The sequence below is a fragment of the Mucilaginibacter lappiensis genome (genome assembly GCF_900155965.1).
Taxonomy (GTDB): Bacteria; Bacteroidota; Bacteroidia; order Sphingobacteriales; family Sphingobacteriaceae; genus Mucilaginibacter; species Mucilaginibacter lappiensis.
On the sequence record NZ_FTMG01000001.1, the window covers coordinates 634,387 to 692,057 of the forward strand.

Sequence of the window (57,671 nt, forward strand, 5' to 3'; positions counted from 1 at the left end):
ATACACCTTGTTATCAGGTGCCGAGAAAAAACCTACGGAAACAATCTGCGTAAGAGTTGCAGCAGCGTTGCTCAGATCAATAGAAATCCTATACACGTTTTTAGTACCGGTTATCGCTGTACTTCCGCCTGCTACAACCATGGTGTTATTTTGTATGGAGTATACTGTTGGCGAGCCGCTATTTTTATCTACTAAGGTATAACTTCCTGGTTGCAGGGAAGTGTAAAGTTCAAAAGTACCATCGCCGGTTTTTTTGAAAGCGATGCCTTTGGTAATATCATCACCTTGTTCTGTAGCTGTACCAGAAAGATAAAGTGTATTTGGAAGTATTGCAAATCCGGCAGGTCTGGTAACCTGGATAATATGACTATCGCCGCTAACTTTTGCGTTAGTTGCTTTTGAAGTAATAACCGCCCACTTAAATGTTCCGGTACTTAATGACGCAATTCCCGCCAGCGATGCAACCGTATTTAAAACTTTTTGTGTTATTGTTGCCTGTGGCTGAACGCCTGAACCATCAGAAAGTACTTTATAAATCGGCTTACTAAAATCACCATCGGATTTATCAAAAGCTACCTCATATAGTACCAGGTCTTGCGTTGTGCTGGCATTCCACGTGAACAGCACACTTGGGCCTGTTGTCGGTTGCAGGTTAAAACTTGCCTGATTTGTGGGCGCATTCAATGCTGTAACTGGGGCCACATCAGTATTCAGCGCCCTTGTATCCTTTTTACAGGAAGTAAAAGCCATCGTGATTAAAATAATCATGATGCTTAGTTTTATAAAAGTCTTCATTTTACTTATTTATAATAATAAATTAATAACCAGGATTTTGAGTAAGGTTTTTATCGAGACTAAGATCATTGGCGGGTATTGCCCATAAATAATCTCTTGACGGATTAAACTGCCTTTTCTGAGCTCTGATATAACCATTATCTGTAGTTAGATCGCCTGAGAACCTGGCACCATGGGCATAACCGTTCATAACCACCTCTGCTATCTTCCATCTTCTGATATCATCTGCTCTTAATCCTTCCAAAGCAAACTCAACTCTTCTTTCACGCCTGATAATGGCGGTCATATCACCACTGGCAGGATAGTTTAACGCACCCGGATCTGTAAAGCCTGCCCGCGAACGTAAAGCCCCAATGGTTTCATTCCAGACTGTAGCATTCATTTGCCCCAGGCTGTTTTTTGCTTCCGCATAATCAAGCAATATTTCAGCATACCTGAATAAATGCAGATTTAAACCCGATACATAACTGGCCAGTGCATTGGGATCAAAATATTTGCGCCAGTAGTAACCTGTTGGCGAAGAGCTTTCCCTATCCCCTACATACTCATCAGGTCCGCCTGGTATACCGTTTTTATCTGAAGGATCACTTCCAGGTTTAATATAAATGGTTTTACTTGTACCATTTACACCTCCTCCATTATCCCATTTGTACCCATCATAAACTATAGTTGCCGTAAACCTGGGATCACGATTCACATAAGGGTTATTTTCATCATAACCAGATGTAGCATCGGTAATTGGTTTACCATTAAGCATGATATAATCATTAACCAACTCCTGCGTTGGCGACATGGAAATTACACGTCCACCTACCGATAATGGTGCAAAGTCAAAAAAGTCTGACCAAGTATAGGTAGTAGGTACATATTGTAAAGAAAGTATCGTTTCGTTATTGGTTTTGTTTATTACTTTGTCACTAAACAGATCAGTATAACTAGGGTTTAGTGAATAAGTACCATTGACCGTTTGATTATTGATTAACTTTTCGCAAACAGTCACTACATCAGCCATCCTGTCTCCCTGGTATAATAATACCCTCGCCTCCAGGGCTAATGCGGCTCCTTTAGTAACTCTTCCATTTTCACTCACTGCAAGTTGATCTTTTGACGGCAGATAAGGCAAGGCGGCATCCAGTTCCGAAAGGATAAATTTAATAACATCAGCCTTGGGTGTTCTGGCTATTACTTTTGCCTCATCAGGAGTAATATTGTCTGTTACCAGAGGCACATCACCGTACCATTTTGTTAAGTTAAAATGGGCAAAAGCACGTAAAAAACGTGTTTCGGCTATCAACCTGTTTAATACGTCTTTTGACAATGTTGTGTTTTGATTCACAAAGGTTAAAAACTCATTACACGATTTTATGTCCGAATAATAGCCGCCCCAATCCCCGGCAAATTTCCCTGTGCTGGCAGTGGCATTTCCTCCGGATATAATAGCAACGTCGCCAGCCCGTGAATAGGCATTATCAGACAGAGCTTCGGCATTAAAATATAACCCATCATTATAAATTAAGTGATAGTTATTATATAGTGCATTGTATACATTGGCGTCAACTTTCCAAAAAGTAGCATCCGAAAACCGATCGGTTGGAACAATATCCAATTTTTTACATCCTGCAATTGCTGTTGTTATTAAAACTGCAATGAAGAGCTTCTTTAAAAGGTTCATATTTTTATTTTTAAATATTGTCGTTAAAATGTTAAATCGATCCCTGCCCCGTAAAACGCAGATAGCAGGTAACTCCGGGGACTGTTTGAATTGGCATTTAAGTTCACGTTACTATTAAACTCTGATGTTTCAGGATCGGCAAATTTCAGTTTAGTGAGGGTTGCCAGATTTTGGCCAATAAGGGATACCCTCAATTTTTCGATACCCCATTTTTTGGTAAGGCTTTTAGGGATAGTATAGCCGATGTTTACATTTTTTAATCTCGCATAAGCGGCATTATATTTAAAAAGATCAGACCCGGTTTGCCAGTTATTAACATTTGAAGGACCCGAGGTAGCTAATCTTGGATACTTGGCGCCTGTATTTTCTGGGGTCCAGAAATCGGTTTGATGATCATAAAGCGTTGCGCCGTACCCTCCTTGATAAGGCTCTACCAGTTCGCCTCTCAAAAATTCGTCTCTTTTGCCAACCCCTTGTATAAACAACATCAAATCAAAACCCGCCGCAGCTATCCGGTAGGTAAAGCCAAACGTATACCTTGGAAAAGGGTTACCCAATTCGGTTTTATCTTTGGAATCTATTACACCATCATGATTTAAATCTTTAAACTTTAAATCACCCGGGGCCACTACAATTCCGGCCAGTTTAGGGGAAGCATTGATATCAGCCTGGTTTTGGTATAAGCCGTTTGTTTCATAACCATAGTATTCTGTTATTGGCTGGCCCACTTTTCTTATTAATCCATAAACATCCGGCTGTGTAATTTGCTGGGTAGCGGTTCCGGTTAACTTTAATAAGGTGTTTTGATTGTCGGCTATGTTGGCGCTAAAGCTTTGGGTAACACCTTTAGTTCTTAAAGTATAGGTTAATTGGGCTTCCCACCCTGCGTCTCTAACTTTAGCCACATTAGCATCGGCAAGTCCGGCTCCAAAAATAGAAGGAACATCCTGAGGGCTTTGTAAAATATTGCGGGTTACTTTGTTAAAATAGTCAAATGAGCCGGTAAGCTTATCATTAAATAAACTAAAATCAACACCTACGTTAAATGTTGCCGCGCTTTCCCATGTCAGATTGGGATTGGACTGAAACGTACCGGCACCGCCCACCAGCGTATTATTAAATCCGTAGGCGGCAGTGTAGTTAAAATAAGTGGTTTGATATTGGAAATTTCCAACGTTTTGGTTACCCAGTATACCGTAAGATGCCCTTAGTTTAAAATAGTTAAGGGTATTGCTGAACTGTTTCATAAACTTTTCGTCTGATAACAGCCACCCGGCATTTACTGACGGAAAGAAACTCGCTCTTTTACCCGGTGCAAATTTAGATGAGGCATCCTCCCGAAATACAAAATCCAAAAAATACCGGTTTTGATAATTATAGTTGACGCGACCATATGCCGAAAGCAAACTATTAGCGTCAATACCAACACTGTTATTTGAGCCGGTAGGGCTTATAGTAGTACCTGTTGTAGGAGTTCCTAAGGTGGGATCGGTAAGGCTTTTAGATAAGCTAAACCCTCTACTGCTATAGCTTTCGCTCGAAACACCAAGGGTAGCGTTAATCGTATGCTTACCTATGCTTTTACCATAATTTAAATATAGCTGCGTATTGAACAGGTTTTTTTTTAAGTTCCCATCTGCAACCGTGAGATCATTATTTGCTGATGCACCGACAGGTAAAAAGTTAACTACTTTGTCATTGTAAAAGCTACCATTATTGTTGAGGGTACCACCAAATACACCGGTTAACTTTAAATCTTTGGTTATACTTAGAGTGCCATTCAGGTTGCCAAAAATTTCATCGTTGTCGGTTTGATTAAACCCTCCTTTTTGCAATAAGCCTAATGAATTCAGCTGAGATGATACCGGGTTGGTTAAATAGTTGCCGTTGGCATCCTGCCAGTTATAATTTGAAGGTACACGATTGGCATCGGCAATAATAAACCCTTCGCTGCCGCTTGTGGTTTTATTGCGGGTTTTAGTATAGTTAAGTATTACATTAAATTTAAATTTACCAATGATAGAAGTTTGATTTAGGCGCAGGTTATACTTTTGATATCCAAATTTACTACCCGACCCACCATTACCAACAAAGCTGTTCATTTGATCCTGGTAGCCGGCTCCTATAAAATAGGAACTGGTTTCACTACCGCCCGATATATTCAAATTATGCGATTGCAAAGGTGCATTGTAAACCAAATGATTTACATCCCAGGTACCTCTGCCCTCAGCCTGCAGCTCTTGTATTTGCTCTGGCGAATAGGCCGGTGCCAGGCCCGAATTAACCAGGGCCATATTTTTATCATAGGCGTTATCAGCTGCGCTTATTTTGTGCACCAATATATCAGGCACTTGTGTGCCGTAACTACCGTTATAGCTTATGGTAGGCTTTTGGTTCAGCTTTCCACTTTTGGTTGTAATTAATATTACACCATTGGCCGCGCGCGAACCATAAATGGCAGCCGAACCGGCATCCTTAAGTATGGTAACGCTTGCTATATCATTGGGGTTGATGGTATTTAAACTATTGCTACCCTGGGTTACAATTCCATCAATGACCACTAAAGGATCATTGCTGCCTGTTGTACCAACTCCTCTTATGTTTACAACAGCATCTGCGCCAGGATCAAGCGAACTTTGTTGAATAATTAAATTGGGAGATTCGCCTTGTAATGCCTGAAAAGTATTCAAGACAGGCTTACTGCCAATATCTTTTGCACCAACTGTACTTACTGCTCCATTGATGTTTATTCTACTTTGCGTGCCATAACCTACTACCACCACCTCGTTAAGACTCGTATTATTCTCCTTAAGTTTTATATTAATTAATGTGTTACCAACAGCAGGTACCTCCTGTGTATCAAAACCAATAAAACTAAATACAAGTATGGCTTTATCATCTATTACAGAAATACTGTACTTTCCGTCCGTATCTGTCACAACTGCATTAGATGTGCCTTTTTCTCGAACAGTAACCCCCGGCAAAATCGCGCCTTTATCATCTGTAACCTGTCCTGTAATAGTTTTTCGGTTTACCTTTTCTTTTGGTATTGCAGGCTTCTTATTAACCAAAATGGTTGTATTTACAATCCGGTAACCCAATGGCTGGTTACGGAAACAAATATCAAGAGCCTCTTTTAAACTTATATTATTCAGGTCTAAAGTGACAGGTTCTGCTAATACGAGTTCATCTTCGGTATACAAAAAATCATACTTGGTTTGCGCCTGTATTTTTTTAAAAGCTTCTTTAATAGTTGCGTTTTTAAGCTTTAAAGTAACCTTTTGAGCATAAGTTGCCGCGGACACCTGTAGAAAGGTTACCGAGAGCAAAATAAGGGTTAATTTCATAACGAGCAGAGGTTTATAAATACCGCAAGGGAGCTTGCTGTAAATAAAATTTGTAAAAATTTTATACATTTGAATGTTAGATTAAGTAAGAAATTGTATTAGCTGCAATGTTTTATTATCTGGCATATGACCAGGGGCGTTGGAGCGCTCCTGGTTAACTTTAACAGATAATTGTTAGTTGAATAATGAGTTAATTCATCACAATTATCCTCCTTCCTTTTATAACTAAATGAATATTCCCTACGCTTTCCAGGTGTTGTAGCAATTCTTCGATACTTTTAGACCGGTAAAAAGTACCTCCAAATTTCAGGTCATTAAAATTTCCCTGATACGCAACGTCAACGTCGTACCAACGCGATACCTTTTTCATAATACCTTGAATATTATCATGATCGAAAATAAAATATCCATTTTTCCATGCCATGGCATCATCAATATCAGCGGTTGATACAATAATGCTATTAGAATTTTTATTGATGACCGCCTGCTGACCAGGTGCAAGAGTGGAGTGAGCATCGTTTTTGGTTATCTGTACAGCCCCTTCCAATAAGGTAGTTTTAATCTTTTCATCATCGTTATATGCTTCAATATTGAAATGAGTACCCAATACACGTACCTGCACATTATTGATGTTTACATAAAAAGGCTTGTCTTTATTTTTTGCTACTTCAAAATAGGCTTCGCCCACTAGTTTAACCTGGCGGTCATGGCCAATAAATGCAACGGGATAACTTATGGATGAAGCAGCGTTTAACCATACTTTAGTACCATCGGGCAAAACAACTTCGTATTCACCTCCTTTGGGTGTAGTTAAGATATTATCGCCAATACCTTGACCATTATTTGCTTTGACGCCATCTATTGAATTATATACAATTTGTCCGTTACGGGTTTTCAGTACACTGCCGGAGTTAGTTTTAGCCAGTATGCCATTGGTTGCATTGGAAAGTAAGATGATCTTGCCATTGGCCATGGTTAAAAATGCTTTACTTGATCCAGGCAGGATCGGCGTTTTAGGTGAAGCAGCAAAATGGCCTGTATTAGTATTTGATTTACTTTGACGCCGAACATATAACATCCCTCCCATGAGCAAAAGGAAACAGGCAGCTGCTATTTGAAGCCATTTATTTTTGTATATACTGAATACGCTAGCTTGTTCTTTTTTTACATGTGGTGATTCTTTGAAGCGAAAATCAGATTGAATTCGTTGTAAAATTTCGTCTGTTTGCTTTTCTCCAAATTGAGGAGCTTTTTCCAGATCAACCAAATCAACAATAACTGCGTCAGCAATTTCATCAGTACCTGCATTGTTGATGTAATCTAATAACTCAATGCAATCAGCCTCACTTATAAGACCATTTAAATATTGATGCAACAAGTTGTGCAGCCTTGCTTTATTCATGTTCTGTTTGTTTATAATTTGCCGGGAATGGCTGGTTTATATATACAGTACAAAACAACTCAAGGGATAAGTCTAGTTGAAACGAAAAAAAAATTAATGATGGATGATGATGGCCAGAAAAAAAATGAGATCGGCAGATTTTAAGTGTGTTTTGAGCGTTTTTAAAGCCTGGATCATATGATTTCTAACCGTATGTTGTGAAATTTGCAGCTTATCTGCGATTTCCTTATAGGATAGGCCCTCATTTCGGCTCAGTTTAAAAACCAATTGTTGTTGCCGGGGAAGTTGATCAATGATTTTTTGAGTAAATATTTTGAGATCCTCCGCAGCCATATGTTCTTCTGTCGGATTATGTTCCAGAATGGTGCGCTGAATTAACAATTTCAGGTTATCGGTAGATTTATAGATCTGCTTTAAAGAATTGATCGAAAGCCGTTTTGTAATAACATATAAATAAGGCCACAGATCCACATCTGGATCCAGCTTGTCTCTGTTCAACCAAAATGTTATAAAAGTCTCCTGAACAATTTCCTCACTCAGTTCCTGGTCTTTTAAAAATCTATAAGCGAGTTTATAAATTTTACTACTATAAAATCCATATACCAATCTAAATACAGTTTCGTCTCCTGCAATCAGTTGTTTAATATCTTCTTTGTATAGGAGCTGGTTATACAAGTGTTTGAGAGTTTTAAAATTGGCTGCTAAAATTAACAAGTATTTTCAGATTTACAATTATCTGCTTTGTAGTCAGACTTTGGTTATAAAAATAATCCGGGCATTTATAGTCAGGTTGATATCCCCATTTCCATTGTTGTATTGGTACTGATGTCGCTAATTATATTGGTGAAGCAAAATTTCAGGGCATTTACGCTTGCCCACGGTAGTATAGGCTTTGGATTTTTGCTCATAGGTACTGGCACATGGGCATTTATTGGAGGGACGATCCATGACCTGGCTTATATGTATATAGTTACCTTGGAACTGTATCTGGCTTATGTAACTTATTCTATTATGTTCTTCGAGCAGTTAATTGCCACGTTTAAATACAAGAGTAATGTGGGTTTTATGATCTACCTGGCCGATTCTACGGGATACCTGGGTAATGTTTGTATATTGCTTTTTAAACAGTTTGGCCATACTCATTTGTCATGGGGCAATTTTTTATTTTTATAGAAAAAACAGAGGTTATACCAAAAACAGCGGGCGCCTCAGTTATACTGAATCAGCCCACTGCACAACTTGGTAATGCTGAATAGCAAGAAATCTATATCAAAAAAACTAATGCTGTTTATTTCGACATATGATCATCTAAAACTGGCAACAGATCTAAAAGATTATCAATTATATAATCCGGCTTAGCAGATTGCAACTGTTCAAATGTATGCGCGCCGGTAGTAATACCTATACTGTAAACACAGCCAGCATTTTTTCCTTCTTCAATATCAATAATAGAATCCCCTACCTTAACAACTTCATTACCGTTTGTAATTCCAAACTGCTGCATTGCAAATAATATCATATCCGGGTTAGGCCTGTTTTTAGGTACATCTGTCGCGGTTACCAGATCGTCAAATTCAACGCCCTTTTTCCAGCCCAATTTGTCAACAAGAGACTGAGCAATTACTCTATTGTAGCCAGTATTAAATACCGTCAATATCTTTCTTTCTTTTAAGGCAGCAAATAATTCAGTTGCATTATTCTGCGGTAAAACGTTCAGTACAGCATAAGCATCTTTAAGCTGAATCATGAAGTTTGCAAAAATACTATTAGCAAGTTCCTCATCATCATTTTCGGCATAAACATTTAGAATGCTTTTAATAGCCTGTAATTTTTCTTTACCAGCCCCTTGTGCTAATACTTCGTCTAAAGTGAAATTATATCCTGCTTCATTTATGGCTTTTTGCAGCGTTTTGTAAACAACATTGTCTTCGTCTACTACTGTACCAGCCATATCAAAAACAACCATTTTAATTGTACTATTCATTGTTATCTAATTAATTGTAAAAAGGAAAAATATAGTGATCATTTAACTTATTTTAATACCCACCCTTACCGGCTTACTTTCACTGGCATATTTGAAAGCTGCTTCAATATCATTCAGCGGATATTCTTTTTCTATCAGATCTTCAAAAGGATATTTCGAATGATTATCTTCGATAAACCTGGTAGCATTTACAAAATCATCATAATTATAATTATGCAGGCCACGAATCTGTAGTAATTTACGCACTATTTTTTGAGCATCAACCTGTACCGGCTTTGCCGGAAAAACAGCACCAATCCAAACCGCGCATCCTCCAAGAGCCAAGGAGTCAATACCAATTTTCATTGCTCCGGGATTTCCGGTCATATCAAAAACTATATCAGCCTCGGGCCATGGTAAATCGCCGGCATGATCTTCATTTATGGAGGAATAAACCTCATCCGAGCCAAATTTACTCCCCCAATACAACCTGGCTTGATCATTATCGACTAAACCGATCCATTGAGCGCCTGCTTCTTTACACATGGCTACGCATGATAATCCAAGTAAACCCGCGCCAAAAACAATCACTCTTTTGTTTTCAATTTGTTCCGCTATACGTAATGCACCCATAACGGTTGAGTGGGCACAGCTTATAGTGGCTGCTACTTTAACCGGTATAGAAGAAGAAATTTTAATAAAGGCAGTGTTAGGCTGCAATACACAATAATCGGCGAGTCCGCCGCTGAATATATTATTTTCTGAAGCGAGTGTATGCCCGTATTTGTACAAATGATCGCTTTTTTGAGGCATATCAGGTCTCGGGGCTTCTATACCGGCAGGCACAGCAAAAATAGACCATGTTATCCTGTCGCCAATTTTTACAGGCTCACCCCTGAAATCTTTAACTGTGCTGGTCTGATCCAAACTCAATATTTCGCCTACAATTTCATGGCCCAAAACTACTTGTGCTGGTTCAATTCTGTGCCCGCAATAGGTATGAATGTCACTACCACAAAGCGTTGTGTAGAGGTTTTTAACCAGGATTTCGCCATCTTTAAGCTGAGGCACGTCCTTTTCAATAAATTTAAAAGGAATACCGGTACCATTAAATATTGCTGCTTTACCCGACGGAAAGCTGGTTAACTCGTTTTTCATTTGTTTTTAGTTTGGTTTTAAAATATAAGTAACAAAATGTAATGATCAACACACCGGCTATTCCAAGATAAACGCAGATTTCTAAAAAGATAGATAATATAGAATAATTAGAGGGTATCAGGTATCTCAGGAACATCAAACCAATATAACCGGTATAGCCAACAGAATCAACTATATACATCAAAAATCCAACATTTGCCCGCTCCCTGGTAATAGCAATAAGGCGTTCAAATACAACAGCATGAACTGCCACATAAGGCATATAAACACCAAGACCAATCAATACCATGAAAGGAAATTTACCAAGTCCATTTTGTAAGCCTACAACAGAAGCAAGCAAAATTACAAAGCCGGTTAAGCTGGTAAACAAAGAAAAACGAAATGCCTTGTAATGATCAGGGATTAAAACAGCAAAACCAGTAATAATAATAACACCCAATGACACTAATAACTCCGATTGTGTAAACAATGCCGGCGTTTGGAGATAACCTAAACCGCCCCATAGTTCAACAGCAAAATCAGCCCTTACACTACGTAACAAAGTAACAAACAAATAAATAGCTACAATGGCTATCAAACCTGGCGCGTATTTGTTAAAAAAGTACCAGCGATCGGCTGCCGTCATTGGTTCTCTTGCCGAACGGGTGCTTATATCGGTAATAGTTGGTCGTGGGACACAGGCCAGCATAGTAATAAACAATAGCAGGGGTAACAAAAATACCAGACCGGCAACAAAAGGCATCCAGTTTTCACCAACACCAATCGTTAATAACAGGGCCCCTACCGACTTGGATACACCATCTGATAGAATAAAACTTGCACAAAGCCCGGCAATCAGAAACTCCGTTTGCTTGCGCCCTTCTAAAAAGCTCAGCACTAAACCAAATATTACCCCGAGTGGAAGACCATTCAATAACATACATGCCAAATTCCAGGGACGTGGTATTACAGCAAAAAACAGCAGCATAACCTCAGCAAATCCAATCAGGGTAAGAATCGCTCCAATACGTTTCTCCGGCTTAATTTCAGAAACGAATTTGATACCTATCCATTTTGCCAGCACATAGCCCACCGTTTGCGCAATGATCATTCCGAACTTATAACTTAAGCCCCATAAGCCTACATCGGCAAAAGCTGCCGCTGTATAAGGTTTCCGGTATCCATACATGCAGAAGTAGGTACCAAATGCCGCGATCAATGACCAGGCAGGATTTGCAAACACTTTTTGCAGACGTTTGGAGTTAGTTTGGAATTGCATTTAAACGATACAAACACTGTTTACCAAAACTAAACAATGTTTAATATTTGTTCACTTACTAAGCATTATATTTGTGTTAACAAATTTTTAATTCTTATTGTTATAGAATGAAAAAAGATGCCCGGACAACACGCAGAAAATACATTATAAATTATCCTGTACAATCAATGTTTAGCATTACGCATCCTGATAAGCGAAAAATTAAGGCTGGATGAGCTTATCGCTTTCGCAAGGTCAGTGAGTGAGGGAGTGAAACGCAACTCAACGTTACGACTAAGTATATCTGGAATAATATGCGCTACCAGCATTACTGATAAAGGAATAACCGGCTGATACGATATGTAATAACCTGCACATTCATCTATCAAAGAAAAACTTTCAACCGGCAGCTCATAACAAAACAATGTGGTTGACATCATAACTTCATACCAGCCCGATTCTACTATTATTACATGGCTCGCTGTGGTATCTCCCATAAATTTATCAATATCGGCAGGTGTTGTTTTTGCCGACGCGTAATAGGTTACCCGTGGACAATCTCTGGGAAGTAAATAATTATGCAACAAGTTTTCAGTTATGGCGAAAACTACATCGCCGGTTATTCCAGCAAAATACGAAGGGGAAGGCCTGGGTTTAAATTCCTTTATACCGGCTTGTTCACTTACATGAAAAAGCCGGTTATCATTCTTTAAAATATCCGGATCTAACTTCATATTTTGTTTTTTGATTGGAAAAACCCGGCAATCTACCCATCATTATTAAATTCACAAATAGATTAGCGTTTGTAAACGATCTTACCCCCAACCAGAGTCATGTTTACTTTAACATCACGAATCTTATCCGGGTTTATAGCAGTAGGATCAGCATCAAGCACCACCAGGTCAGCAAATTGTCCGGTTTGTATTTTTCCCTTTTTGTTTTCCTCAAAAGTAGTATAAGCACCGCTATAAGTGTATGCTTTGATGGCGTCTTCAGCATCAATACATTGGTTAGCACCAATCACAACTCCTTCTTTTGTTTTGCGCGTAACAGCACTTCCAAGTCTGATCATGGCGGGATACGGAGATATAGGTGCATCTGAATGCAAAGCATAAATAATTCCCATATCCATTGCCGTTTTGGTAGGATGCAGCATGCTCATCCGTTCAGGGCCATAAACCTGCATTTTTTCGCCAAGCTCATACATATAACAATGGAAAACAGGTATGATGCCATCTTTTTTGATGCGGTCAAGTATTCTCTGGTTGGTAATACTGCAATGCTCAATCCGGTGACGGGGATCAGGGCGAGGATCGGCCTTCTGCGCATTTTCAATGGCTGCAATAACCATATCTATCTCTCTATCACCATTGGAATGACAGGCTATCTGCCAACCGGCATGATGGATCGTAAAAAACAAACTATCCAAACCGGCCTGACTACGGGCGGGTGGTATACCATAATAATCCTTCTTTCCGGTAACCGGGTTTATCATATCATAAGGCTGATACAACCAGCAGGTTTTGCCGCTTAATGAATTACCATGAAAAACTTTGATGGTTGATATCCGCAGATAGTCGGTATTCATCTGTGGTATTTTGCCGCTCAATACCTGATCCAGGTAATCAAATCCTATAATCAGGTTAAAACGTATTGGAAAACCCTCCGCTACCAATTTGCGATAAACATCTACCTTTTCGGGCGTAGTCCATGCGTCGCCAATACTGGTTAAACCACTTGCAAGTACCCTGTTAAAATATAAACGGTAGCCCGCCATTTCCTGCTCAGGAGTTGGCTGGGGCGGGTATTGAATATTTTTGGAATGGTGCAGATACACTGCAGCTGCTTCCTTACATATACCATCGGGTTTGTCAGAACCTTTATATCGTTCAAAGGCTCCACCAGCAGGATCTTTGGTACTTTCATTAATGCCATTGATATCCATCAGAAAGGAATTAGCAGCCGAAAGATGACCGCTTATATGGCTTATAATGATAGGGTGTTCAGTTGAAGCTTTATCTAAACTATCCCTGATGGGTTGCCCGCCTAATTGAGTTTCATTATACCCCACTCCGCGTATCAACATTCCTTTTGGAGTAATAGCAGCCTTTCTCTTAAGCAAACTGATCAGGTTTTTCATAGAGCTAACCGTATCAAGCTCCAGTGTAGCATAAGGCTCTTCAAATGCATAAACAGGTGCCGGGTGCTGATGCACATCATTAAACCCGGGTATAACTGTTTGGCCGTTCAGTTGCACAGTCTTTGTTTGTTTGCCAATATATTTTTTTATAACTGCATTGGTACCAACAGCCATTATGCGGCCATCCTTAACGGCTACAGCTTCCGAACGATCGCCTTTGTGCTGTAGCGTTATGATATTCCCGTTTAGCAATACCACATCTGCCTGTTGCGCTTCAAGTTGGGAAACAACCAATAGCAACAAAAAGCAGGTTATTATACTTCTTATATTCATATTGTCTTATCCCGGTTTGCTTATTCTAAAAATTTCTTTTTTAGTAATCCGATCTTTTGATCATCTAAACCAACCTGTGTTTTCAGGAAATTATCAACAGAACCGTATTGGCTCGTTATAGCCTTAAAAGTGGTATCAAGGAATTCTTTTTTTACACCCGCCATATTTTTAGCTACCTGTTCATCAATGTGCGCGTACTTTACCATCTGGTTTACCATTTTAATATTATCAGCACGGCGATAGTAATTTGAGGCGAGATAATCATCCATTATGGTATCATAAGGTACACCCAAACTATATAGCAATAGCGCTGCACCTATACCTGTGCGATCTTTACCTGCTGTGCAATGAAATACCAGGCTATTATCCTGCGGTAGCTTAAGCAGTTTATCAAAAAATATTTTATACCGCTCGGCCAAAAATTGGGTATTGCCATAATAAGCATTCATCACAGAATCGCCCTGATCGCCTTTCAGCTTAGCTATGGTTTTCATCCAGTCTATACCATCGCTGCCTGCCGGACTCAGAATATAATCTGTACCCGGGTTAATACGGTCCGGGGCTTGTGCCGATTCCTGATTCCCCCGCAGATCAACATCATAGGTAATCTTCCGTTCTTTCAAAACGACCAGATCAGCATCGGTTAATTTACTCATATCGGCACTGCGGTATATTTGTCCCCATTTTACATGATGCCCGTCGGCCGTAGTATATCCACCCAGATCGCGAAAATTAGAAGCCCCCTGTAAAGCAACGTGTCTTTTAATACTATCCGCTACTTGTGCCTGCGACGCTGATAAAACTCCAAAAGAGATGAACAATAAAAAATATTTTTTCATGATATAATATAAATTGAAAAAGCAGGGGTACTTGCGTCTCCCCTGCTGCATTTAAAAAATTATTTTTATTTAGTTAACCAGGTATCCTTGCTAATATCATCAATACCACCAAATTGTGATGAAACTGCAGCCTGGTTGTTCGCTGCGTTATAGGTGATCTCATTTTGAGGGTATAAAAACCTGCGTGGAATTAAATTATTAGGTGTTCCTATACCCACCCCGCCCTGTGCAAAAGCAGGAACTCCGGTTCGGCGATAATTATAATAAGCTTCCCATCCGGAGTTGTTGTTTAAAGCAACATATTTTTGTGTAAGTATTTGTGCCAGACCATCAGCATTATCACCTTTATATTTTACGGTAGTTAAAAAAGTGGCAACATCAGCGGTAACCGTACCCCAAACATTACCCTGGGCATTAGTACCTACTTTTACAGGATAATTGATAGTTAGCGCCTTGCTATCAGTTATGCCGTATAAGGCAAGTGATGCATTAATACCATTAGTATACCAGGTAGCCGAGGCACCACTGATCCATCCACGGTTTATGGCCTCTGCAATGCCAAAGCACATTTCAGGATAACCGATAAATACAAATGGCTCCTGGGTTGCACCAGATTTATCCACATAATAACGATTAAAATTTGAAAAGGAATAGGCATTATTGGTATTATCAGGACCTGCGGATGCTCTTGCTAAAAGGTCAGACTGTGCTAAATCAGGATCAGCACCAACGTAGGCAGTAAAGTCGCTTAAAGATTTACCGGCAGTAATTTGTGCCGGGGCCGGAGATGCTACAACAAATGTTCTCGGATCTTTTGTTGCGGTAGTAATGTTAAGATAGGTAGACCCTACGTTGGCAAAGTTATTGTACGGGTTAAAGCCTAATGTAAATAATGAGTACGGGTTTGATGCCGTGTTAAACTTATAAACCAGGTTATCTGCATTACCGGTCATAATAGGGTATTGAGCCGGATTATTGATAATAGTTGCAAATTGCGGAATAACACTCAGATCGGCATTATCAGCAGCACGTTTACTTAGGCTAATTAAAACCCTTAATCTATAAGTATTTATCACTTTTTGCCATTGCTGATTTGTTAAACCAAAAATATCTCCGGTTGAACTTAACAGTGCTGATGGTGTTAATTTATAGGTGGGGTTTGGCGATGAATACAGACTATTGATGGTGTTATTAGCGCTATCAAGCAATAATAAACACTCTTTATATACATCATGTTGCGTATCATACTTAGGCGTTAAATTAGTAGTGCTCCCGTTTACACTTGAAAACGGAATATCGCCTACCCTTTGAGTTAACCAGATTCCCGCGTAAGCTTCAAAAAACTGGCCAATAGCATAATACACATTTGTTTTACTATTTAGCTGGGTGATTGACTGTTTTTGTAACGCAAGAGCGTATTTAAAAATATCATAGCTGTCAATTGTATTGGTAAAACCTGTGCTATAGTTATTAGTTCCACGATAATAAGCGTAGTTCGCTATATCGTACTGATCATACTTATTAGCATCAGCAAAAGGGAATTCGCTTGATTTGATCAGGGTTGCGGTAAGGTGATTTAATAATAAAGGAAGTGGAGTTAATGATCCTGCGTTCGCAACGTTAGGATTATTAACCAGATCGCCTTTTTGGCAACCGGTAAAAGATACCAAGCCGGTTAATAAAACTAAGGCTGTGGCAATTATTGATCTTATTTTCATAAAAATATCTTTTTATCTAATGAATTGATTAGAAGCTTGCATTAATATTGAATCCGAAACGACGAGCCGTCTGGCTTTGAAGATCCACACTGCCTGCACCGCCCACCAATGTTCTGTCCGACGCGTTATAACCGGCAGCATATTGATCAAGGTCTATATCTTTACGGGCAGCAAAGTATAACAGGTTTCTGCCTACTAAAGCAAATGATGCTTTTTTCACGAATGATCCACGTAACCATTTAGCCGGCAAATTATAACCTAAGGTAACCTCGCGCAATTTGGCGTAGGTACGGCTAATCATATAATACTCATCAAAGTTGCTGCTTATACCACTTGAAATATAGCTTTGAACCGATGTAGGCACATCATTAGGTGCAAAAGTCAATTCATTCATATTAGTGATCTGTCCATTGGCAAATTTTGGTGTTCCGCTAACCAGTTTCACACCTTCTCCTATGTATGATCCTGCACCGTTATTACCTAACTTACCGGTAGCTTTTACCGCATTCCAGTCGGCCAAACGGGCAGCCCCAAAAGCGCCACTCGCACTTTCAATTGATGTACCGCCATTATTTGATTGATAGTAAGTTCTGTCATAAATTTTGCCACCTATCCGACCATCAAACTGGAAGCTGAAAGTGACGTTTTTATAGCTAAAACGGTTAGTTATACCAAAGGAGAAATCGGGGTTAGCATAACCAAGCAAGCCATTTTGCTTTACGCCCCCTCCGGCGCCTAAAGGCAAACCGCCACTGTTTACAATATTTCCATTTCCGTCCCTTACAAATTTAGTTCCGTATATAGCATCTAACCTTTCACCTATTTGGTAAACATGGCCGTTTTGTAATAATGATTCGTTACCGTAAATTGATTTTAAAGTTTCTTTATAGGTTGAATAATTTACGTTAACATCCCAGTTAAGCCCTGAAGCGCTTCTTAAAGGCGAACCGTTTAATTGGATTTCAAAACCTTTTTTAACCGTTGTTACACCATTTACAATTTGCGATGTAAAAGTTGTAGATGGAGCTACAGGTAACTGGAAAATGTTAGGGCCGTTGGTAGTATAAAATGCCGTTGCATCCAATCCTAATCTGTTTTGTAAAAACTTCAAATCGATACCGCCTTCATATGATTTAACGTCATAAGGTTTAATAGCGGAGTTAGCAATAGTATTTGAAAGCGTTACAGATGGTGTACTGTTATAAAAAGTTGATGGCGATATCGGGCTTGAGTTTTGATAGGTTGGCCCATTGTATGGCGTAATTAACTCTGTTCCGTAACCTAATAATGTAGTAGTTGATATCCCGGTTACAGCCTGGTAAGCAGAACCGATGGTGGTAGCTGTTAAACCACCCTTAACATCGGCAAATGATGCCCGGACTTTGAAAAAAGAAATAGCTTGCGGTAATGTCACATAATCTGACACAACCGTGCTTAAAGATACTGAAGGATAAAAATAAGTATCGTGGCCTGAAGGCAAAGTTGAAAGTTTATCAACACGACCGGTAGTGTTTAGGTTAACGTAATTTTTGTAACCCACATCAAATGAATAATAACCGCTATAAACCTGCATTTTTGAGTCAAAATTGTAATTGAAGCCCTGGTTTATGGAGTTATTTAAGTTATATACGTTAGGGATAGAAAGATCTTTGGTACTTCCCCAGAATGAATTGTAAGTGAATGATCGTTCGCTGGCGCCTAATAATCCACCTATATTCCAGCCTTTTAAATTTTTGCTGTAGGTTAAGTTAAGGTCGGTATTGTTTTCTAACGACTTTCTTTGATCCTGCCTGTAATCACCATACCAGCCTGCATACCACCAGGTGGTATATTGGTTTAAGTTGGTAGAAGCAGGAACCTGTTCGGTATTTAACTCATTATAAGTATCTAACTGTGTGCGCAAGCTCAAACTTAAATCATCGGTAAATTTATAAGTTGCCTTTAATGACCCGTATATATCTGTTTTGTTACGGCCACGCAGCCATTTTTCAGCCATAAACCATGGGCTATTTAAACGACCGTACTCCTGGGCATATTGGGTCAGGTCCTGAACACCCTGAGGGCCTTTGTAAATATCTTTCAGATCCCTTACATCATAATCTGCAGATCCGTAAACCTTAAACATATACGAGTAGCTATTGGGGCCATAACTTACATCAGGGATATTGGGTGAATATTGTATATTGGTATTCACATTACCTTCAACCCTAAGTTTAGGGGTTACATCATATGCTGCACTCAGGTTAAAGTTATCCAGGTTCAATTTAGTATTTGGAAACAAACCACCAGCATAGGTATGTGTATAGGACATCCTGATATCGTAGTTTGAACCACTTGCAGCCAAAGCAAGGTTATTGGTACTTGTTACGCCTGTTTGAACAAAATTTTCAAAGTTGTTGGCTCCCCGTGCTAACCACGGCGTAGGTGTCCTAACGTTGGTAACAGGATTGTATGGGCTATCATATTGTTGTATGGGTTGTCCTTCAAAACGGGGTCCCCATTCTGGTAAGCGTTGGTTATAATCGTATAGCTGGTTACCATAGTTATATACATAATTAGTACCACGGCCATACTCAACCTGTGCTTGAGGAAGAACAATGAATCCCTTTTCCAGTTCATTGGTGCTGTTAAAGTCAATTGACCAGCCTTTTTTATCTTTTGTACCTTTTTTAGTAGTGATGATAATGGCACCATTAATACCCCTGAAGCCATAAAGAGCCGCAGCATTTGGTCCTTTTAATACGTTATAGGTATCAATATCATCAGCGCTGAAGTTATAGGTGTCTGAGTTTACCGGAACCCCGTCAACCACGTAAAGTATATCCTTGCTTCCGCGCAGAACTACTGTTGGCGCGCCAAAAAACTCGGCGCTTGCACCAATATTTAAACCGGCTACCTTACCGGCTAAGGAATTAAGCGGATTAGCGTCGCGGGCGGTGGTCATATCACTGCCTTTTATTTGAGTTGTTGAATAACCCAGGCGTTGTATTTCTTTTTTAACACCAAGGGCGGTTACTACAACTTCTGTTAATGAGCGTGTATCTGCTTTTAAGGAAACAGAGATGTTGGTTTCATCGCCTATTACCACCTCTTGAGTAGCGAAGCCAATGGTACGAAATACCAGGATTTGACCTTTACTTACAGAGATTGTAAAACGGCCGCCTTCACTTGTGGCAGTACCTTGTTTGGTGTCCTTGATGCCTACGCTTACGCCAGGCAATGGTTGATTGGCATCATCTAAAACGATACCCCTTATTGTTAAAGTTTGTGCCTGGAGGTTACTGTAAGTAAATATGCAAACTGCAATACTAAGTAACCACTTTGAAATTTTGAGTAAACTTTGTTTCATAATGCGATTTTGATTTAGCACTATAAAACTATCGTCGTGATATTATGGAAGCATTGTTAGCACAACAACAAAAAGTTAACAAATTTCAAACAAATGATCAAAAACGCTAAAAATGTTAACAATATAAATACAGAATATTATCAAATAATCAATATTATATAACAAGCAATATTTTTAACAAATGATTTATCTATAAAAACTAAAGATAAGACTTTATAAGAGAGCATTTAACAATCGATAGCCGTAAAACAGCACCTTTTATTTAACAACAATAATAATATCACCCTAAAATATATTTTCATATCTCAAAAACGCCTGCAAAGTATACTTTACAGGCGTTTAATTCTTAAATCTCTTTAATTTCTGGATTGAGAATAGGTTTACGGTGCCAATAATTTGCCAGTAAAGAGCCGGTAATATTCATTAAGGGGCCAAACACAGCCGGGGCCAAACCAACGGTAGCTATTTTCCCCATCTCTTTTGCTAATCCGGATGCCAGACCGCCGTTTTGCATCCCCACCTCTATAGCCATGGTGCGGCAATCGCGCTCATCCATTTTAAATAACCTGCCTGCCCAGTAGCCCAGCGTATACCCCATCAGGTTATGAATGAGCACCAGTAAAACCAGCATAAAGCCGATATTAAGCAAGCTGCTCCTGCCCGCCGCCGTAATGATCACGATAATGAACGCTATGCCAAACATAGATACCATAGGCATGGCATACTCCAGCCATTTGGCTCTTTTAAGCAAGTATCTATTAAACAAAATACCTGCACCAATGGGCAGTATCACCATTTTGGTAATATCCCACATCATCTTAAACATATCTATCTGGATAAAGGTACCACCCAAAAACTTCATCAGCATGGGTGTAAAAAACGGTGCCAGCATAGTTGAAACGGCGGTAATGGTAATAGATAAGGCCAGGTTGGCTTTTGCCAGGTACGATATCACGTTAGAAGCCATACCATTTGGCGAACAGCCGATGAGGATGATGCCAGCCGCAATCTCGGGCGGAAAACCGCTCAGTTTAGCCAGGGTAAAGCCCAGCGCAGGCATGATCAAAAAATGGCTGAATACGCCTATGAATACTCCCTTGGGCATTTTGATAACACCGGCAAAGTCCTTTATACTCATTGACGTACCCATACCAAACATAATCAACTGTATAAGCGGGGTGATGAGCTCAGCCAGTTTAAATCCATTCACCTGTATAAAATGCTGCGGGTAATATAATGCCGTGGTAACCGCCGCAAAGATGATGAGCGTATAAGAAAACCCTTTAAGCTGTTTAAAACCCCGGAACGAGACGGCTAGCGTTACAAAAAGCGCGATCAGGAAAGGACCCGTCTGTTCTGTACTTCCACGAAAAAAAAGTGTGGTCGAAATAAGCAGGCATATCACCGATAGGCCTGCTGTTACTTTATATATATTAAAATTATTCAATGTATTTCGATTTAAGGTGTATCATTACCAGGTTCTTTTCTCCATAAAGGCATCCAGTTGGGCACGCGTCATTTTCACTTTGCTCCCGCTCTGGTCAAGCCATTTCAAAAATGCTTCGCGGATGGCAGGTGGCCATTGGCTGTCAATTTCGCCTGTACTATAGGTACCCGATTTAAGCATGGCATGCCCAAAGTCGTCACGCAAGGCAATAAACTCAGCGGTGGCCACTACCTTTTCGGCCAAATGAGCAGGAATAAACAATACGCCTTCCTTTTCGGAAAGAACCAAGTCGCCGGGCATTACGATGGCGTGCCCTATTCTTATGGGTGTATTTAAACCCATCAACACCATTTCTTCCAGGTATGATGGATCAAAATCACGAACAAAGGCATTGAACCCGGGAATACTTTTCAACCCTTGCAGATCGCGCGCCGAGCCATCAAAAATCACCCCATTACCCGATTTGTTGAATATGGAATTACCCAGGTTATCCCCAATTAATGTCCCCCCCCTTATTTTACCAAAGCCATCGGCCACATAAACATCGCCTTTTTTGAGCACATCAATGGGCCAGGCATTAGTATTCCCTTTTCTGCCTTCCTTTACTCCACGGGCTTTGATATTTTTTTCCAAATCGGGGCGGCTGGGCATAAACATAGCCGTTACCACCCTGCCAATTACGGGTACATCATCGTTCACTAATTTCCAGTTGCCCTCAAACTGGTTGTTATAGCCTTCGTTCCGTAATACGGTCCAGGCTTCTTCAATACCGATGTGTTTGGCCCGTTCCAACAAATCGTCGGGTATTTTGGGTCGGCCATCGTCAAAACGCTCACCTTTCCATTCGGAGGTATAAAATATCAGTTGTTCTTTCGATATAGTTTGGGCTCTTGCTCCACCGGCATAAAACAGCAATACAGCAAGGCCCATCTTAAAAATATTTCTCATTTGTTTATAGGTTTATTATTGGTTATTGAACTCTGGCAAGTGACTTGTTATTGGGTATTCTTGGTGCTTCGATAGGTGTGGCAATACCGTTCAGATCATACACTATTTTGCCAGCCCTCACCGTCATTTCACATTCCAGTTTTTTATCGGCGGTAATTTTATACCCGGTATAATCAAACAGACCAAATTTACCTTTACGTATGCTTAAAATGGCAACATCTGCATCGGCACCGACAGAAAGGTTGCCCAACTCTTCGTGCTTAATTTCTTTGGCCGGGTTTGAGGTGCTCACCCTGATTACTTCATAAAGGTCCATGCCGATATTCAGAAATTTAGACATGGTGGTGAGCATATCCTTCATCGCATTATTCATACTACCAGTATGAATATCCGTGCTAATGGAATTTGGGAAAAAGCCATCCTTTGCTGCCGGTATTGCCTGCGAAAAAGCAAAGCTGATACCGCCATAACCAACATCGAAATAAATCCCTCGCTTGCGTGCCTCCCAAACAAAAGGCTTTATTTTTTGCGTAGCCAGATCGACGATATACTCCCTGTTATCCAATTGACCGAAACAGTGCGTAAAAATATCACCCGGGCGTAGGTGCTTCGTAAACAATTCCTCGATAGACAGAGGTGGATTACTGCCCCCAAAATCAATCATTACCGGCAGGCCGCCGGCCATATTGCCGGCTTCCACCGCATGATCAACCGCTACCCATTCATGGCCCTCATAATGGGCCACTTTAAAGCCTACCACAAAGTTCCGGTAACGGCGGGCGGTTAGTGCCGCCATTTTTGCGTCCATATCATTGGAGTTTTGCTCGTAGCCGCCGCGCATGCCTTCGCCTACAATATTGATGAAGGCCAGCACCCGCGTTTGCGACTGATCAATGGTTTGCGCCTTAAATGTAGGAAAAGTACGCCAGCCTGAGCTGCCGGCATCCACTACAGTAGTTACACCGTTGCGAAAGGTAAAGCCATCAGGCGGCAAAGCCAGGTTACCATTCTCATACTGATGATCGGGTTCGGTACCATAAAAATTGTGTGTGTGGATATCGATGAGGCCGGGCGTAACATACATGCCGGTAGCGTCGACAACCTGAAGGCCCAATTTAGGATTGATGTTTTTAGCCACCAGCGCTATTTTACCATCCTTCACCGCTATGTCCATTTCGGCATCGATGTTATTTTTAGGGTCCATAACGTGGCCTCCTTTGATAACCACGTTATAGGATTGTGCTTGTATTGTTGTAATAGCTAAGCCCATGGCCGCTATTACCAGAAATATTCTTTTTTGCATTTCAAATCATTTTTTAATTTATTAATGCAGGAAACCTGGGGCAATAGTTATCCTGTCGGAGCAGAAATACCTACTCCGTAAAGCAATAAATAATGTAAATTGGCTTAAACCGCCTGTTGTAAAATAGCCTTCACCCGGCTGGCAACTACATCGATCTGGTCGGGCCGTAACAACACCACTCCAATGATCAATGTATCATCATGCCTGTTGGCAACTATACTTGGCGTACCGCTTTTAAGGGCTACCAGTACATCCTTAGGATTGGTTTTCACTTTGGTTTGATCCCAGGTTACATTTAAGCTTGGAAAAGCATTGGCCGGTCCCGGATTGACAACCACCTCGGTTTTTACCGTCGAGACTGTTTCTAACGTGGTGCCTATACGCTTTGCCCGCTGTAGCCAATCGTTCCATTCTTTATGATGGTCTTTTTCCAGGTATACCTTTAAAGCCGCGTACATGCCAAACATTTCCTCTTTGTTCACCTTCATGGGCCTGCCGATCGGCGCTTCGTTAGGGCTATGATTAAGCCTTGCTGCCGTGATCAGGTCTTTCCTGCCAAATAATAAACCGGCGCTTTGCGGCCCGTGGATCATTTTACCCCCCGAGAAAGTGATCAGATCGAAGCCCATTTTTTGAAACTTAAATAAGTTCTCAACCGGCGGCACGTCTGCCGCGGCATCGATAAATGTTCGAATGTTGTGCTTCTTAGCTATTCTTACAAATTCATCGTGTGTAATACTGCTTTTTTTCTCGCTGGCATTAAAAAACAGGGCCATCACGGTATTACTATTGATGGCATTTTCCATGCCCTCGGGGCCATCAACCTCAACTATTTTAGCGCCGGTAGTGCTTACAGCCTGGTCAAACAAATAGCGATGCGTTTTCTGCATAATCACCTCAGGCCTCGGGTCAGGTAAATTGGGCAGTTGCTTTATTTTCGATTGATCGGTGCCCGTTATAGCTGCCGCCGTACCTAAAACTATAGCGCATGATGCGCCGGATGTTACCATAGCCGCTTCTACATGCAGCATTTCGGCTATCTTACCTCCTACCTTGTCCTGCAGTTCATACATATTGGCAAAATCATGCGAGGTTGAATTGATAGCCTCCAGCACTTCCGGCAACATGAGCGAGCCCGATAAAAAGGTCATGGTTACCCCCGCGTTTATTACCGGGGTAACATCAAGTTCTTTAAAAAAGTCGCGTTTAGGTGCTGGTTTTGGTGTAGTAAGGGTATGTAAAGCGGCCGCTTTACCTATCAGTCCGCTGGTTAGGGGGAGTATGGTAAGGCCTTTTAAAATATCTCTGCGTTTCATATACTGATATTATTATATGTAAGCGATACAATCCATCTCAACTAGCGAGTTTCCGGGTACGCCGCCTTTGGCCACAGCTACGGTTGTACGTACTGGCGGATTTTTACCAAACCGGCCCTTGTATACATCATTCATACCCTGGTAATCGGCAATATCATTCAGAAAAACGGTAACCTTTAATACCTTTTCCATAGATGAACCTGCTTTTTTAAGTTCTTTCTCGAGTTCCTGTAATACAATTTCCGTATGCGCCTTAATTTCGAAAGGTTCTACATGGGCACCTTTGCCGGCTATAAAAACCATATTGCCTAGTTTAGTAGAGCCCGAAAACAGGGGTACATCCTGGTGGTTGGTAATGTTGTTTACTTCTTTTTCATCGTTATTTACAATACCGGCTTTTGCAAAGCCAAATATTGAAATGCCTGCCGCCGAAGCCAGCAGTTTTTTTAAGATCGATCTTCTTTCCATGGTTATGTTATTTTTAGGTTATGTGTGATTTTTTATTAAATGATTGCTAAGTGTTAGGGACGATCCCACCACATGCGGGTCAGGAAATCATCAGGACCCTGCCGGGCTATGGCCGCATTATAATTAGCTGTATTTAAATTTTGCTCGGTAGTTGGGTATAGCATCCGTCGGAATATTTTACCCCCGGTTGCATTGCCCACATAGTTATTAGGTACCAATGCTGGGTAGCCTGTACGCCTGTAGCTGGCAAATACTTCCTGCGAATTAGGAAACACGCCCACCCAAAACTGGGTATAGATCTGCTCCATCTGCGCGTTAAATGAACCAGTGGTATTTAATCGGTGATAGCTCAGGTAAGTTTGGATTTGATTAGTGCTGATAACACCCTGCGACCCAAACAACGCCCATTGCCGCATCGAAGCGCTGATACCGTTTTCGTACAAAGTACTGGCGCTTGAGGCGGTGTACCAGCCACGCAACGCTGCTTCGGCCAGTAGGAAGTTGGTTTCGGCGTTGGTAAGCAACAGATACGGACTATTAAGTTGCAAAATAGTATTAGGATTAGGCTCTGAATAAGTTACAAATACAGCATCCGCAGGTTTAGCGCTCAGGCTGGATGACATCCCTTTTTGTATCGCTGCTGTAGTATCGGCAACTTTGTTTAACCAAACCACGGAAACAGCTGCCAGGCGAGGGTCATTATTGGTTTTTAAGTAGTTAATAAATACATCCTGGTATTTGCCGCCTTCGGGATTGCTGGTACCATTTGCGCCAATGTAATCAGCATTAAGCATATTGAGGGCCAACGGATTTTTGTTGATATCTTGCCCGGCAGAAACGTAACCATTTACTTTAGCCATATCTGCATCAGCAGTGATCACGCCACCGGCAATAGCTTTTCGTGCCCATGTTTCTGCACCGGCAATATCAACCTTGGTCATGCGCATGGCACAGCGCAGCATCAGGGAATAAGCAAACTTTTTCCATTTATTTACATCGCCATTATAGATCAGGTCAGCAGCGCCAAATGTTGGTTTAGCGGCATTAAAAGCTGCGGTAGCCTCGTCTAGTTCCTTCAGCATATCAGCATAAATATTTTTCTGCTCATCATAGGCCGGCATGTAAATGGCATCGGTATACCCTTTGCCTGCCTGAGAATACGGGATATCGCCGTACAGATCTGTAATGCGGCTAAAACAGTAAGCACGCCATATGCGGGCTGCAGACAACAGGTTAACCTGATCCGGATTACCTTTAACTGAGGTAATTACCTGCGAGATTTCATTGATCTCTTTGGGATAAGCGGTATTAAACACTACCCATGACTGTGAGCTTTGGCTCAGCACGTACTTGGCGCCAAATCCAGCTACATCATTATAGCTGGTGGTATATTGCATAGTACCCTGCAACAATACTTGTACATCACCGGCTCCATCTAACACAGCTTTGGTAAATACAAAAGCCGGTGTAGGGTTGGCTGATGAGTTGGGATTGGTATTGATCGCCTCAAAATTTTTATCACACCCTTGCAGACCAATACAGGTTATCAATAGCAAGACTATCAATTTGGGAATAAAATATTTTTTCATGATGGTGGTTTTTCTGAATTAAAATTTAACCATAAGGTTTAGCCCATAGCTTCTTGTTCTTGGTAATCCGAAAGATTCAAAGCCCTGACTGGAGCCATTGGTAAAGCTCGACTCCGGGTCGAAATTGTCCGTCTGCTTATAAATGGTTAGCAGGTTACGCGCAACAAATGATACAGAGGCGTTTTGAACGTTGATAGCTTTCAGGAGATCGGCCGGAATGTTATAGCTGAATATGACCTGACGAAGCTTTACAAAGCCACCATCGTGCAAAAACAACTCTGAGTAGGACTTATAATTGTCATAATAACTACGCAAGTTTGATACCGGCACCGTTCTGGAATATGGATTGCCGGCCTGATCCACACCACTCAGTTGCAAACCATTTTCTCTGCCTGGCAAGGTTGTTTTCATTAAGCCTAAGCGGGTACCATAAACTTCCATCAATGAGAAGATCTTGTTGCCGAACTTGCCATCAAGCAATACATTTAAGGAGAACCTCTTGTAGCGAAAATCATTAGACCAGCCCATGGTTATCGGCGCAACACCCTTGCCTAAGGTTTGCAATCCGGTTGCAACAGGTAAACCGGTAGTAGCGTTAAATACGGTTTGGCCATTGGCATTTTTCAGGATGCGGGTACCAACTATGGATCCATATGACTGGCCAACAATATTATTGATATACGCCCAGCCGTTAACCGATGAAGCCATCTGGATTTGATTAAGACCCGCGGCCAGTTTTACCACCTCATTCTTGTTATAGGCAAAGTTATAGCTGGTATTCCAACTGAAGTTGCCCGTTTTTACAGGGACTCCGCTGAGCAGCACCTCAATACCCTTATTGCTCAGTTCTCCCACATTTAAGACCACATTATTGTAACCGGTGGTTCCGGAGATGGCTGTAGATACGATATCATTGGTAGTTTTTCTATCATACAGGGTTACATCAAAACTTAAACGACTGTTAAATAAACGGGCCTCAATACCTGCCTCTGTGGTGGTGGAGGTATAAGGGCGAAGGTTTGAATTGGAAATGGTTGTACTGGACACATTTTGCAGTGGCTGCCCCGAAGTTGGCACCATGGTAAATGCCTGGTTGATCTGGTACGGACTTGGCGCCCCGCCACCTACCTGCGCATATGATGCCCTTATTTTAGCATAACTGATAGCCTGCGGCAGTTTAAATGCCTCTGAAAGCACAAAACTACCACCTACCGAAGGATAGAAAAGACTGTTATTTTTGGGGCTCAGGGTTGAAAACCAATCCTGACGACCGGTCACCGTTAAATAAGCAAAATTCTTATAACCAATATCAGCCGAACCCATTAATGAATTGATAGCGGTTTTATTATTGGTTGGTGTTGTAGAGATAGTTGAAAGGTTAGTCGAGCTGTAGAAATAAGGGATAATGTAATTACTGCCCGTGATATTGCTTTCATTGTAAACGGAACGCTGCTGATTGGCGCCTACAAAAGCAGTTAAAGCAAAATCATTGGTTACCTTGCCATTGTAGTTAAGCGTTAATAATCCGTTGGTTTCTGAAGCATCCACTTTTAGTTCACTGTACTGACCATTGGGTACATACAAGGTACCGGTAGGCAGTATGTATTTATAGTTGTAATAATAAAAATCGCGGCTTACAACACCTTTTAATGACAGATTTTTAACGATCTCGTAAGTAAGACCAGCCTGCCCAATGAACCTGTTTTTGATATCATTTTCCTTAAACTTATTGACAACAAAATAGCTGTTTGAGGCAATAGAGGCATCATTCCAGGCAATTTCATTACCATTTGCGTCATATCCTGGCTTTAGCCACCTGATATCGGCAGTATTGGCAATCATGTAGGGTGTCCAGTTGGGATTACCTAAAGCATCGCCGGCTGTGGTTCTGTTATGAGCATTTTCAACATTGTACTGTGCCAACGCTTCCAGGTTGATTCGTTTGCCGAGCTTGCTGTTAAGGCTGAGGTTACCGGTTTTACGGTTATAGTCCGTATTAGGGAGTACACTTTTGCTATTAAGATCCGAAGCGGAGAAACGGTAGTTAATAGCTTCTGTACCACCGGTAAAAGCCAGCGTATTGGTAAATGTAGAGCCGGTTTGGTAGAAATTTTTGATATTATCTTTCTGGGCGCTATAAGGGTGCGTTAATCCATCGGCTGCAACATATGGCGAGCCATCTATCTTTGCCCCGAATGAGCGGCGACCCGTTTGAATGGCCTCTCCCTGTGTAGTTGGTTTTACGCCATTATCGCCCTGGCCATATTCATATTGCCAATCGGGAAAAACGGCGGGCGTTTCCATGGTATAAGACGAGTTATAATCAACCCCGATACCTTTTTGAGCGCGCCCTTTTTTGGTAGTGATCAAAATAACACCATTAGCCGCCCTTGCACCATAAAGCGCTGCAGCTGTACCGCCTTTTAATACGCTGATGGACTCAATATCATCGGGGTTAATACCGGCTATGCCGTCGCCTCGGTCTACGTTACCGGCGCTGCCATTGGTGGTAGCACTGCCACCCGGTACCGAGTTTTCCAACGGCATACCGTTAATCACATACAATGGCTGGTTGCCGCCCGAGAGGGAACCGTTACCACGGATAATAACCCGGCTTGATCCGCCCGGACCTGTGGATAATCCGGTAGCATTTACACCGGCAACTTTACCGGTAAGGGCATTAGCCACGTTGTTTTCACGGGCCTGGGTAAATTCATCACCTTTTACTTCGGTAACCGAATAAGCCAGGGCCTTGCGCTGACGGGAAATGCCCAAAGCAGTAACTATCACCTCGTTTAGTTTACTGGATTCTTCCTGTAGTCTGACATCAATGGTTTTACGGTTACCTACAGCAATTTCCTGGGTCAGGTACCCTATTGATGAAAATACAAGCATGGTATTACCATCGGGTACGTTAATACTATATCTTCCTTCAGCATTGGTGCTGGTTGCAATTGCGGCTCCTTTAATCCTTACAGTTACTCCGGGCAACGCACCTGTGTTATCGGTAACCCTGCCCGTCACCTGCAGGGCCAAGTTTTTTTGCATTACCGGAATAGCAGAGGTCTGCTTTTTTTCGATCAGGATCATATTGCCTGATAACTGATACTCCATGCCCAGCGGATCAAATATCCTGGATAATACCAGGCTCAGTTTTTCATTTTTTACATCGATGGTAACGGTTTGATCTGTAACTATTTCGTTACTAAAAACAAAACTCAGCTTAATGGCCTTATTTATTTGCTTGAGTACATTTTTTACAGGCATGTTTGTCACCTTTAGCGATATTGGCGTGTCTAGGTCCTGTATAGAGTGGATAATCGCGCTGGTTTTGAAGAAACAGATAGATAGAAAACCTGTGATTATGACTATCCTGTTTACAGCTTTGCGCAGCCGATTAGAGGACAATATTTTTTTTGTCATATATTTGAAGAAAGTTTATAGTAATTAAATGCCCTTGCGGGAGCTATGAATTATCTGAGCTTTAGCTCGGTAGGGTTGGATGTGCTGGAATCACATTCAACCTTTTTTATGTCGTCGTTGTATATCTCTATAGGCAATCGGTTTTAAAAGTTATCATTCTGTTTATTAAAATAAGGTATATACATTTTTATCAACGCGATATTTGGCATGCGTAAGCCGGGTAATCCCGTTTAAAATATCGGGCAGGGTTTGATTTTGGAATATCGCCGTAATATGCCTGGAGGCTATCCGCTGATTATTGATCTCCACCTTAACCGCATATTTATTGCTTAGCGCAACGGCCACATCAGCCAGGGTAGCATCCTCAAATATCATTTTATCATCCATCCAGGCTATAGCATCCGTTGGATCGGCCATCCGGCTAACTATTAAGCTTTGATTCTTTTGGTCAGTTGTTACACATAAACCCGGCGTAAGTAGCGCATGAGCTTTACTGCTTTCGTCAACAACACCAACTTTACCGGTTAAAACAGTTACTTTTTGAGGCTTTTGCTCATTGTAGGCGCTAACAGTAAAGGTTGTGCCCAAAACCTGTGTCCTTAACGCCCCGGAGTAGATAATAAAAGGCTTCTTACTATCATGTACCACATCGAAATAGGCCTCTCCCTTTAAATAAACAATTCTTTGTCCGGTGCTGAATTTTTCAGGATACCGTAAAGAACTATTGGCGTTCAGGGTAACATGGGTGCCATCGGCTAAAATGATCACTTTGGTTTTAGCTGGCAAAGATTGAGCGGTTAAATATTGGATACCGGTAGCTGTCTTTTTATAAAAACTGATGGTACAAATAAGTAGCGTCAAAGCAAAACAGGCGGCATACTTTAACCATACTTGCGTATGATAACGTTTTGGTGTTTTTTCCTTGATACGTGCAGCAATATCAGCCCACTTTAAATTATTCTCAATTGACGAATGCTCCGATTTTTCCCAATTGCTTTTCAGCGCTTCATCAAAATCATCATTATTAGGCGAAGCTTTGATAGCCAGCATCAGCTCATCAAACTCCTCGGGGGTGCAGGCATTATTGATATATTGATTTAATAAATATGATTTTCTTTGTGTAGTGTTCATCATTAACGGTGTGATTACATTAAAGACACAGCAAACTCACAAACAGACTAATCAAAATGAAAATTTTATTTTTTTTATGACAACATTCTAAAAATGTTATTCCATGATGTATTAAAACAAGAGAATATAACCTACCAACAACTATCCTTTGGTGAAATTAAAAGCAGTCGCATAATCAAAAAGTTTAGCTTTTTTGATCATCATAATTTAACGATCATGAAAATAAGGATGAGGGTTGGATCGATACCATGCTGCGTAAGATATCCTTTGATAGAGGCCAGGGCAGAGAGCAAATGATTTTTGACTGTATGTTTTGATAAGTTTAACTGCGACGCGATATCATCATAACTCAGATCGTTATTTTTACTCAGCTCATAAACCAGTCTTCGTTGTGGTGACAGTTTACTCACAGCTATGTGGATCAGTTTTTTATACTCAGATACTTGCACGGCCGATTCTGTGTCATTATAGCCGACCACAGCAACCCGCATTAAATGATTGGTAAGCCGCATATCACTTGCCGCCTTGCGTAAATAATTTAAGGAGTAGTTGCGAACAATGGTGTAGATGTATCCGTCCAGGTTTTTTACGCTATTTAGCGCTTCGCGATTCTGCCAGATCCTGATAAATATTTCCTGGGTAATTTCTTCTGCCGCGTAATGCGATTTTGCTAAAGTATACACCTGGGCATATACCTGGCGGTTGTATGTTTCAAATACCCGTCTGAATTCAAACTCTGAATATGTTTTCGGGATATCGGTTTTCATTAAATCAGCAGCAGGAGTCTTATAGGGTTAATAGCGATAAAAATTTTATCTAATATAAAGAAGGTTTTATTCATTTCAACAAATCATTACAAATTTCTAACGCCCTGTTGATGTTATATTAACTTAATATCTTATAGGTTAACTAAAAAGTTAAGCCATTCTCTTATTGGTACGATAACCAACATGTGCCTCCATCATTTTTGCACAAAAAATCATCATTCAGAAACCCTCTGATATTGGGTTCATGGTCAAAACTCCAATAGATTCAAAAATAAATTTGTTTGTATTTAAAAAGTTATTACTTTTATTTTAGAATAGACCAGAATAGACCAATTAATTTAAACTTGTTATGAAAAGAAAAGTACCTAAAAAACTGGGACTTGTTATGCTTTGCTGTATTTTGCTGCTGAGCTTTCGACAAGGTTTTTCCCAACAACTTAAAACCATTTCGGGCCATGTTAAAGACGAACAGGGTTTGCCCATGCCTTCTGTCAGCGTTAACCTTGCCGGCACCTCTCAAGGCACTATCACCGATGTCAATGGATCTTACAAAATCAGCGCACCTGAAAACGCCACCCTCGTGTTCTCTTTTCTGGGTTATGAGAAAAAGACAGTGAAGGTTACCGGCAACTGGGACGGCAATGTAGTAATGTCACCGGATGCAAAAGCCAGAGATCTGAACGAGGTGGTGGTGGTAGCCTACGGCACTCAAAAAAAGGCAAACCTTACGGGCTCGGTATCGGCAATCGGAGCAAAAGAACTTCAGGACCGGCCGGTTACCAACCTTAATGATGCGCTGCAAGGTACCATGGCCGGAGTTACTGTTACCACAACAGGTGGACAGCCCGGCTCATCCGGGAGCATTAATATCCGCGGTATTGGTACATTGAACAACAGCACCCCCATGGTGGTAATTGACGGTATCATCGGTAATTTATCAGATGTAAATCCCAACGATGTACAATCGGTTTCTGTGTTGAAAGATGCTGCTTCGGCGGCGATATATGGATCCCGGGCTGCCAATGGGGTTATATTGGTTACCACTAAACGCGGTAAGAGCGGCAAGATGCAGGTAAATTATAGCGCCTACGCGGGTAAGCAAAAGCCTACCCACCTTCCCGATTTTTTACCATCCTGGCAGGCAGCCACCCTGTACAACCAGGCTTTGGCAAACGAAGGTCAGGCTCCTTACTGGACAGCTAATGATATCACCTTGTTTAAGAACCAAACCGACCCGGATACACACCCTAATACCGATTGGCAGGGCTTTCTTTATAAAGGGAGCGGATTTCAGCAAAATCATGCCGTTAACATTAGCGGAGGAGACGATAAAACCCAATACGCCTTTTCATTGGGTTATTTTCAACAGGACGGTATCATACAGAAATCGAATTATAAAAGATATTCAACCCGTATGAACCTCAATTCAGCCATCACCAAAAACTTTAGCGTAAATGCCAACCTGGCGTTTTTATATGCCCCCACCCAGGCCCCAGATGGTTTAGGTGGCGGAGATATAGGCGGTATCATTGGCACAACGGCCGCCATGAGCAGTACGGTGGTAAATCAATATAAAAATGGTGTTTACAACTACCTTTCTTTTGGTAACCCCATTTCATGGCTTAACTCACCGGGTTATAATAATAACCAAAACTCTCTTTTTACAGGCAATGCAGGGGCTGATTGGGAGCCAATCAAAGGACTCCACTTTAAACCATCATTCTCCTATCGGTATAATGCAAACCCTGCCCAGGAATTTAAACCCGCGGATACATATTATGATCCCAAGAACCCAACTGTGGTGCAAACAACTATCAGCCAAAGTTCCATAGCCAATGCTAATGCTATCAATAACTACTACAACCTGCAGGCATTATTAGAATATGACAGACATTTTGGTAAACACAGCATTGATATATTAGCCGGTAGCTCACAGGAATTGACTACCTATCAGTACCTCTATGCTTACAGGCAAAATTTCCTCAACAGCTCTCTTTCGCAAATAAACGCTGCACCATCATTAGGACAGCAAAATGCCGGTACTTCCAGTCAGCTAGCTCTCCTATCCTATTTTGGTCGGGCCAGATATTCATATGATGATAAATATCTGTTTGAAGCCAACCTGCGCGATGATGGTTCGTCCCGGTTTACCAACGGGCAACGATGGGGCGTTTATCCGTCCTTTTCTGCCGGCTGGAATATTTCGAAAGAATCATTTTTCGGTTCCTTATCAAATATTATCCCTATGCTTAAACTACGGGGTTCCTGGGGTAAACTAGGTAATCAAACGCTAGGTACTACAAACGGCCTTAATGTCCCTTTTGCATATCCGGCAGTTTCGGTTATATCAAGCGGGCAGAATTACTCATTCAACCAAACTCTTGCCCCGGGTATTGCCTTGAACAACGGTGCCAATCCAGCTATTACCTGGGAAAAAACGACTACCACAGACGTGGGAATAGATATGGAGCTTCTGAATAGTAATTTAAGCTTCACTGCCGACTATTTTGTAAAAAACACCAATGGCATACTATTGCAATTACCTGCCAGTAGTGTTTATGGCTTTACTACACCTTATCAAAATGCGGGCGCGGTACGTAACTCGGGCTGGGAACTCGCCGCGGCGTACAGAAACAAAATTGGTAATGTATCCTACAATATTGCTGTTAACGCATCCTTTATCACCAATAAAATAACTGATCTGGCAGGTACCGGGTCTATTTCAAGCGGAAGGGTTGTGGGTTACCCGCTGCAGGCATTTTATGGATACCAGGTAGAAGGTATTTTCCAGACACAACAACAGGTAAATGACCACGCCAAACAAAGTGGCGGCGTTATTGGCCCAGGCGACTTGATGTATAAAGATATCAGCGGCCCAAATGGCAAGCCAGATGGCGTTATCGACGGTAACGACCGTGTATACCTGGGATCGCCTTTCCCTAAAACCACATTTGGCTTTACCCTGGGTGCGGGCTGGAAAGGATTCAACGTGAGCGGCTTTTTCCAGGGCGCATTAGGCGTGAAGAACTACGTTCAGGGTTTTGAACTGGGCTCATTACAACAGGCTAACATCGGCAATCCTACAACAGCGTTGCTTGATGCCTGGACGCCTACCAATACCTCGGCCACTTTTCCGCGTTTATGGTCAACCTATACGCAGAATAACCCGCAAAGCTTTGTATCATCTTTCTGGGTACGCAACGCATCTTACCTAAGGTTAAAGAATTTATTGGTGAGCTATACCCTGCCCCATAACACGCTCGCCAAGCTGGGTGTAAAAGGCGTCAAGATTTATTATAGCGGGCAAAATATCCTCACATTCACCAGCTTTTACAAATGGGTTGACCCCGAGACCAATGCAGGGAACAATGCTTACGGATCATACCCGCAGTTAAAAACAAATACCCTGGGTGTTGAGGTAACATTTTAATTATTAAAAAATTAGTACATGAAAAATCTATTCATAACCTTAATTATTTTAGCCACGCTGGCATCATCATCGGGCTGTAAAAAAGATTTCCTCGATAGGGCTCCTTTAGATTCTTATACCAATGCCGTACTGTGGAAATCATCAAGTGATGTACTGGCGGCGCTCAATGGCTGTTACTCCAAATGGGGCGGCGGCAATAATGGCTATTACGGAGTTTTTGCCGATAATAATTCCGATAACACCTTCGACCAGTTTCCCTGGGAGAACTGGCTGGCCCTCTCCGCGGGTATCGCTACGCCAACTAATCCAGGCTTTACAAAATGGAACTATAGCTGTATACAAACCTGTAACTGGTTTTTAGATAACGTAGGCGCTGCCACTATGGATGCAACGCTTAAAGCCAGGACAATAGGCGAAGCCCGTTTTTTAAGAGCCTATGAGTATTTTACACTTAGCCAGTTATATGGCTCTGTTCCGTTGGTAGAGCATAATCTGACGCCGGATGCTGCCAATAAAGTAACCCAGGCAACAAAAGCTAATGTAGTTGCATTTATATTAAACGAACTTACTACCATAGCTCCTGACCTACCCGTTAGTTATTCCGGTTCAGATATCGGACGTATTACCCGTGGCGCTGCTATTGCTTTAAAAGCAAGGATAGAGTTATTTAACCAAATGTACCCACAATGTATAGCCGACTGCCAGCAACTGATGACCGCACCGTTCAGTTACTCGATATATCCGAAATATGTCGATCTTTTCCGTCAGCCTTATGCCGATAACCAGGAGGTAATACTGGATGTTCAGTTTAAAGCAAGCGATAATAATTTTGGCTGGGCCAGAAATATGACCATCAATTCATTAGGTGGTTATAACTCCATTGCTCCTACACAAAACCTGGTAGATGCCTATGAAACAACCAATGGTAAAACTATTGATGATCCGGCATCGGGATACAATCCTGCCCAACCATATCAAAACCGGGATCCGCGGCTTAGCGCAACCGTATTTTATCCCGGTGCACAGTACAGCAGCAAACTGCCTTATGGTTTTTATTATGACCCGATTTCATCCAGCCCCAAAACCCTGGATCATTGGGGCGATAACAACTGCAGTCCTTCGGCTTATGGCTTACGTAAGTATACTCCTTTTATTGCCGACTTCCCGAATCTGGACCAGGTAGGCATGGATGTTATTTTGATACGTTACGCAGAAATAAAACTGATGGATGCCGAAGCTAAAATTGAAAGTAATAAAATAGATGCTTCGGTTTATGATGACATCAATGCTGTACGCCAGCGCCCAGATGTAAACATGCCTGCTGTAGATAGGTCGAAGTATAACGATCAGTCGAGTCTTCGCACCTTGCTACGGAGGGAAAGAAGAGTAGAGCTGGCTGTGGAAGGACTTCGCTGGTTTGATATACAACGCTGGCAGATTGGCCAACAGGTGATGAACGGCCAGGTAACGGGCAGTATGCTTGGCACGGTGAACCAAACAAATGGCGCACTTACCCTAACACCAGGAACAACCATCAAAGTAGGAGCCGCGCGCGTATTTGACCCGGCTAAAAACTACCTGTGGCCGATTCCGCAAACAGAGATAGATCTGAACAAAAGCCTGAAGCAGAATCCTGGCTATTAATTTAACTAATACCCTGTTTAGTGATTGAAGTCCAATCACTAAACATTATCAGTTTTGTCGTATAAAAAGCTTGTTTTTAACCTTAAATATTTAACCAATTTAAAATTTATGATGATGAAAAAAATCTTTTTTGCAGTTTCATTCGTGGCGATTACTTTACTGTCTTTGCAAACTATTTACGCTAACAGAAGCGTTCACCGGTTAGTTAAACACGCTGCCCCTGATCCAATAGGGATCAATGTAAGCAGCCCTCAAGGCTCTTCTTATATCATTACCTTTTCTGGGCCAAGTAATGTAACGTATAACACCAGCACACCAGGTTCTGGGTTTCCTATTCTTCCCGGCACTTATTATATTTCAGTAAGCGGATTTAGTTATAGTCCAGGCGCTCCGGCGCATGGTTTCAGGTTCGAGAATACTACCGTGCCATTAACAGCAAGTAGCGGCTCTACCCTTTACCTTAACCAGGTAACCATTACACAAACATCTTTTTTGTGGATATACTAACAGGAATAAATGATACGACGTAACTTGTAACACGGGCAAATATTTCGTATATTTATATGAAAACAGCCCGGTTCTCTTTTAATCAGAGAAGCGGGCTGTTTAGTTTAAGAGAAAACAAGGCCAAAAATCGGCCGTTTTGAATATAGTTATTTGACAATCAATAAATTAATACTTTTTAAAGCTTTCAAAACCTATCAAAAATTTGTTAAAAAGTGTTAAAATGGCGTTAAAATTTAGTTAAAACGGATAAAAATAGATGGTTTTTACCTTGTTTTTGACCAAAAAAGTGTTAAAATTTAAGGTTTAAAAAGTTTTTGATCTCCTTGTTGGAACCCTTTAGTTCATCATTTACCCGGCTATAATAAAATTATTGTTGAACAAAAAATTAACCTAACCCAATTAAATTAATAAGGAAAATAGGCAATTGGCTTGCCGGCTTTTTTCTTACTTTGGCTAAAATCTGCACGTGAAATGGATAGAATTTTTCAAGAAATAAAAAAACTCACCGATGTACCATCTTATTCAAAACATGACCGGTTTGTGCAGGGAATTATCAATGCTATTAATGAAAAGGCTATTGGTCAGGATGAAACGCTACCATCGGTAAACAGATTGATCAAAGAATTAGGCTTCTCCAGGGAAACGATCATCAAAGGATATAAAGATCTGATTAGTCGTGGTATTGTAGAATCAAAGAACAGGCTGGGATATTTTGTAGGTAATGGTAATACGGAGCAAACTTTAAATGTGGCCCTGCTTATGTATAACCTGGATACATTTGAAGAGCAATTCTATCGTAATTTCCGTCATGAACTGGGTCAGAACATCCGTTTGAACCCTTATTTTCATCATGGTGATATCGAGATATTTGAAACCATCCTTACCCAGATTAAAGGAAAATACGGAATGTATGTGATAGCACCTATCCCCCATCCCAAAACTAAAGAGCTGCTGGATACTATTCCACGTAATAAGTTCCTGATGTTTGACCGTTACGAACCGCTGGAAGGCGATTTTAACCATATAACCCAGGAGTTTGGCCAATCATCTTATAAGATCTTTTCGCAGCTAGCAACTAAAATTGGCCGGTTTAATGAGATGATATTCTACCATTCGCCCAGCTCATTGGATCCTAAGGAGATGGTTAAGTCTTTTAAAAAATTTCTGAAGGATTTTAATATCAAGGGGCGCATTGTAAATGAATATACACCGGGTTCAGTAGAAAAGGGAAAGGTTTATTTTACGCTGGACAACTTTGCACTCTGGCAGATCATGCGCGATTGTAATAGTCAAAAACTAATCCCCGGGAAAGATCTTGGCATACTTTCTCACAACGATGAGCCAGCTAAAGAGATCATCGGGATCACTACTTTCTCTGCCGATTTTTCAAACATGGGGAAACTGGCCGGGCAAGCTATATTAAATAAAGAAAAAATCAGTTTAACGGTTCCGATGATCTTATCCGAACGGAATACACTTTAAGGCGCTTAACTTAAATCACGCAAAGGTGAATTGGCTTATTTTAACCAGCTTTCTTTTTTTTACCAGCATAGTGGGGCTGGTTTCCTGGTATAAATCCAGAAAAAGTAAGCTCAATACGCTAAACAGTTTATTCCTGGCCGATCGTAGTTTAAGCTTTTTATTGGTAGGCGGAGGCTTGTTATTTACCAACATTAATACAGCCACCATCATAGGCGAAAACGAACTTACCTATACGCATAATATGTCGGTGATGGCCTGGGGAATGACCTCAGTACTGGCTATGCTATTGGTTTCTGAATTTTTGATGCCGATGTATCTTAGATTGGGGATAGCTACCACACCCGATTACCTTATCGCCAGATACAGCCCAGGCATAGGAAAATTGGTCTCTTTTATTTTTTTGATCAGCTATATCATTAATCTGTTACCTTCTGTATTGTATAGCGGTGCGGTTGCATTTAACGGGTTGTTTCACTTTTCGGAGATCTGGCATACAGATTACTGGACAACCATTTGGATACTCATCTGGGTTATGGGTACTGTTGGTTGCCTTTACTCTTTGCTGGGAGGACTAAAAGCTATTTCCATTTCGGATACCTTGCTTGGCCTGGGTATTTTTGCAGGCGGCCTCTTTTTACCATTTTTCGGGCTCAAGTATTTGGGGCAAGGCAGTATCATGCAGGGTTTACATACCCTGTTGCATACACATCAGGAACACTTAAATAGTATAGGTTCTAACTCAGACCCTATCCCATTCGGTACTTTATTTACTGGTATGTTGTTAGTAAACCTATATTATTGGGGTACAGAGCAATATATAGTTCAGCAGGTTCTGGCTTCAAAAGATCTTAAAAGTTGCCAAAAGGGTATAGCGGTAGCCTGTTTAGGAAAACTGATATCACCATTACTTTTAAATATACCCGGCTTAATTGCTGTACATATATTTATGCACCTGGATAATTCTGCCGAGGTATTTCCCAAGTTGGATAGTTTGGTATCGCCACCTTTTATAGCGGGATATATAGCAGCTATCATTTTTGGCGCTGCGCTTACCACTTTCAACGCGGGTTTAAACAGCTCAAGTACCTTATTCGTGCTAAACATTTATAAACCCTGGATGGAAAAGCGTTCCAGGCAAACTACCGAAAAAAGCATGATCGGTATAGCTAAAAGATTTGAGATCATCATTTGCTTAACAGCCATGCTCATAGCCCCTTTCATTATTTTTGTTAAGAATGGTTTTTATACCTATGTACAAATTGTCAACGGTTTTTTCAATGTGCCCATTTTTACCATCATGTTTATGGGCTTTGTAACTAAAAGAGTTCCGGCTATAGCTGCCAAAATAGGTTTGTTATTTTTTATAGTTGCTTATGGCCTTACCCAATTGGTGTTTGATCTGCACATTCATTTCCTGCACATTTTGGCTATATTATTTGTAATAACCTGCGGACTCATGCTGGCTATCGGTAAACTTTACCCCATGCCTGTACCCTATCGACAAAAGCTTAATAATGTAGTAGATATGAAACCCTGGGAGAACCGGCACATCTATAGCGGAATACTATTATTACTTATGGTATTGATGTTTATTTTGTTTTCTCCGCTTGTACTTGCAAAATAAGTTTGGACAATAAATAAAATTATCTATTTTTATAAAATAGACCAGAATAGACCAGAACATATCTAATTAACATGAGATCAATTGTTTCCTTAATCTACAGAATATTTATTTCTGCAGCATTGCTTGGCTTCATTCTTTTTTCTCCTGCCGTGGCTCAGGATAATGGTGTGAAATTTACCTCGTCTGATAAAAAAATGGAGCAGGCTTTTGTGTGGGCCAAAAGTATGGCTTTATACTATAAAGGTAATGCTAAAGATCCCGTAGGCCCATGGTATGAATCGGCATTACCACCCCGCGATGCTTTTTGCATGCGCGATGTGTCCCATCAAAGCATTGGTGCCGAAGTATTAGGTCTAAAAGAGGAGAACCGTAACATGCTCACATTGTTCGTAAACAATATATCAGCATCAAAAAATTGGTGCTCCTACTGGGAGATCAATAAATCGGGGAAACCAGCACCAGAAGATTATAGGAACGACCGCGAATTCTGGTATAATCTGCCTGCTAATTTTGATGTATTGAATGCCAGCTGGAGGCTTTACTTATGGACAGGCGACAAGTATTATATCAACAACCCCGCATTTGTGCATTTTCAGAAAAAAACGGTAAATGATTATATAAATGCCTGGGTACTATCTGCCGATTCTATTTTAACCAGGGCAGCTCACCCCAATGCGCCGGTTCCTTTTAATGAAAGTGATTCTTTTCACCGCTGTCGTGGTTTACCCTCCTACTCTGAAGGGGTTCCTAATTTAAAAACAGGTGCCGACCTGGTAGCTGCATTATACAGGGGTTTGCTAACCTATGCCGCTATATTGACAGAAAAAGGCCGACTTAAAGAAGCTGCTGTATATACTCATAAAGCTGAAAAGTACCAGCAACAACTGGATGCTGAATGGTGGGATGAAAAGGATAAATTATATTATACCTACTATAGTAACGACGGTCATTTTGGTAAGGATGAGGGCGAAACTTTTTTACTTTGGTTTGATGCTTTGAAGTATAATGCCCGTGTAACGCAAACATTAACACACCTCAGCTCCAAAACCTGGAATGTGGAAAACACATCATACCTTCCGCTTATATTTTATAACAAAGGCTCCTGGGACAAAGCAAGAGATTATATTATGTATCTCTCCAACGAAACTACTGCAAGAAGAGAATATCCGGAGGTTTCTTTTGGCGTGATAGAAGGTATTGTTCAGGGATTAATGGGCATTACACCCGATGCACGTACACATAGTATCAGTACTATGTATAAAACGGAGCATGTAGGTACCGTGACTATCAGTAACCTGCCTCTGTTGAATACGCTAATAAATGTGACACACCTTGACACACATCAATCTGCATTGACTAATAACGGAAAGCAGCAATTAAAATGGAAGGCCATGTTTTACGGTGGTTATCACCATGCTTACGCCAATAATAAAGCTACAATCGTCAGGCAAGAAACGGATTCACAGGGAAAGATAATATCTTTTATAGAGATAATCGTTAAGCCCGGTCAGCAGGTAAAAGTTAGCGTAAAATAATAAAACATCAATCAATCCTTACAAAAACATTTAATGAAATCATCCTTGCATAAACTTTTGCTTATACTATTAACATTCCTTATACAGGTACCCCTATCCTACGCTCAGCACCTATCATTGCCTCAACAAAATGACAGATGGCTTTTGCAATCCAATGGCAGCATCACCTGGAATATCAGTAACCGTTTACCACATGCCGATCATATAGAAATGTCCGGAGAGAAAGTATCGCTATGGGTGGCTTATAGTGTAGATAATTCCAAAGTTTGCCACATTACCCGTACTATAGTTTTCCCTACCTTTCGCATGCTTCCTGATGATACACGCAGTCACATTGCTTATACATTTGACGATAACGCTTTACCCAGGATGTATGTAGACGGCCGACTGTTACGGCCGGATCCTTCAGCAGCAAGCACTGGTGTACAGGTAAAAAGCATTAATCAGCATGGTATCATGCGTATGGAGGAACAGGTAGGCGATCAGAAATCCGTTAAAATAGAACGTTCTTTTTTCCCATCTGTAGACAAACCCCTCGCTATTGAAAAATATAAGTTCATCAATACCGGTAATAAACCAGTAACTATTTTCGTAGAGCATTTGAAACGGGAGGCTACTACCGATACTATCAGAAGTAAGGGTGGCCCACACACCATTATTATTCAATCTTTAAATGATGGCAGCAGGATATTGCAACCGGGACAGTCATATACTTTTTCCGTTTGCTACCAGGCTACTGATCATCCCACATCCCTCCTGCCCATTGATCCTGAACTGGAAGAAAAAGCCCGTCAAAACCGTATAGCCGAAATTGAGGCGCCTTTACAGTTGCAAACACCAGATAGCATATTGAATGCCATGTTTGCTTTTGCCAAGATCAGGGCTACGGAAAGTATTTTTAAAACCGAGGGAGGATATATGCACGGCCCGGGTGGTTTATCCTATTATGCTGCTATCTGGGCCAATGACCAGGCCGAATATATCAACCCGTATTTTGCCATTTCGGGTGACCGGATTGGAAATCTCTCCGCAATGAATGCTTACCGGATGTTTGCCCGGTATATGAATCCGGATTATAACGCTCTGCCAAGCTCCATTGTAGCCGAAGGTGATACCGTTTGGAAAGGCGCCGGTGATCGTGGCGATCAGGCCATGATAGCCTACGGAGCATCGAGATATGCACTTACCTATGGCAATGCCGATTCAGCAAAAGTCCTATGGCCACTTATCTCCTGGTGCCTGGAGTATAGCCGCAGACATATCAACACACAAGGCGTTGTAGAGTCAAAAAGTGATGAGTTGGAAGGTCGTTTCCCCTCAGGTAAAGCTAATCTATCCACCAATTGCCTGTATTACGACGCGCTGATATCATCAGCTTTACTTGGCCGGCAATTACAACTACCTAAACAACAAACTGATCTATACACAAAACAAGCTGCCCAGCTTAAAGAAAATATTGAAAAATACTTTGGTGCTGATATAGCCGGATTTCATACCTATAAATATTACGAAACCAATGACGTTTTGCGTGCCTGGATCTGTATGCCGTTGACTATGGGTATATATGATCGAAGCAAAGGTACTATTGATGCCCTATTTTCGCCCCAGCTCTGGACTGCCGATGGTTTAGCCACGCAAGCCGGGCAGGATACCTTTTGGGATCGCTCTACCCTTTATGCGCTCCGGGGTGTGCTGCAAGCGGGGGCTACTGAACAAGCCATGACTTTTTTACAGTACTATTCACGCCGCAGGCTTTTGGGCGAGCATGTGCCCTATCCTGTAGAAGCTTATCCCGAGGGAAACCAAAGGCATCTTTCTGCCGAAAGTGGTTTGTACTGCCGGATATTCACAGAAGGCTTGTTTGGCATCAGGCCTACAGGGTTTCATTCATTTACGCTAAGCCCCAGGTTACCGAAAAACTGGAATTTTATGACACTGAGAAATATTAAAGCTTTCGGTCGCTCCTTTGATATTACAGTTATCCGGAAGGACGTTAATGAGGTGGTCACTGTTATACCCGCCGGTGGTAAAGTCATCCAAAAAACATGGGCAGGAAAAGTTCCAATGGAATTTAAACTCGAATAGACCTATTAACTTCAATTCTCAGAAAAAACGAAAAAGAATGCATATTCAAAATACTGCGATAATTAAATAATCTTATCCAGCTCCCTTGAAACCAAACCCTTGTCCCATAACTTTCGGTTAAAGAATATGGCAACAAGTACCAGTAATGCAACACACAAAATGGTAAGCAGATAGCTAAATTGCATCAAGACTTTGCTCCAGCTTAAATCCCTCATGAAAAATTCTTTGTAAAGTAATAAGCCAACGCTGCCCAAATAACCAACAGAATCGCATATATATACAAAGAACCCGGCATTGGCTTTTAATTTAAATAAAGCGATCATCCGTTCAAACAAAACTACCTGAATTGGCGTGTAGGCTAAAAACATTCCCATCCCTACCAGGAGCATCCACCAGAAAGGACCTAATACATGGAAATGAAAAAGTAATGTGCTACCACCACTGATCAATAAGCCCAAAACAACCAGATATTGTGTAGCCCAGAAGCCTTTGATATTGCTACGGATAAGTGACAGACAACCTATAGCTGCCAATACAATGACTCCGGAAATGGCTTCCGTTATTGAAAAAACAGTTTTGTCCCAATGAGGCGCTATTTCATTCCATATCTCTACCGAGAAATTATCGCGAAAATCACGCATGGTAGTTAATATGGTATAAACCAATCCTGTACCTATTATAGCGGGGCCATACTCTTTTAAAATGATCCGCTTGTCCTCTTTGGTCATTGCTACACGTTCTACCCGTAATAATTTATCGGTTTCTGTAGGATTGGGCACTACCGAAAGCATCCACACAAACAGGAGAAATAAGGGTAAAAAAATCAGGCCTATAACACAGGGCATCCAAAACTCAGAAACCAGTGGAAACCAGCCATGAACCATAAAATAGATGGTTTTTAAAATACCTGATGATACAATGAGGCTAATACTTAAACCCATGGCCAGCATTTCGGTAAAGCGCCGGCCTTCGAGATAACTGAAAACAATTCCCCATACCATACCCAGCGGTAACCCATTCAGGAATAAAAAAACGAAATTATAAGGATAGGGAACTAAGCCAAATAGAATCAGGGCGAGTTCGGCAAAAACAATGAGTTTAATGATCAACTTTACCCTGCCAGATGCTTTAAGCTCTGAAATAACCTTAATACCGATGAATTTTGACACCATATAACCCAGTACCTGGGTAATGATCAAAACAGCCTTGTAGTCAATACCCCAGAGCATCAGCCCAGCGTAAGTACCGCTGGTAAATGGCTTTCGGAAAGCATACATACAGAAATATGTGCCAAAAGCCGCCAGCATACACCAACATATGAAGAAAACTTTTGACTGCACAAGTAGCTTATTTATTTGCTTCATATGGTGGCGATAAAACTGGCTAATGATCAGTTGTATATTCCTTGTATACTAGCTTCGGCATAACCGCCCGAGCAGGTCATTCCTTTACCACCTATGGCCGTACGGATATGTATACGACTTTCTATATCCATTTCTACCACATGCTTGCTGTTATGCTGCGGATAAACACCGGCCCATGTTGATGCTATTTTGCTAACATCGAAACCCACGATATTTTGCGCCTCTTTCAACATCAACTCATTAATGTGGCCATTAACATCAAAACTCAGATCGTCTGAATGGTTTACATCGGCATATTCATGAGAATCGCCAATAATAATAGAACCGTCAACAGCTTTTTTAAACAGGATGTGCACGCCCCATTTTTTTAGTTCGGCATAATGTTCAGGTGTTGTAAGTTTGGCAAACGAAGGACATTCCTGGAAGGACTCATACCTACGGATAGACAAGCCTGTTAATATATTGCCTTCTAATTGTACCTCCGGCATCGGGACAGTCCGCATCATTTGTAATTTGCACAAGATGATACCGCTATTTTTAAAATGATCGGCAAACAGCAATTTGTATTCCCCCCCATTGCACACAATTACCTTATCGGCAGTAAATTTTTGTTTGGATGAAGTTGTTACCTCCACATGGTCACCGATAACCTCACAATCGATAATAGCTGTTGCAGGTTTGTAAGTAAGCTGAGAGTATTTGGTAACAGCATACTTAATCAAACGATATATAAGCTTGTCCGGTTCCACACTTAATTCCTGCGGAAAAAAGATTCCTCCTTTGCAATATTCATTATTCAGAGCCGGCCATTTAGTTAAACAGTCTTTTGCCGATAATAACTCCGCCTGATAACCAAAGGTATCCATACGCTCTTTTAATTCATGAGCCAGCTGTAACTCCTCCGGATCAGACGCCAGGTAAACACTACCGTTATTACGCACGCTGATATCAAATTCCTGCTGAATCTCTTTATAAAGCTCGGCCGTTCTGATGGCATAAGGAAGCCAATCTGAAGACATTCCGGAAGTTACAACCTGACCAAAGTTTCTGACAGTTGCACTTACAGGATACTGATCTTTTTCAGTCAGCAGTACTTTTTTTCCTAAACGAACAGCATGCAGGGCATGGAATGTACCTAGTATACCAGAGCCAATTACTATTAAATCGTATGTTGATGAATTATTCATAATGATTTTTTACCAGGGCATTGAAAATGTTTTTACTGTAGTGAAGCACTTAATCGCTTCGATCACTCCTTCTTTTATTCCGAGACCAGAATCCTTGATGCCTCCAAAAGGAGAATTCTCTATCCGGTAACCAGGAACTTCATTGATATTAACTGTACCAACCTTTAGTTCCTTCACAAAGCGGATAGCATGCTCCATATTATTAGTGACCACCCCTGACGATAAGCCAAAAGCAGTTGAATTAGATAAGGAGATTGCATCATCAATATCTTTAAAGGTGAGTATTGGGGCCAAAGGCCCAAAAGATTCCTGAACAATCATTTGCGCATCCCTTGGAACATCCACGATCACAGTAGGTTGTAACAAAGCACCAGTGCGTTTACCTCCCAATAAAACCCTGGCTCCACGGGCAACCGCTTTATCGACAACACTTTCCAGATATAGAGCCGATTGCTCATCAATTACAGTCCCTACTTTAGTTTCAGGATTAGCCGGATCACCACAAGTATATTCTTTTGCTTTTTCAACAAAACGTTTGGTAAATTCTTTTGCAATGCTTTCCTGAACCAAAATACGCTTTACAGCAGTACAACGCTGACCTGAGTTTCGGAAAGATCCTTCTGCAGCCAATGTAACTGCCAAATCAAGATTGGCATCTTCTAATACGATCAAAGGATCATTACCACCAAGCTCCAAGATCACTTTTTTATATCCTGCGGTTTGCGCTATCTTCTTTCCAACAGCTACACTGCCCGTAAACGACACCAAATCAACCCTCGGATCCTGCACCAATGCTTCGGCAACATCTTTAGTATCTCCCAAAAGAACACTTAGCATATAAGTTGGCAAACCAGCTTGGTACAATAACTCCACCAAACGAATGGCTGTTAAAGGCGTTTTTTCCGAGGGTTTTAGTATAACCGGCGTACCCGCGGCTAATGCCGGAGCAATTTTATGAGCCACCTGGTTTAATGGGTGGTTAAATGGAGTAATAGCAACTGCCAGTTTTAAGGGTTCACGTAAGGTGAATATCTTACGTTGTTTGCCATTAGGGGATATGTCACAGGAAAATACCTGTCCATCATCTTTTAAACATTCCATGGAGGCAAATAGCAGTACATCGTGTGCACGACCAATTTCGTAACGGGCCTCAGTAATACATAGTCCCGCCTCAGCAGTGATCAATTGGGCGAACTCTTCTTTTCTTTCCAACAGCATGGTTCTGGTTTTATCCAAAACGCTATATCTTTCGTAACGGGTCAATACCCTCCCACCTTTTAAAGCTATATCAATAGCGGCTTGAGTATCATTCAAACCCGCCATTTCTACGGTGCCCACCAGGTGTCCGTTATAGGGATTATTAACCGCTAGTGTTTTCCCGGATATTACCGGCTTACCGGCAATTAACGAAGCTGATTTGATTATATTTTCAGTGGTTATCAACGTTTCTTCTTTCATTGTCCTCTTAAAAATTCATTTGTGCCCCTGATTAATGGGTGCCATTAACTGCAAAATCAAACACATCAAAGTTCCGGGGATCGCCTTGCGCCTTCATTTTGTACACATTGTTTAATGGATGTGAAACCACCAAAGGCACCATTTCTTCGTACCGGCCACCATGCGAGCGCAAGGTTCCGTCCAACGCCTTCAAATCATGATCGGCAGCTGTTTTTCCAACCACAACATCACGCGCAGATAACACGAACAAATCACCAGTCCGGTCGGCTGGTTGCTCCAGAATACGACATCCGGTTTCTTTATCATAAACCTCAGTAATACCCGGTTGCTGTGCCAGCCAATTTTTTACTTCATTGATATTAGAATTATTCTCTACATGCACAACCACATAAGAACCTAATGCACCATGATGCTTAACATAAGGATCGGTAATAGGACAAATAACGCGGAAACCTGCACCAAACTTTTCGGTAAGCATCGTCTCAATAAATAATACGTTGGGTGAACCATCGGCTTTTACTTTGGCATTCATACCATGATCTGCCGTTGCACCGATGATAGCTCCCAATGCAAGCATTTTGCCTAATTCAATATCCTGTGCTTCGTAAAATGCCAGTGACTCCTCAGTATCGGGTGCATATGTATGCTGCATATAATCTGTTAATGACAGGTACAGAAAATCGGCCATACCCTGTTCTATCATGGCTACACCTGCCCGTAAAACAAATAAACTGGCTTCGGCGCTGTAAATAACCGGTGTTTTATGCCCGATAACCCCTTCAGCATTTTCAATGCCATGCGTTTCCAGCTTTGCCTGGTTGGCTTTTTCTGCCGAAAAAGCAATACCATTTAATTTATAGGAAAGTATATCTCTTAATTTTTCCTTAGCGGTTACCACGGCTACTTTACGCCCCGCGTTTGCCGCCGCAGCTAATAAAGTATCTGTCCGGAGATATTCTGATGAGTTCATCATCACCTCCTGGTCTTTTTGCGCGTCATAGAAAAAGTTACCGCAAATACCATGTACAGCCGGACTGACCCCGGTTACAATAGATGAGTTATTAACATTGGTGAAAGACGGCAATGCTCCCCGCACCATGCCACGATAACCTTGCAAAGCCATTTTTTTAAGATTAGGCATGCGATCATGAGCCAAAGTAGTATCCAGATATTCGTCGGCTGAGCCATCCATGCAAATAACCACAATGGGCTTTGCCGGAGGCGTATATAATTTACCGTTTACTGAGAAGGGAGTAGTTGAAATGGTATTCATTATGTATTTCTGTTATTGAAGTATCGAATTATAGTTTATTTAATTAAAAGGTAATAAAGGGCCGTAACCGCTACGGCCCTAAATAAACACATTAATCAACTTACCAATACCTTTAAACCATTATTTGCATATGCAAAATTCTGTTTATAATTATTGTTTAGTATTTATTTCCAAATATAAATACTTTTTATAAAAAAGTAAACAAATACTAAACATTTATTAAAATATTTTTCCACATTTTTAGTTGGAAATAGCCAAAAAGATAGAAAATCTAATTTCAATTGTTTACCAATACTAAATATTACAATAATAAAACTGAGGTTTAAAAAAACTGAGATTATTTACGGATATCCATTCGCTCATTTACAACTTTCATGGTATCTATAAAATGCGAATCTAGTTTTCCACTAGGCAACGGGCCAGTATTTAGCACAAAAGACGCACGTTTATTTGCCACTTTTTTCATATTATATATAAGGGTATCAACAGGTTTATATATTTGTTTAGAATAGTATCCCCATTTACTACTACTCATATCCATGGCTTGCAATGGTATTTGCTTTAAACGCGGATCACTATCGTAAGCAACTTGCGGAAAAGGATCATATAGGGCATATACCATAGCATCTTCACCCGGAATGTAAAACATATCATGATTATTAATAATCATACAGGCTGGTTGTAATTTGTGAATCAGACCATAAATTTCCTGGAAAGGATATCGACTGATGTCTTTCGACCAATACCCGTCAAACCATATTCCTGCAACAGTTCCATAATTGGTTAGTAACTCGGTAAGTTGATTTTGTATATACTGAAAATACTTTTGCTCAGCCCGATTGGGATTAGATAATTGATGAATATACGTACCTCCCTCATTTTTACGAAATACAAAATCCGGATGATGCCAATCTAACAAAGAATAATACAACCACAACTTTACCCCCTGCTTATGACATTCATCAGCCAGGGCTTTAATGATATCAATATGCCTTTTTCCGTAATGCATGATCGTCCAGTCGGTATACTTTGAATCAAATAAACAAAAGCCATCATGATGCTTGGTGGTTATAGTGATGTATTTAAACCCTAATTGTTTAGCTGTAGCCACCCAATCTTTAGCGTTAAAATCTTTTGGGTCGAACTGATTTGCATTTTTTTCATATTGAGGTATGGTATATTTCCGCATAGCCCAGGCTTCATCCACATCATCTAACTGCGAATAAATGCCATAATGAATGAACAGACCTAATTTAGCGCTGTTAAACCATTGCCTATTTGCGAGATTACGTTTAGAAGGAATATAGGGCGATTGCGCAAATACAGCCGCTGAAAAAATAAACATTATAGAAAACGCAGCAATATTCTTTTTCATGATGTGATTTTAATGTTTTGTATGCTAACAATACAAAGGACCGCAAAGATGCGGCCCTTTGTAAGATTAACTAACCAAGTTCTTTATTTTACCTGCCAGGTAACACCATTTTGCGTATCAGCTCCACTAAACTGACTTTGAATAGCTGCTTTTACATTTACCGTATTCGTGGTATATTCACCAGTGGGATAAGCCCAGCGCGTAGGGATTAAATTATTGTTGGCATTTTGCGGCCCTACATCAAATTTAGGCACACCCGTTCTGCGGTTATTATAATAAGCTTCTTTTCCGGAGTTCTCAAAAAAAGCAACATATTTTTGCTCCAATATTTGCGTAAGCCCGGTTGGTGTATTTCCTGCATAAGGGTTTTGTGTTTGAAATGTGCTGATCGCAGCACCAGCTACGCCATAGAATTTCATAGATTCTGAAATCCCCTGATTATAATAAGTAGAAGCATCGCCAGAAACCCAGCCGCGATTGATAGCTTCTGCGATACTGAAATTGGTTTCGGATGCACCTGTATATACATAAGGTATACCCGTAGGACTGGCTTCCCAATAGTAAAAATTGATCTCGCTTAATAAACCCGCTATTGACTGAGTTTTTTGAGTGGATTGCAAATCACCGGTTTTCGCCCCTCTGAAAGAGGTAAACTCAGTTGCATAATTTGGATCGCCACTTGCTTTGGCAGAATCCGTAGGCAAGGCAATTACAAAAATTCGGGGATCTTTTGTTTTTTTAATAATATCAACATAGGTAGCCCCCAGCGTGTTTCTCAGATCTTTGTATAAAACAACGCCATTACTTGGCCATAACGGGTAATTATTGGATACATCCGAGGTATTATATACTAATTGAAAATTATCCGCATTGGTTAATATCAAAGGATATTGTGCAGGATTGTTGATTATATTGGCGAACTGCTGTTTGATATTTAAATCAGGTGCATCATCTGCCCTTTTGCTTAAGCTAATCAGCACCCGTAAACGGAAAGAATTGATTAACTTTTGCCATTTGGAAAGATCACCACCATAAAAGAAATCCCCATCAACTATTGTATTACTTTTCACTAAAGGAGCTATCTGCGTATTGGCATCATCCAACAATTTTAAACATTGCATGTAAACATCGTGCTGACTATCGTACTTCGGTGTGAAAATTTTACTGGTTGCTCCGTTTAGCGCCTCACTCATCGGAACATCACCAAACATTGTAGTTAAATTCACAAAAAAGTAAGCCCTGAAAAATTTGGCAAGAGCCATATAAGGAGCGGCTGTAGCACCGTTTTTTTGCGCTTCTATTTCCAGGCGGCCAACATTTTGCAGATAGGTATAGTTAGAATAACTACCTGTTATCCAGTCATAATATTGCCCTCCGTAATATGGTTCGTTCAATACCATAAATTGATTATTGCGTTGATCTTGCCCCCAAGGCCCTTCAGATTGCACTAGATCTAACAAAAGGCCGGTAAACACCAATTTTGGTGGTGCATTTACAATAGCCGAGGGATCTTTTCGTAAATCATCAAACTTTTTGCATGACAATTGGACCATACTTAAAATAAGTAAAAAAAGGCCTGTTATATTTCTTGCTTTCATGTTGTTGCTTATTAATATCTTAAAATGTGGCATTTAAATTAAAGCCAATACTTTTAACCGTTGGTGTTTGCAGATTGGTAGAGCTGGATGTAAACTGATCCAGATCTATATTTTGCGTTCCTTTTCCTGTCAGGTATAATAAATTCCTGGCTACAAAAGAAACACTGGCAGTTTTTATAAATTTGGTACGATCGAGCAGGCTTTTTGAGAAATTGTAACTCAGTATAACCTCTCTGAGCTTAACATAGGTGGCGCTCCTGGTAATCTCATAACCTGATGTATAAAAATTACTGGCCCAGTTTTCATAAAGAACCGGTACATTATTAGGAGCAAAAACCCGTGTATCCGAAATCACTTTACCATCCTGATCGGTGCTTAAAAGACCACTTACTATCTTTGATCCATTAGTCATAACCGTACCTTGCCAGTTTGGATTATTGCGGTTATTCCAATCGGCCAAACGTTGTGGCGAATCTGAGCCCGGCGCTACGCCTGCCTGCCATTGTTTGTAATCAACATAATTTTGAACTTTGCCGCCAAAACGGCCATCTAACTGAAAGCTAAGACTAAAGGCCTTATACTTGAATGTATTGTTAATACCGGCAACAAAATTATTATCTGTATAACCTACTTTAGTTTGATAAGGGTTTATTGCAGGCAATCCATTAGATTTTACAATGATGTTTCCCTGGGGATCTCTTTGAAAATCATAAATATAATAGCTGTCTGCCCGGTCACCTAATTTGATCATCCCATTGCGGGTTTGTACGCCATCAATCTTATCAAGCCATTTGTGATTGAAAGACCAGTTACCTGCTATATTCCATGAAAAGGCGGCTGTTTTTATTGGAGTTCCGTCAATAGTCAATTCCGCTCCCTTACGGGTATAGGTGTAAGCATTCTGCTGATAAGATGTAACTCCCGAAGTGGGTGATTCAGCAACGTTTACAATCCCAGGCCCCTCAATATTGTGAAAATAAGCCGCATCAAAACCTAAGCGATTATTAAAAAAACGAGCCTCTAAACCTACTTCAGATGTTTTTACACGTGCAGCTTGTATGTCACCGTTGTAAAGTGTACTGCTATAATTAACACCGGTATTATTATTCCAGCGAAGGGAGTTTGTTGTATAGGTAGGTATCTGTTTATAAATATCATACTGATTATTTTCATCCACCACGTCGCGGGCAATATTAGCATAAGATCCCCTTGCTTTTAAATAAGATATAGCTTGGGGTAAATGTATAAACTCAGATAATACAACGCTCAAAGAAGCTGAGGGATAAAAATAAGTATCATGACTTGCCGGCAAAGTAGATGATTTATCAAAACGACCGGTTAGATTTAGATAAAGAAAAGTTTTGTAATTCAAATCGATCAAGCCATACGCACTGTTTACCTGGCGCTGTGCAAAATAATTTTGTGGCACAGAAGGCAAAACAGAGTTACTCAAGGTGTATACACCCGGCACCAGTAAGCCGCCGTTTGTGCTGGCATCGGTTTCCTGAACATTAACTGTACGTATATTAGCAAAAACCGATGTTTTATATCCGAATGATCTGAACTTATCTGCATAGCTTAAAGAAGCCTGCGTATTGTTTTCCCAGAATTTAGAATTCTGGTTGATATAGCCTCCTATCTGATTGTAATTACCATATTGATAAAAATTACCTGAAACCGGAATATTAACAGCATAGTTTTTAGACCAGGTACTTACATCGGTACGTAAATTAAATTTAAGCTTATCTGTTATGTCATAATCCATCTGTACGTGTCCATACAAGTCATCCTTTTTGTAGATCTGCAAATTCTCATAAGCCACAAACCAGGGATTGTTATATATGGTGTATTCTCTGGAGTATTGCTGAATACCAACTTTACCTGGTTGCCAGTAATTTCTGAGATCACGGACATCATAATCGGCACTTCCCCAAACTGTCATCAAATAAACCGGGCTTGTGGGGCCATATCCGGCAACCGGATAGTTTGGCGAAATCTGCCTGTCGTAATTAATGCTGGATTCAAACCTTACTTTTTTACTTACATTTATTGTCCCGTTAACAGAAAAGTTTGTAATATTTAACTGTGTATTAGGTATAGTACCACGTTGGTAAATATCCGAAACCGAAAATCGCAAGTTACCAAGATCACTTTGTGTGGAAACTGCAACATTATTGGTGCTGATCAATCCATTTTGCAAAAAATTCGCAAGATTGTCTTTACCTCTCGCCAGCCAGGGTATTGGCACCAGGTTACCGGTAGCGGGGTCAACCGGACTATTATATTGTGGAATTAGCTGCCCTTCAAACCGGGGGCCCCAAATAAAATAATCGTTATCATTAGTTCCACCACCTTTACCATCTTTAAATGCATAGTCGAAATTATCACCGGGACCATAGCTGGTTTGTATTTTGGGTATCGCATTATAACCAAGCTGCAACTGGGTACTTGAATTGAGCTCGACAGATAATGATTTTTGCTTAGAACCCGTGCCTTTCTTAGTTGTAATAATAATAGCGCCATTCGCTCCCCTGCTACCATACAAAGCAGCCGCGTTTGCGCCTTTTAATACCGAATAACTTTCAATATCATCCCCACTCAAATTCCAGGAATCAGTACTGATTGGTGTGCCATCCACTACAAAAAGTACTCCCGTTTGGCCACGGAGAGAAATTCCGGGATTCCCAAAAAGATTAGAACTTGGCGTAATCAGCAAACCCGCTACTTTTCCGGTTAATGAAATTACAGGGTTTGGTTCCCTTGCTTTGGTTAATGCATCACCTTTTACTTCCTGAATGGCATAACCTACGGCACTTTTTTCTTTTTTAATACCGAGTGCAGTAACTACCACTTCATTGAGGTTTTTGGAATCAGTCTTCAACAAAACAGTTAAGGGGTCTTTGCCTTCAATTTTTAACAACCGGGTCAAATAACCGAGCGATTTAAACTCCAGAACATCCCCGGCATTTGCCGCAATTCTGAATCCACCTTTTAAATCAGAGGCCGTGCCTTTCCCTGTTGATTTATTGGATACGACCACTCCCGGAATAGGCCCCGACTCATCGGAAACTTTTCCTTCAATCGTACTTTGAGCATAACCTATACCCAAAGTCAGCAACCATACTACTACCAGGAGCAGGCCATGCTTTAACAAGTAAAAATTCTTCATTTTTTAATAGTTTAAATTCCAATAGTTTTGTTTAGTATTTGTACAAATAAAGTCATTATTTGTAAACAACAAGTTAATAAATATTAAACATTAAAAACAAAAAAACTCACTTATAAATTAAATTATTTTTTAGACACACTTATAAATAACTTTTTTTAATAAAACACAGATAACTGTAAATTAACAAATTACAATTAAATTTATTACGCAAACGTTTGTGTAAGCAATTATCAGACAATCAAAGCGATCATTTAACACACATTAGACAATTGATTGATAGTTTATAAATACTAAATAAACATTAAATAAAAATAAACAACCAGAATATCCCTCTTTCAGATAAATGCAACACCATAAAATGTGATAAATTGCAGGCCCTTAAAAGTAATTTTTAAAAAAAGGCATAAGCGTTGGGAAAATGACGAAAGGAACTCATATCGAATAATGAATTTTAATTTTCCAACATCAAAACCATTATTCCACAGTCGATACGGATACTACACTTTATAAACCCTATTTAATGACATGGAATGCTCTGCGCTAAGCTGATCAACGTAAATCCATTATATTGCAGTCCCCACGGGGCCTCTCGCAGTTTAAGTTAACCCACAAAATCTAAATGTGAACTAAACAGCACTCGGAAAGCAAGTTCACGATTAGGAGACTCCGCTGGAGTCCACCATTTCTTTAAATTTTATCTATAAACAGGAGGCCTCTCTGAGGCCGAATGGCAGGCCAGGTATACTAATTATAGTATAAAGCATTGCCGGCCCCAGCGGGGCCACGTGTTTATAGCCTAAAAGAGGACGTTCTTTGGCTCCGTAGGTGGTTATGAAATTTTAGGTTGGTGAATTTTGTGGGTTAACTTAAACTCGCAGAGGCCCCTGAGTTATAAAGTTGAGGAAGAAGCAACTTTAGGGGCCCTTTCAGGTAAATCAGAGTGGGTTTACACTTAAACCCACTATATGACAATAAAACATAGATATTTATTTGATTATCAATTAAATAAATAATGTTAACCATAAATTGTGTAAACCCACTTGTAACAAACTGGAACGCCTGTTCAGGGATATAGATATGGGGCTTTATTTATAGCACTTAATATCGTGCGGAGATGAGTATTAATCGTTGGAGATGAAATAATAAACTACCAGCATTATAGCTTGAGAATCGCCAATATTAGAGAGGCTATGTCCCAGGCGACCATCAAAAAAGATAGAATCACCTTCTTCTAAAATATAATTTTTATCTTCTATCAAATAGTCGATCCTACCTTTAATCAGATACTTGTATTCAAAAGCATCGGTCACTACCATTTTATTGCGCCGGGCTCCTTTTTTTAACTCTAACAATACAAAGTCAACCGGACCACCCTGTATATTACGTGTCAGCATCCTTTGATAGCTGAAACCTTTGGATGCCTCTTTTTGAATTGGGCTATATTCAGATGAACGAATGACAAATACTTTTTCCTGATGCCCTTTGGAAGAAAGATCTTTAAAAAATTCAGTTAAATCCAGGTTTAACGACTGAACGATATTCATCAATACCGGAAGAGAAGGTATGGTACGGTTATTTTCAATTTGGGATATTAA

37 protein-coding genes and 1 pseudogene (2 of these 38 only partly in view) are annotated in these 57,671 nt (G+C 40.7%); 8 read left to right on the top strand and 30 right to left on the bottom strand.

Annotated elements, in window-relative coordinates:
• From BW976_RS02625 to BW976_RS02645, 5 genes are all read right to left on the bottom strand, one after another.
• Positions 1–795 carry the 5' portion of a SusE domain-containing protein gene (locus BW976_RS02625; protein WP_076370081.1) on the bottom strand. It extends 342 nt beyond the left edge of the window, so only the first 795 of its 1,137 coding nucleotides appear in the window; its start codon is at positions 793–795; the stop codon falls past the left edge of the window.
• Between the two features lie 22 nt (positions 796–817).
• Positions 818–2,467, bottom strand: a complete 1,650-nt coding sequence (locus BW976_RS02630) for a RagB/SusD family nutrient uptake outer membrane protein (protein ID WP_076370083.1) — start codon at positions 2,465–2,467, stop codon at positions 818–820.
• A 23-nt stretch (positions 2,468–2,490) separates the two neighbouring features.
• Positions 2,491–5,814 carry a TonB-dependent receptor gene (locus tag BW976_RS02635; protein WP_076370637.1) on the bottom strand — a complete coding sequence of 1,108 codons (3,324 nt, stop codon included), beginning with the start codon at positions 5,812–5,814 and terminating at the stop codon, positions 2,491–2,493.
• Between the two features lie 190 nt (positions 5,815–6,004).
• Entirely contained in the window at positions 6,005–7,216 is a 1,212-nt protein-coding gene (locus tag BW976_RS02640; RefSeq protein WP_076370085.1) for a FecR family protein, read from the bottom strand.
• Between the two features lie 93 nt (positions 7,217–7,309).
• A complete protein-coding gene (locus BW976_RS02645) occupies positions 7,310–7,891 on the bottom strand; it encodes an RNA polymerase sigma factor (RefSeq protein ID WP_076370087.1) in 582 nt (193 codons plus the stop codon).
• 87 nt (positions 7,892–7,978) lie between these two features.
• Between BW976_RS02645 and BW976_RS02650 the strand changes: the two are divergent.
• Positions 7,979–8,389, top strand: a pseudogene (locus tag BW976_RS02650) (DUF5690 family protein); the annotation flags it as partial.
• A 115-nt stretch (positions 8,390–8,504) separates the two neighbouring features.
• Here the strand turns inward: BW976_RS02650 and BW976_RS02655 are convergent.
• From BW976_RS02655 to BW976_RS02735, 17 genes are all read right to left on the bottom strand, one after another.
• The gene (locus BW976_RS02655; protein WP_076370091.1) at positions 8,505–9,200 is read right to left on the bottom strand and encodes an HAD-IA family hydrolase; all 696 of its coding nucleotides are present in this window, start codon (positions 9,198–9,200) and stop codon (positions 8,505–8,507) included.
• Between the two features lie 42 nt (positions 9,201–9,242).
• On the bottom strand, positions 9,243–10,337 hold the full coding sequence (locus tag BW976_RS02660; RefSeq protein ID WP_076370093.1) for a zinc-binding dehydrogenase: 1,095 nt from the start codon (positions 10,335–10,337) through the stop codon (positions 9,243–9,245).
• Entirely contained in the window at positions 10,303–11,595 is a 1,293-nt protein-coding gene (locus tag BW976_RS02665; protein ID WP_076370095.1) for a DUF5690 family protein, read from the bottom strand. The genes BW976_RS02660 and BW976_RS02665 overlap by 35 nt, the downstream gene beginning before the upstream one ends.
• Before the next feature lie 164 nt (positions 11,596–11,759).
• Positions 11,760–12,308, bottom strand: coding sequence for a DUF6886 family protein (locus BW976_RS02670; protein WP_076370097.1), 549 nt, complete (start codon positions 12,306–12,308; stop codon positions 11,760–11,762).
• A 62-nt stretch (positions 12,309–12,370) separates the two neighbouring features.
• Entirely contained in the window at positions 12,371–14,047 is a 1,677-nt protein-coding gene (locus BW976_RS02675) for an amidohydrolase (RefSeq protein ID WP_076370099.1), read from the bottom strand.
• Between the two features lie 20 nt (positions 14,048–14,067).
• Complete coding sequence (locus BW976_RS02680; protein WP_076370101.1) at positions 14,068–14,886, bottom strand: tyrosine-protein phosphatase; 819 nt, start codon at positions 14,884–14,886, stop codon at positions 14,068–14,070.
• 65 nt (positions 14,887–14,951) lie between these two features.
• Complete coding sequence (locus tag BW976_RS02685) at positions 14,952–16,604, bottom strand: SusD/RagB family nutrient-binding outer membrane lipoprotein (protein WP_076370103.1); 1,653 nt, start codon at positions 16,602–16,604, stop codon at positions 14,952–14,954.
• 28 nt (positions 16,605–16,632) lie between these two features.
• Positions 16,633–19,953: a SusC/RagA family TonB-linked outer membrane protein gene (locus tag BW976_RS02690; RefSeq protein WP_076370105.1), complete on the bottom strand. Its 3,321-nt coding sequence runs from the start codon at positions 19,951–19,953 to the stop codon at positions 16,633–16,635.
• A 346-nt stretch (positions 19,954–20,299) separates the two neighbouring features.
• A complete protein-coding gene (locus BW976_RS02695; RefSeq protein WP_076370107.1) occupies positions 20,300–21,400 on the bottom strand; it encodes a bile acid:sodium symporter family protein in 1,101 nt (366 codons plus the stop codon).
• A gap of 24 nt (positions 21,401–21,424) precedes the next feature.
• On the bottom strand, positions 21,425–22,348 hold the full coding sequence (locus tag BW976_RS02700; RefSeq protein WP_076370109.1) for an RraA family protein: 924 nt from the start codon (positions 22,346–22,348) through the stop codon (positions 21,425–21,427).
• A gap of 22 nt (positions 22,349–22,370) precedes the next feature.
• Positions 22,371–23,651, bottom strand: a complete 1,281-nt coding sequence (locus tag BW976_RS02705; protein WP_076370111.1) for an amidohydrolase/deacetylase family metallohydrolase — start codon at positions 23,649–23,651, stop codon at positions 22,371–22,373.
• 104 nt (positions 23,652–23,755) lie between these two features.
• The gene (locus BW976_RS02710; protein WP_076370113.1) at positions 23,756–24,967 is read right to left on the bottom strand and encodes an aminotransferase class V-fold PLP-dependent enzyme; all 1,212 of its coding nucleotides are present in this window, start codon (positions 24,965–24,967) and stop codon (positions 23,756–23,758) included.
• A gap of 12 nt (positions 24,968–24,979) precedes the next feature.
• Positions 24,980–25,435, bottom strand: coding sequence for a RidA family protein (locus BW976_RS02715; protein ID WP_076370115.1), 456 nt, complete (start codon positions 25,433–25,435; stop codon positions 24,980–24,982).
• Between the two features lie 53 nt (positions 25,436–25,488).
• Positions 25,489–27,024 carry a SusD/RagB family nutrient-binding outer membrane lipoprotein gene (locus tag BW976_RS02720; RefSeq protein ID WP_076370117.1) on the bottom strand — a complete coding sequence of 512 codons (1,536 nt, stop codon included), beginning with the start codon at positions 27,022–27,024 and terminating at the stop codon, positions 25,489–25,491.
• Positions 27,025–27,042: 18 nt separating this feature from the next.
• Positions 27,043–30,291, bottom strand: coding sequence for a SusC/RagA family TonB-linked outer membrane protein (locus tag BW976_RS02725; RefSeq protein ID WP_245834604.1), 3,249 nt, complete (start codon positions 30,289–30,291; stop codon positions 27,043–27,045).
• A 321-nt stretch (positions 30,292–30,612) separates the two neighbouring features.
• Positions 30,613–31,581, bottom strand: coding sequence for a FecR family protein (locus BW976_RS02730; protein ID WP_084192034.1), 969 nt, complete (start codon positions 31,579–31,581; stop codon positions 30,613–30,615).
• Between the two features lie 197 nt (positions 31,582–31,778).
• Positions 31,779–32,345, bottom strand: coding sequence for an RNA polymerase sigma factor (locus BW976_RS02735; protein ID WP_076370123.1), 567 nt, complete (start codon positions 32,343–32,345; stop codon positions 31,779–31,781).
• A 349-nt stretch (positions 32,346–32,694) separates the two neighbouring features.
• Between BW976_RS02735 and BW976_RS02740 the strand changes: the two genes are divergently transcribed.
• From BW976_RS02740 to BW976_RS02770, 7 genes are all read left to right on the top strand, one after another.
• Positions 32,695–35,775 (top strand): SusC/RagA family TonB-linked outer membrane protein, encoded by a 3,081-nt coding sequence (locus BW976_RS02740; protein ID WP_076370125.1) that lies wholly within the window; start codon positions 32,695–32,697, stop codon positions 35,773–35,775.
• 18 nt (positions 35,776–35,793) lie between these two features.
• Positions 35,794–37,419 (top strand): RagB/SusD family nutrient uptake outer membrane protein, encoded by a 1,626-nt coding sequence (locus tag BW976_RS02745; protein WP_076370127.1) that lies wholly within the window; start codon positions 35,794–35,796, stop codon positions 37,417–37,419.
• 108 nt (positions 37,420–37,527) lie between these two features.
• Positions 37,528–37,926 carry a hypothetical protein gene (locus BW976_RS02750; RefSeq protein WP_139332177.1) on the top strand — a complete coding sequence of 133 codons (399 nt, stop codon included), beginning with the start codon at positions 37,528–37,530 and terminating at the stop codon, positions 37,924–37,926.
• Between the two features lie 471 nt (positions 37,927–38,397).
• A complete protein-coding gene (locus BW976_RS02755; RefSeq protein WP_076370131.1) occupies positions 38,398–39,408 on the top strand; it encodes a winged helix-turn-helix domain-containing protein in 1,011 nt (336 codons plus the stop codon).
• 25 nt (positions 39,409–39,433) lie between these two features.
• Positions 39,434–41,032 (top strand): solute:sodium symporter family transporter, encoded by a 1,599-nt coding sequence (locus tag BW976_RS02760; protein WP_076370133.1) that lies wholly within the window; start codon positions 39,434–39,436, stop codon positions 41,030–41,032.
• 71 nt (positions 41,033–41,103) lie between these two features.
• The gene (locus tag BW976_RS02765) at positions 41,104–42,567 is read left to right on the top strand and encodes a glucosidase family protein (protein WP_139332178.1); all 1,464 of its coding nucleotides are present in this window, start codon (positions 41,104–41,106) and stop codon (positions 42,565–42,567) included.
• Between the two features lie 33 nt (positions 42,568–42,600).
• A complete protein-coding gene (locus tag BW976_RS02770) occupies positions 42,601–44,652 on the top strand; it encodes a hypothetical protein (RefSeq protein WP_084192035.1) in 2,052 nt (683 codons plus the stop codon).
• 62 nt (positions 44,653–44,714) lie between these two features.
• Here BW976_RS02770 and BW976_RS02775 read toward each other — a convergent pair whose 3' ends face one another.
• The 8 genes from BW976_RS02775 to BW976_RS02810 all read right to left on the bottom strand — a co-directional run.
• Positions 44,715–46,016, bottom strand: coding sequence for a DUF5690 family protein (locus BW976_RS02775; protein WP_076370137.1), 1,302 nt, complete (start codon positions 46,014–46,016; stop codon positions 44,715–44,717).
• Positions 46,017–46,042: 26 nt separating this feature from the next.
• Positions 46,043–47,203 carry a TIGR03364 family FAD-dependent oxidoreductase gene (locus tag BW976_RS02780; protein WP_076370139.1) on the bottom strand — a complete coding sequence of 387 codons (1,161 nt, stop codon included), beginning with the start codon at positions 47,201–47,203 and terminating at the stop codon, positions 46,043–46,045.
• 9 nt (positions 47,204–47,212) lie between these two features.
• Positions 47,213–48,661: a phosphonoacetaldehyde dehydrogenase gene (phnY, locus tag BW976_RS02785; RefSeq protein WP_076370141.1), complete on the bottom strand. Its 1,449-nt coding sequence runs from the start codon at positions 48,659–48,661 to the stop codon at positions 47,213–47,215.
• Positions 48,662–48,692: 31 nt separating this feature from the next.
• On the bottom strand, positions 48,693–49,934 hold the full coding sequence (gene phnA, locus BW976_RS02790; RefSeq protein WP_084192036.1) for a phosphonoacetate hydrolase: 1,242 nt from the start codon (positions 49,932–49,934) through the stop codon (positions 48,693–48,695).
• 337 nt (positions 49,935–50,271) lie between these two features.
• Positions 50,272–51,309, bottom strand: a complete 1,038-nt coding sequence (locus BW976_RS02795; protein ID WP_076370145.1) for an alpha-L-fucosidase — start codon at positions 51,307–51,309, stop codon at positions 50,272–50,274.
• Between the two features lie 83 nt (positions 51,310–51,392).
• Positions 51,393–52,907, bottom strand: a complete 1,515-nt coding sequence (locus BW976_RS02800; RefSeq protein WP_076370641.1) for a SusD/RagB family nutrient-binding outer membrane lipoprotein — start codon at positions 52,905–52,907, stop codon at positions 51,393–51,395.
• A 19-nt stretch (positions 52,908–52,926) separates the two neighbouring features.
• Positions 52,927–56,076, bottom strand: coding sequence for a SusC/RagA family TonB-linked outer membrane protein (locus BW976_RS02805; RefSeq protein WP_076370147.1), 3,150 nt, complete (start codon positions 56,074–56,076; stop codon positions 52,927–52,929).
• 1,121 nt (positions 56,077–57,197) lie between these two features.
• A protein-coding gene (locus tag BW976_RS02810) for a helix-turn-helix domain-containing protein (protein WP_076370149.1) crosses the window boundary here: on the bottom strand, positions 57,198–57,671 show its 3' portion. It continues 108 nt past the right edge of the window; only the last 474 of its 582 coding nucleotides appear in the window; its start codon lies beyond the right edge, outside the window — the gene reads right to left on this strand; the stop codon is at positions 57,198–57,200.

Coding starts and splice junctions, on each gene's coding strand:
- BW976_RS02745 (WP_076370127.1), top strand. CDS start 35,794: ATGAAAAATCTATTCATAACCTTAATTATTTTAGCCACGCTGGCATCA.
- BW976_RS02715 (WP_076370115.1), bottom strand. CDS start 25,435: ATGGAAAGAAGATCGATCTTAAAAAAACTGCTGGCTTCGGCGGCAGGC.
- BW976_RS02765 (WP_139332178.1), top strand. CDS start 41,104: ATGAGATCAATTGTTTCCTTAATCTACAGAATATTTATTTCTGCAGCA.
- phnY (WP_076370141.1), bottom strand. CDS start 48,661: ATGAAAGAAGAAACGTTGATAACCACTGAAAATATAATCAAATCAGCT.
- BW976_RS02670 (WP_076370097.1), bottom strand. CDS start 12,308: ATGAAGTTAGATCCGGATATTTTAAAGAATGATAACCGGCTTTTTCAT.
- BW976_RS02725 (WP_245834604.1), bottom strand. CDS start 30,291: ATGCCTGTAAAAAATGTACTCAAGCAAATAAATAAGGCCATTAAGCTG.
- BW976_RS02795 (WP_076370145.1), bottom strand. CDS start 51,309: ATGAAAAAGAATATTGCTGCGTTTTCTATAATGTTTATTTTTTCAGCG.
- BW976_RS02630 (WP_076370083.1), bottom strand. CDS start 2,467: ATGAACCTTTTAAAGAAGCTCTTCATTGCAGTTTTAATAACAACAGCA.
- BW976_RS02740 (WP_076370125.1), top strand. CDS start 32,695: ATGAAAAGAAAAGTACCTAAAAAACTGGGACTTGTTATGCTTTGCTGT.
- BW976_RS02635 (WP_076370637.1), bottom strand. CDS start 5,814: ATGAAATTAACCCTTATTTTGCTCTCGGTAACCTTTCTACAGGTGTCC.
- BW976_RS02665 (WP_076370095.1), bottom strand. CDS start 11,595: ATGCAATTCCAAACTAACTCCAAACGTCTGCAAAAAGTGTTTGCAAAT.
- BW976_RS02735 (WP_076370123.1), bottom strand. CDS start 32,345: ATGAAAACCGATATCCCGAAAACATATTCAGAGTTTGAATTCAGACGG.
- BW976_RS02685 (WP_076370103.1), bottom strand. CDS start 16,604: ATGAAAATAAGATCAATAATTGCCACAGCCTTAGTTTTATTAACCGGC.
- BW976_RS02690 (WP_076370105.1), bottom strand. CDS start 19,953: ATGAAACAAAGTTTACTCAAAATTTCAAAGTGGTTACTTAGTATTGCA.
- BW976_RS02750 (WP_139332177.1), top strand. CDS start 37,528: ATGATGATGAAAAAAATCTTTTTTGCAGTTTCATTCGTGGCGATTACT.
- BW976_RS02755 (WP_076370131.1), top strand. CDS start 38,398: ATGGATAGAATTTTTCAAGAAATAAAAAAACTCACCGATGTACCATCT.
- BW976_RS02720 (WP_076370117.1), bottom strand. CDS start 27,024: ATGAAAAAATATTTTATTCCCAAATTGATAGTCTTGCTATTGATAACC.
- BW976_RS02700 (WP_076370109.1), bottom strand. CDS start 22,348: ATGAGAAATATTTTTAAGATGGGCCTTGCTGTATTGCTGTTTTATGCC.
- BW976_RS02780 (WP_076370139.1), bottom strand. CDS start 47,203: ATGAATAATTCATCAACATACGATTTAATAGTAATTGGCTCTGGTATA.
- BW976_RS02660 (WP_076370093.1), bottom strand. CDS start 10,337: ATGAAAAACGAGTTAACCAGCTTTCCGTCGGGTAAAGCAGCAATATTT.
- BW976_RS02705 (WP_076370111.1), bottom strand. CDS start 23,651: ATGCAAAAAAGAATATTTCTGGTAATAGCGGCCATGGGCTTAGCTATT.
- BW976_RS02805 (WP_076370147.1), bottom strand. CDS start 56,076: ATGAAGAATTTTTACTTGTTAAAGCATGGCCTGCTCCTGGTAGTAGTA.
- BW976_RS02730 (WP_084192034.1), bottom strand. CDS start 31,581: ATGATGAACACTACACAAAGAAAATCATATTTATTAAATCAATATATC.
- BW976_RS02655 (WP_076370091.1), bottom strand. CDS start 9,200: ATGAATAGTACAATTAAAATGGTTGTTTTTGATATGGCTGGTACAGTA.
- BW976_RS02775 (WP_076370137.1), bottom strand. CDS start 46,016: ATGAAGCAAATAAATAAGCTACTTGTGCAGTCAAAAGTTTTCTTCATA.
- BW976_RS02680 (WP_076370101.1), bottom strand. CDS start 14,886: ATGAAAAAATATTTTTTATTGTTCATCTCTTTTGGAGTTTTATCAGCG.
- BW976_RS02800 (WP_076370641.1), bottom strand. CDS start 52,907: ATGAAAGCAAGAAATATAACAGGCCTTTTTTTACTTATTTTAAGTATG.
- BW976_RS02770 (WP_084192035.1), top strand. CDS start 42,601: ATGAAATCATCCTTGCATAAACTTTTGCTTATACTATTAACATTCCTT.
- BW976_RS02675 (WP_076370099.1), bottom strand. CDS start 14,047: ATGAATATAAGAAGTATAATAACCTGCTTTTTGTTGCTATTGGTTGTT.
- BW976_RS02710 (WP_076370113.1), bottom strand. CDS start 24,967: ATGAAACGCAGAGATATTTTAAAAGGCCTTACCATACTCCCCCTAACC.
- BW976_RS02640 (WP_076370085.1), bottom strand. CDS start 7,216: ATGAATAAAGCAAGGCTGCACAACTTGTTGCATCAATATTTAAATGGT.
- phnA (WP_084192036.1), bottom strand. CDS start 49,934: ATGAATACCATTTCAACTACTCCCTTCTCAGTAAACGGTAAATTATAT.